The organism is Paractinoplanes polyasparticus (genome assembly GCF_019710575.1).
GTDB lineage: Bacteria > Actinomycetota > Actinomycetes > Mycobacteriales > Micromonosporaceae > Actinoplanes > Actinoplanes polyasparticus.
In genome coordinates, this window is record NZ_JAHWFK010000011.1 from 110,170 (window position 1) to 167,748 (window position 57,579).

A 57,579-nucleotide genomic window follows, 5' to 3' on the forward strand; every position below is an offset into this window, starting at 1 on the left:
GCGGGCCAGAACGGTGCCCAGCAGCGCGGCGACGACACCGATGACCAGGGTCAGCCAGATCGGGATGTTCTGCTTGCCCGGTACGACCAGGCGGCCCAGGGCGCCGATGATGAGACCGACGATGAGCGCGGTGATGATGCCGGTGACAGTCATTGGGGGTTCCTCTCGGGGGTGAAGCTTTGTTGCGTCCGTCGAGCCCCAGAGTTCCCGAGTAGCCGAAAACCCAAACCGATTTATTTCTTGTTTGCTCCCTTGGTGTCCGGACCATCGGAGGTCGACAGGGCGGCGATGAACGCCTCCTGCGGCACCTCGACGCGGCCGACCATCTTCATCCGCTTCTTGCCTTCCTTCTGCTTCTCGAGCAGCTTGCGCTTGCGGCTGATGTCACCGCCGTAGCACTTGGCGAGCACGTCCTTGCGGATCGCGCGGATGGTCTCGCGGGCGATGATGCGGCTGCCGATGGCGGCCTGGATCGGCACCTCGAACTGCTGCCGGGGGATGAGCTTCTGCAGCTTGGCGGCGATGCCCACGCCGTACGCGTAAGCCTTGTCCTTGTGCACGATGGCGCTGAACGCGTCGACCGGCTCGCCGTGCAGCAGGATGTCGACCTTCACGAGGTCGGCCACCTGCTCGCCGGACGGCTCGTAGTCGAGGGACGCGTACCCCTTGGTCTTGCTCTTCAGCTGGTCGAAGAAGTCGAAGATGATCTCGGCCAGGGGCAGGGTATAGCGAAGCTCGACCCGCTCGGCGGACAGGTATTCCATGCCGAGCAGGCTGCCGCGACGGCTCTGGCAGAGCTCCATGACGGCGCCCACGTACTCGTTCGGAACCAGCACGGTCGCCCGGACCACCGGCTCGTGGATCTCGGCGATCTTGCCGTCCGGGAACTCGCTCGGGTTGGTGACGACCCGCTCGACCGCGTCCTCGGTGTACACCCGGTAGACCACGTTGGGCGCGGTGGAGATCAGGTCCAGGTTGAACTCGCGCTCCAGCCGCTCGCCGATGATCTCGAGGTGGAGCAGGCCGAGGTAGCCGACACGGAAGCCGAAACCGAGGGCCGCCGACGTCTCGGGCTCGTAGACCAGCGCGGCGTCGTTGAGCTTGAGCTTGTCGAGCGCGTCGCGCAGTGCCGGGTAGTCCGAGCCGTCGATCGGATAGAGACCGGAGTAGACCATCGGCTTGGGGTCCTTGTAGCCGCCCAGCGCCTCCTTGGCGGGCCGGACGTTGCCGGTGACGGTGTCACCCACCCGGGACTGGCGCACGTCCTTCACGCCGGTGATCAGGTAGCCGACCTCGCCCACGCCGAGCGCGCCGGCCTTCTCCATCTCGGGCGAGACGACGCCGATCTCGAGCAGCTCATGGACGGCGCCGGTCGACATCATCTTGATGCGGTCACGCGCCTCGATGCGCCCGTCGATGACCCGGACGTAGGTGACCACGCCCCGGTAGACGTCGTAGACCGAGTCGAAGATCATTGCGCGGGCGGGCGCGTCGGCCGCACCGACCGGCGGCTGGAACTGGCGGACGATCTCGTCGAGCAGGTGGCCGACGCCGACGCCGGTCTTGCCGGAGACGCGGAGCACGTCGTCGGGCTCGCAGCCGATCAGCTTCGCGAGTTCCTCGGCGTACTTCTCGGGCTGCGCGGCCGGCAGGTCGATCTTGTTGAGCACCGGGATGATGTGCAGGTCGTTCTCCATCGCCAGGTACAGGTTGGCGAGGGTCTGCGCCTCGATGCCCTGCGCGGCGTCGACCAGCAGCACGGCGCCCTCGCAGGCGGCGAGGGAACGAGAGACCTCGTACGTGAAGTCGACGTGGCCGGGGGTGTCGATCATATTGAGAACCGCGGTCTCGCCCTGCCGGCCACCCTCGCGGACGGTCCAGGGCATGCGGACGGCCTGCGACTTGATGGTGATGCCGCGTTCGCGCTCGATGTCCATGCGGTCGAGATATTGCGCGCGCATCTGCCGCGGGTCGACCACCCCGGTGATCTGCAACATGCGGTCGGCCAGCGTCGACTTGCCGTGGTCGATGTGAGCGATGATGCAGAAGTTGCGGATGCGAGCGGGATCGGTCGCACCGATCACGTTCACGCCGGGGTCGAGCGGTCCAGGCACGATCTTCCGTTCTTATCGTCCGAGTGGTGGTCCGGCGCGGCGCCGGCGTGCTCTATCGTCCCACGTCCGCGCGGAAGGCCCACTCACACCCGCTCACACCGGCTCGAGGCGGGCGTGCGGGGAAGGCGGTAACTCGGCCGTGATGGCGTCGCCGGGCCGGACGACGCCGCCGCGGAGCACCACCGCCATGATCCCGCCCTTGCGCACGAGGCCGCCGTGCTCGTCGGGGGCGATCACCTCTTTCAGCAGGCCCGGCCGGAAGTTGTTGATCTGCTGGCAGGGATTGCGGAGACCCGCGACGACCAGGGCCGGACGGGAGTCGGGGCCGCGTTCCTGCTCGGCCGCCTCCTCGCGCGCGAGCGCGGCCCGCAACGCCTCGGCGGCGCGGGCGGTCGGCTCGTTCAGCGTCGCCGCGGCCGCCGCTCCCAGCACACCGGCCAGCACGTTCCCGGCGCGGTCGGCGCTTTCGGCGCGGTCGGCGCTTTCCGGGCGGTCGGCGCGGTTGGCGCTTTCCGGGCGGTCGGCGCGGTCGGCGCTTTCGGCGCGGTCGGCGCTTCCGGGCGGTGGGCCGAAGCGCAGGATCGTGCCCACCGGCAGGTCGAGCAGGGCCAGGCCGCGGGTCGTCACGTTCTCGCCCAGGTTGCCCGGCTGGACGTCGTAGCCCTTCCGCGCGACGTCGGCGAACAGCTCCTCGTGGATCAGGTGGACCTGCCGCAGGTTGGGCTGCGCCGCGTCGGCCTTGACGCGGCTCCGGTGCCGCACGTGGACACCCGCGTGCGTGTCGCCTTCGACGCCCAGGCCCGCCACCAACACGATCGCGTCTCGCGCGGGCTTGGTGAACGAGTAGACGCCGTTCTGGTTGACCGAGGCCACTTCCCCGTGCGCAGTCTCCATGGGCCGAAGTCTGACCGAACCGCGCCGACCGGCTCGACCCATTTCTCAGCTCACTCGGGCGGGGCCAGGAAGAGTTCGGAGAGTTTCGGCAGGCGGCGCTGCATTTCCTCCTCGTTGTCGAAATCCCACAGATCGGCGGCCTCGGGCCGGGTCACCGGGCGGTCGGACGCGGGGAACTCGTTGCCGGTCGCCTGGGCGTAGGCCTCGGCCGCGATGGACAGCACCTCTTCGGCCTCGAAGACCGCGCCCGAGTCGGCCGCGGCCCGCACCACCGCCACGTCGGCCAGCGAGTCGGGAGACTTCACCGACCGGGCCACCGCGTCGCGCCCGTGGGCGATCAGCCAGCCGCGGAAGCTGTCGAAGCCCTCTTCGGAACAGCCACCGTTGATCAGATAGGCCGCCGCCCAAAGATCCTGCGTGCCGGAGGCCACCATGACCTTGTCGAGATGACGACCCCAGGCCACGATCTCGTCGGGATCGCGGGTGGCCAGGTCGGCCACGGCGCGCTGCGCCACATCGGCGGGCGAGGCGGGCCGGTCGGCGGTCGCCCGGCTGATGACTGCCCAGAAGTCGTCGGTTCTCATGCCGCAGATCCTGCCAGTGGGGTACGACAGAACGCGGCCGGGCAGGATGGGGTCGTGCGAACGATTTCGGTGCCTGACGTGCCCTACGGATCCACCGCGGTCCGCCCGGGCTGGTCCGACCTACCCGAAAGCCTCCGCGCAGCCGTCGCGGCCCGCCTCGGCGGGCCGGTCGTCACCGTGAGACCCGCGGGCGGCGGCTTCACCCGGGCGTTCGCGGCGCTCGTGACGACGGCGGACGGGGTGACCAGCTTCGTCAAGGCCGCGCCCCGGCCCGACCCCACCTCCGACTGGTACGCCCGTGAGGCCTTCATCACGTCACGCCTGCCCGCGGCCGTGGCCGCTCCCCGGCCGCTCTGGACGATGGTCGAGTCCGACCATTTCGTGCTGTGCCTCGAACCGGTCGACGGCCACGTGCCGGCGCTGCCGTGGTCGCCGCCGGAACTCCGCGCGGCCCTCTCCGCCTGGTCCGCCGCCGCCGAGGCGCTCGCCGTTCCGAGCCGCGATCTGCTCGAGGCCGGCGTGCCGGCGCTGGCCGACATCGTGCGCGGCGAGATGTCCTGGTGGACCGAGATCGCCGCCGGCCGGGAGCCGATGCCCCGCACGGCCCACGGCACCGTCGCGCCGACCCGGCTCGCCCACTTGGCCCGGCTCGAGCAGGAGCTGCCGGACCGGGTCGCCGGCGACGCCCTCATGCACGGCGACCTGCGGGTCGACAACGTCCTCATCGACCGGGCCGGCCACGCTCTGCTCTGCGACTGGACCTGGCCGTGTCTGGGCGCGCCCTGGTTCGACACCGTGACCCTGCTGGTCACCGCTTTCGCGAGCGGGCTGGACGCGGACGGGTACCTGGCGGCCTGGAACGCGCCGGCCGAGGGCGTCGACGGGGCGCTGGCCGCGCTGGCCGGCTACTGGCTGGTGCGCGCCGACGGCGGGCCGAGCAGCGCGTCCCCGCACAGCCGCCAGCATCAACGCTTCAGCGGCGAGCAGGCGCTGGCCTGGCTGGCCGACCGCCGGAGCTGGTGAGGGCGTTTTGGCGGCGCGCCGGGCGGCTGGTAGTGTGGATTCTCGCGTGTGGTGAAGCGCCATTGTCCGCTGATTCCGGTCGGCGGCGGCGACCACCCTGCTGAGACCGTTTTCCGAACACCTAGTCAGGACAAGGCTGTCGCGTGGCGAACATCAAGTCCCAGATCAAGCGCAACCGGCAGAACGAGAAGGCCCGGCTGCGTAACAAGTCGGTCAAGTCGTCGCTGAAGACCGTGATCCGCAAGCTGAATGAGGCGAGCGAGGCCGGCGACACGCAGACCGCGACGACGCTGCTGCGTGACGCCTCTCGTCAGCTCGACAAGGCCGTGAGCAAGGGCGTCATCCACAAGAACCAGGCGGCGAACCGCAAGTCGGCCATCGCCAAGCGCATCACCGCGCTGTCCGCCTGATCCTTCGCGGGTAGCACCTGTAAAGGCTGCACTCCGGGCGCCGCCGGACTTCAAGTCCATGGCGGCGCCCGGTGTCTTTTTGTCTCGGGTGTTACCTTGGTACCGTGGTAAACATCGAGAGAACCCAGACGGGCGTGCGTCTCGAACGCAACACGCTCAAGGTTCTGAAGGGCCTGGCCGAATACCTCGACATGTCCCTCGGCGAGCTGCTCGAGGGCATCACCCTGCACGCGTTCGAGGGCAAGGCGCCGTTCACACCGCAGACTCTGGCCAAAATCGATCAACTGCGTTCCGTGTACGGGCTGAGCCTCACCGCCGCCGACGCGCACCGCCTCGAGGAGCGGCAATGACCGCCACCAGCGCGCATCGCGTTGAGGAGCAGCAATGACCTCCGCAACCGGCAGTTTTGCCCTACCGATGCCCCCGCGACAGGCGTTCCACCTGTTCACACCGCGCGGCGAGCAGGTGTGGGCGGAAGGGTGGCAGCCGCACTTCCCGGCGTCCCCCATCGACGACACCGAGCCCGGCACGGTCTTCATCACCACCACCCGCGATCAGGTCACGACGTGGGTCGTCGTCGACCGCGTGGCGGGCCAGTCGATCCGCTACGCCAGGGTCGTCCCCGGCGTCACGGCCGGCACGGTCCTCGTCAACCTGCGCCCGACCGGCGGTGGCACCGAGGTCACCGTGAGCTACGACCTCACGGCGCTGGCCGCCGAGGCCGAGCCCGACCTGCGGGACTTCTTCGCCGGGTTCGGGCGTTACCTCGAATCGTGGCGCGAGGCCATCGGCGCTATTCGTAGCGACGAGTGGCGGACTGGCGGATCCACTGCTGCTGAGCCTCAGCCCGCTCCGCCCACGGGCGCTTGATCGGGGCGCCGCGGCCATGGTCGATCACGCCGGGCAGGCGGGTGGTCGCATCCTCGCCCACGCGGGCCTCGTAGGACGCGAACGCGCTGCTGGTGACCTCGTGAGGCACGCCGGCGGGCCGTAGGAACACCGCCTGCGCATGCTCCGCGCCGGCCGCGCGGGCCACGGCGCCGAGGCCGGACCCAAGGTTTGCGCCCACGGGCGCCGACGGCGGCGCCAGCGAGCCGGCGATCACGTCGTTGAGCTTGACCATGATGGCGACGGTGGCCGGCAGCACCAGCACACCCCACCAGCTCACCAGCTCGGCCAGGGCGAGCAGGATGCCCAGCGCGACCGCGCCCTCGAGGAACACGAAGCAGAGGAACCCGCTGGGCGTCAGGAACCGGAGCCGAAGCATGCGGGCATAGAGCGGCCGGTGCCCGACCGGCTCGGGGCTGTGCGGCCGGCTCATCGCGCACCGCCCGCGCGGGCCGCGGCCACCGCGAAGACGGCCTGTTCCAAGGCATAGCCACGGTCTTCGGCGCCGCCCTTGACCGCGGCGTTGCAGTCGGCGGCCGCGCGCATGGCGTCGACCAAGCCCTCCGGCGTCCAGCCGCGGCTGCGTTCCTGCGCGCGCTGGATCTTCCACGCGGGCATGCCGAGCGAGCTGGCCATCTGGTACGGATTTCCGCGCCCGGCCGAGGCCACCTTGGCCACCGTGCGCACACCGTCGGCGATCGCGTCGGCGATCGGCACCGGGTCGACGCCGACGTGCAGCGCCCACCGCAGCGCCTCGAGCGCCCCCGGCACGTCACCGATCATCGCCGCGTCGGCCACCGTGAACCCGCTGACCTCGGCCCGCCCCCTGTAGTAACGGGCGACGACGGCCTCGGTGATCTTGCCGTCGGTGTCGGCCAGCAGCTGCGAGCAGGCCGCCGCGATCTCACGCAGGTCGTTGCCGACGGACGCGAGCAGCGCCGACGCGGCCGCCTCGTCACACCGGCCGCCGTTGCGCCGGAACTCGTCGCGGACGAAGGCGATGCGCTCGCGGTCGCCTTTGAGCTTCGCGGCCGGCACGACGGTGGCGCCGGCCGAACGCAGTCCGTCGGCCAGCGCCTTGCCCTTGGCCCCGCCCAGGTGGGTGACGATCAGCGAGACGTCGGGGTCGGGGTTCTTCGCGTACGCCAGCAGGGCCGCGATCAGATCCTTCCGCGCGTCCTGCCCGCTGCGGATCACGAGGACGCGCCGCCCGCCGAACAGCGACGGGCTCAGCATCTCGGCCACCTCACCGGCGGCCAGGGCACCGGCCTCGTATTCCCGGACGTCGGCGCCCGGCTCGGCCGCCCGGGCCGCATCGACGGCGGCGGTGACCGCGCGAGCGGAGAGCAGCTCCTCGTCGCCTTGGACGAGCAGCAACGGGGCGGGAGGCGCGGTGTTCACGCCCAACATCGTTGCACGAAGGGCTGACGTTTCCGCGAGCCTCACTCCTTAGCGCAGACTCGTGGATCAGGGAATGCGAAAGCAGACATATCGGCGCCGAGCCATGCCGGCGCCCGTCTGCCCGGCGCTCGATCAGGCTGAATGTCTCCGCGGCCCACTCACACGTATCCGATCGCCCATCAATCCCCATCATTAGCTACAACTCCCACCTGAAAGGACTAACCCGGGCGTGTCGGCGCGCCATGCCACCAGCCAGTCCCCGCCGCAGGGGAGTCGGCGCGCCCCATCGCCAGCCAGTAGCCACCGCAGCCGTGCCGACGCGCCCCCTCGCTAGCCATTCCCACCGCAGGCGTGAGTGCCGCGCGAAGCGCTGCAGGCGCGCCCCGTCGCTAGCCAGTCCCGCGGCAGCCGTGTCGGCGCGCCCCACCGCGAGTCAGTCCTGCGGCAACTCGGACGGGAGCATCGAGCCGACCCAGGCGTCCACCCGGGCGCCCCGGTGCACGAGCCGCTGCCGCAGAACGGCCTCGACGGTGAACCCGGCCTTCTCAGCCACCCGCCGCGACGCCACGTTGCCGACCTCGGCCCGCCACTCGACAAGGCCCAGCCCGAGCGTTCCAAACGCCCACCCGCACAACGCCCGCGCCGCCGCCGTCGCCACCCCACTACCCCGGGCCGCCGGGTCCATCCAGTAACCGATCTGCCCCGCACCCGCTCCGTCCAGCCCGAGCCCCATCCGCCCGAGACGCCGTCCCGCCCCGTCGCCGGCCGACTCGACCACGAACTCGGCCCGGCGGCCGGAGTCCCACCCCTCCATGCACATCTCGCGGACGAAGTACTCGGCGTCGCTCCTGCGGTACGGAACCGGAACCTGGACGTACTTCTGGACGAGCGGATCCCGCGAAACCGCGTCCACCCAGGCAATGTCCGACTCCTCGAACGGGCGCAACCGAATGCCGCCGGCGCTGATCGTCTCTCGCTCCATCCCGGCATTGTCCGGCGACCAGCCAGGTCAGACCCTGAGCGGGTCCCCGCGTGCAGCGACCAGCCGAAGCCGGCCCTCACCGCGCCGCCGACCAGGCCGTCGCCGGCGCTCACCGCGACGCACGGCCTCAGCGGGTCGCTGCACGCGACGACCGTTACCCACCGCGGCGCACGGGCGCGGCAGGGTGGCGGTGAGCCGCACGGCTGCTGGCCGACCGCTGCATCGCCGGCCTCGAACCGACCGTCGAGGTCGCCCTGGCGTACGCGGAAGGCTGGCCCCGGCAGGTCCCCACGCGCCAGGACCGCAGCCGTCAGCCACTGCACTCACTGCCCCGGCGGGTCCCCCGGCGCGACGACGGCCATTGGGCACCGCAACCCACGGCCTCGGCGGATCCCCGCACACGACTACCGCCAACCGCAGCCGTCAGCCACTGCGGCTCACGGCCTCGGCGGGTCGCCACGCGCCACGACGGCCAGGCCACGGCCGGTGGCCACCGCAGCGAGGTCACCCGACTGATCCGTACGCAGGACGCGCGCACCGCCCCGGGACAGCCGCGCCATCAGCGGGACGTTCGGATGGCCGTAGTCGTTGCCCAGCCCGACCGACACCAGCGCCACCGACGGCCGGATCTCGTCGATGAACCGCGGCGACTGATAGCTCGAGCCGTGGTGGGAAACCTTCAGCACGTCGGCCCGCATGGCACCGGGGCCGAGGCGATCGAGCATGTCCTCCTGTTCCTCCGTCTCGGCGTCGCCGGGCAGCAGGATCGTCCGGCCGTCCACTTCGGCGCGCAGCACGAGTGAGTTGTTGTTCGGGTCCGAGTTGGTGCCCCGCAGCGGCTCGACCGGCCCGAGCACCGTCAACCGCAGACCACCGACCGCGTACGTCCATCCGGCGCGCACCGCGTGCACAGGCACCCGCCCGGCCGCCTCGGCGACCGCGGCCCGGCCGGCGGGCGGTTCCGGCCAGTCCGGTCCGACCACTCCGCGCAGGTCCCGGCCCCGGATGACCCCGGCGACGCCGCCGATGTGGTCGGCATGGAAGTGGCTGACCACGAACAGCGCGACCTGCCGCACCCCGAGACGCCGCAGGCAGTGGTCGACAGCGTTCGGCTCCGGGCCGGCGTCGACGACGACCGCGCGCCCCGCTCCCGCCGGCAGCACGATCGCGTCGCCCTGTCCCACCGCGCACGCGACCACGACCCAGTCGGGTGGCGGCCAGCCCGAAGCGAGCAACCGGACGGGCAGGGCGCCCAGCACGCCCCCGAGTGCCACCACCGTGACCAGCTTCCGGATCAACGGCCGGCGCGTGGCGATCAGCAGTCCGACGGTGATCACCGCGAGCAGCAGCGCGCCGGTGAGCCCGCCCGGCCACGGCAACGCACCGGCAGGCACCCGCGCGCCGTAGGTCGCGAGCAGCACCAGCCACTGCGCCGGCCAGTGCCCCAGCCAGGCGGCGAACTCGGCCCCGGCCGGCCAGACCGGCGAGATGACAGCCGCGGTGACCCCGAACAGCGTCGCCGGCGCGATGGCCGGGACGGCCAGAAGGTTGGCGGGAACGGCGACGATGCTGATCGTGCCGGACAGCCCCGCCACCACCGGCCCGCACGCCACCTGCGCCGCCGCGGGAACGGCGAGCGCCTCGGCCAGGCCCGCCGGGCATCCCCGGCGGCGTAGCCCGTCCCGCCAGACCGGAGCCAACAGCAGCAATCCCGAGGTGGCCAGCACCGACAGCGCGAAGCCCGCGTCCGACGCCAGCTCCGGGTCGGCCACGACCAGCACCGCCACGCCGGCCGCCAGCGCAGGCAGTGCCGCCCGCCGCCGTCCCGAAGCCAGCCCGATCAGCCCGATGGCGCCCATCGCCGCCGCCCGCACCACGCTGGGCGACGGCCGCGCGAGGATCACGAACCCGACGAGCGCCATCGCACAGATCACCGCAGTGACGACCGGCCCGGCCCGCGTCCGCCGCACGGCGAAGAGCACCACCCCCAGCAAAATAGCGACATTAGCCCCCGAAACAGCATTCAAGTGGGTCATTCCGGTCGTACGAAAGTCCTCCTCCAGCCCCGGGTCGAGCCGACTGGTGTCGCCCACGACCAGACCCGGTAGCAGCCCGCCGGGCAGGTCGGGAAGCGGCTCGCAGGCCCGCTGAAGCCCCGCTCGCAGCACGCCCGCGGCCCGTTGCGCCCACGACGGCCGCCCGACCAGGGCCGGCGCCTCCCGCACCGAGGCCACCACGGCCCGCAGATCCCCACCGCGCGGCGGCAGCAACTTGCCCTTGGCCGTCACCCGCTGCCCCGGCAGCAGCCCCCGCCACCCCGGATCGCTGCCCAGCACCAGAGCCCGCGCCGAGAGCCGCAGCCCGCCAGTCCCTTCCGCCCGAACCGCTTCGAGATCGACCGCCACGATGTACGTCGGCGGCCGCCCCACCGACCCTCGAGCGGCCCGCGGATCGTCGCGCACGACCATCCGCATCCACACCGGATCCCCCGCCTCGACCAGCGCGACCAGCCCCCGCGCCTCCCGAACACTCACCCGGGCCGCCGTAGCCACGGCCCCACAACCCACCCCCAGCAGAACCGCAACCCCCACCCACCGCCCAGCCCCGACCCAACCCGCGCCGCTCGCGGCACCCCGCCCCCCACCCGCTCGCACACGCATGAAATCGGACCGCCCTCGCGCACTACCGCCCACAACCGCCGAACCGGACCGCACCCGCGAACGGTCGGTTTCCCCCGGCGAAGCGAAATCCGACCGCCGGCCAAGCGCAGCGTCTACCTGCCGACCCGCGTCGTCCGACCTCTCCGGCCCCTCCCGTGCTCTGGACTCGGAGTGGGTCGCCCGCCGCGTGGCCAGGACCAACGCAGCCGCGAGGGCCAGCGCACCCGCTCCGATCAGCAAGCCCGTGCGAGCCGACAGGTAGAGGGCTGCCAGCGCCGACATCCACACCGCCACGGCAAAGCCCGCCAGCCGCAAATCCACGACGTCCCGCCCGCCGAAGCGGCCCTTCGCCTCGGAAGGCCTCCGGTCCCGGCCCGAGTCGCCACGATCCCCGCTCATGAACCAGCCCTCGCGCCCGGCTGAGGTGGCGCAGCACAGCCCGTTAGAAGGCACACGGAGGCCGAGCAAGAGCCAGCCCTTGCGCCGAGCTGAGGTGGCACGGCACAGCCCGATAAAAGGCACACGACGGCCGAGGCCCACCCAGCCCGCTGGGCTGCGGCTCGTAGGCGGATGAGTCGCTCATGTGGACGACGTCGGCCGGCGAGGCACGCGGCAAGCCGAACACCGGTCAGGTTGCGAGCGCCGAGGCCGGCGGTCATACCGTTACCAGGTCTTTGAGCTGGTCGTAGCGGGCGTCGCCGATGCCGTCGACCTTGCGGAGATCGCCGACCGCGCGGAAGCCGCCCTGGGCGTCGCGGGCATCGAGGATGCGCTGGGCCAGCACCGGGCCCACGCCCGGCAGCTGGTCAAGGTCGGCGAGGGTGGCTGTGTTCAGGTTGAGCGGGGTGCCCGCGCCGGGGCCGGAAGCGGCCGGGCCGGAGGGCTGGACGACACCCGGAGGCGGAGTCACGCCGACCATGATGAGTTCGCCGTCGATCACCTTGCGGGCAAGGTTCAACACGGCCACGTCGACGCCCGGATCCGCACCGCCCGCGGCGGTCAGGGCGTCGGCGACCCGGGCTCCGGGCGCCAGGCGAACCAGGCCGGGCCGGCGGACCTTGCCACCCACCGCGACGACCACCTCGCTGGCGGCAGAGGACGGCCCACGGACCGCAGCGGACGGTTCGTCGCCGCTTTCCGACTGGACAGCGCCGAGCGGAGGCGGCGCGACGGGATCGATCTGGGGCCGCGAGCGCCACGCCAGCACGGCTGCAATCAGAATCACCACGGCGGCGACGGCAGCCAGGGCACGAACGCCGCGACGTCCCGGATCGAAGGCGCTCAGCCCGAACCGGCGACCGCCGTCCTCCGTGCCACCAAAGGCGCCCGCGCCGGTCAGCCCCTCCGGTTCGGACGCATTCGAGTCATTCGAGCCGCTGAACTCGAACCGCTCCGCGGCCGGGTCGAACGTGTAGCTCTCGGACGGCGGATAGCCCGCATCCGCCTGTTCGGCGATTCCGTCGCCGGCCGCGCGATAGAGCGGGTGGCCGGGCGCGTAGTAGGTCCCATTCTCCGAGGCCGTCCAGTCGGCCGGAGGCAGCCGACGCTCCGGAGGCGCGGGCACAGGCGCAGGCATTGGCACCGTTACAGGCACGGCCGTCCGGATACCGGCCCAGCCCGGCAACGGCTCGGATTCAGGCATGAGATCTCCCAGGTGTGAAGTCAAAGGATCGGCACTTCCCACCACGGGGTACGCCCTCGTGCCCGCCCGCACCGCCACAATGACCGGCGGCGGTGAAACAGCGACCGGCCCCGCCGCAGCAGAACCGGCCGAACCGACAGAGCCGCCGAGGCCGGCAGGGTCAGCCAACGCGGTACGACCGGGTGGACCATGAGACCCAAGTGCCGCAGCGCCGCCGGAGCGCACAGAGCCAGCCAACGCTGCCGCACCAGACGGCACAGCTGGGTCAGACGAGGCAGGACCACGTGAGGCACCAGGGAAAGACGACGCAGCCGGGCCAGACGACCCGTTAAGTGCCGCTGGGCGAGTGAGATCCGGCGACGCCACGACGGCCGGCGTCGAGGCGATGGCGTGGTTCGACGCGAGATCGCTCACTGACGGTCCGGCGTCCTCGGCCGCGGGATGGTGCGAAGCCGGCGGCGTGGCCCACGGCGTCCCCGGCCGATAGCCGTCCGCCGAGGCGAGAGGAGCCGGCCCACCCGGCTCAGCAGGGCCAGGAGGCGCGACCGACCGGCCCGGGTGAAATACGGCGCTGGGCGCCGCCTCCAGGTTTACGTCGTCGGGCCAGGCCGGGATGATGTCGGACCACTGCAACGGCTCCCGCAGCTCGGCCAAATCGGCCAGCCCATCGCCAGGAGCCGCGGACGCAACGCCAATAGGCGCGGACGCAACGCCAGGAGCCGCAGACCCAACGCCAGGAGGCGCGGACGCAACGCCAAAAGCCGCAGACCCAACGCCAGAAGAGGGAGGGACAGACGCATCAAAGCCGGGCGGAGCGTCACCGAACGACGGCGGCTGGGACGGCAGAGGCCTGCCCCCGAAGGCGGACCCCCGCCCCGCACCGCCGGAAACAGGGCTGGCAGCCGTCGGCAAGGATGGACCCGGGCGACCGAGGACCGACCGGAGCCTCTGGGCTACGGCGTCGTCGGGTGGCTTCCGCTCTCGCACGCCACGCACGCTAGGGAGTTTCCGGCCCCCGCGACCCCGCCCCTGTGGACAGAGGTGCATTGTGGATAACTCGGCGATCCGGCCGGGCTGTGATATGGGATGAGCGTGACGACGAGCGAGAACGCGCTGGCCACGGCCATCGTCCGGCTGCGGGCGGCGGGTTGCGTCTTCGCCGAGGAGGAAGTGGCCGTCCTGCGTGACGCCGCCTCGGACGACGCGACCCTCGGCGTCCTCGTCGACCGCCGGGCTCGCGGCGAGCCCCTGGAGCAGGTGGTCGGTCACGCCGATTTCGCCGGCATCCGCGTACGCCTGCGGCCCGGCGTTTTTGTCCCCCGCGTCCGCAGCCGGCTGCTGGTCGAGCTGGCCGCCGCCCATCACCCCGGCGTGCTGCTCGATCTCTGCTGCGGCTCCGGCGCTCTCGGCCTGGCCGTCCGTCACCGTCGCCCCCATGTCGAACTGCACGCCGCCGACCTCGACCCCACCGCCACCGCCTGCGCCCGCGACAACGGCGTTCCCCGCGTCTACCAGGGGGACCTTTTCGCCCCGCTCCCCCCGGCCCTGCATCACCGCGTTGATGTCCTGCTGGCCAACGTCCCGTACGTGGCCACCGCCCACCTCCCGTTCCTGCCGTCCGAGGCCCGAGATCATGAGCCGCGCACGGCCCTCGACGGCGGCCGGGATGGTCTTGATATCTTTCGCCGCGTCGCCGGGAGCGCTCCCATCTGGCTCGCCGACGGCGGCGTCCTGCTTTCCGAGGTCACCGAAGCCCAGGAACGGCCGGCGATCGAGGCCCTGCGGAAATCGGGTCTGGACGGCGAGGTGATCTGGGACGAAGATCTCGATGCCCGAGTGATCAGGGCCCGGAAGGTCTAGTGACGATGCGAAGGTTGGCGCGGGTCAGGTTGGCCACCCAGGTGGTGCGGCAGCTGCGCAAGGCCGGCTTCAAGGCCGTACGCTACGACGCCCGAGCCTTCGAGGTCCGTTTCGCCCCTAATATCCAGCAAGAGCCGTCCATCGTCGATCTGGCTCCGCTGCTCGCCAAGAGCCGCAAACAGGTCAAGAGCTACCTGTCCGGGCTGACCGCCAACCCCGTTCCCCCGACCTGGCAGCTGGCTCGGCCCCTGCTCCGGCCCGTCCTCCGCGGCTGCACCCCGGGCACGCCGCTGAGCCGCCCAGCCCTGCCCTACCTCTTCGAGTACGTCGTCATCGATCACCCCGAGGCGATGACCTACGTCACCGCGGAACAGATCGACACCTGGGCCGTACGCCCGGACGAGGTCTTCGCGGCGGCCCGGTCCAACCTGGTGGGCGCCACCCTCAAGAGCGCCCCCACCGAGGTCGTCCGCTTCGTCGACGACGGCGACGCGTACTGGAGCTCGCATCTGTTGCTGCAGCACTGGCTGGAACGCCTCGCACCCCAGGTCGACGGGCCGCCGCTGGCGTTCGTCCCCGAGCGCGGCACCCTCCTGATCACCTCGGCGACCAGCCCTCACCTGCGGGCCCTCTTCGCCCAGGCCGAGGAGCTCTACGCCCGGTCGGCCCGCCCCATCACCCCGATGGCGTACGTCAGTGATGCCAACGGCTGCACGGTGCCCTACACCGCCGACCCGGGCCATCCCCTGCACCACGTGGTCCAGCGTGCTCAGGCCATCCTCGCCGTTCAGGAGTACGCCCGCCAGGCCACCCACCTCACCGAGCCCGCGGCCGACCTGGAGGTGGTGGGTGACGACGGCGCCGGCTGGCGCACCCGGGCCGCCTGGGACGAGAAGTCCCTGCTCCCCACGGCCGACGAGGTGATCATCGGCGACCGCACGATCCCCTGGTCCGAGCTGGCTCCCCGCCTGGAACCGGTCACCGGCCTCAACCCGATCCGGTGGCAGCGCGGCTAGCCGCGGCGGTGCACCACGACGCCGGCCAGGCCCGGCCCCACGTGCGCGGCCACCACGGCGCCGACCTCGGTCAGGTAGCAGTCGCGAAGCCTGTCCCCCAGCCGCATCGCAATCGCGTCGGCCAGCGCTGCCGCCCGGTCCGGCTGCTCGAGGTGGTGCACGGCGATGTCGACCTCCCCCTCCCCGGAGGCCTCCACGGCCAGGTCGACGAGCTTCGCCAGCGCCCGCCCGGCCGTCCGCACGCGGTCCGTGACCACGATCGCGCCGTCCGCTATGTGCAGGATCGGCTTGACCGACAGGGCCGTGCCGAGCAGCGCCGACGCCGCCCCGATGCGTCCGCCGCGGCGCAGGAACTCGAGCGTGTCGACGTAGAAGAGCGTGCTCACCCGCGAAACGTGGTCGACCGCCACCCGCCGTACGGAATCAAGGTCTTGACCTTCGCGGGCCGCAGCCGCCGCCGCGAGGGCCGCGAATCCCAGCCCCATGCCGGCCGTGCCGCTGTCGACCACCTCGACGCGCGGCCCCAGCTCGAGCGCGGCCAGAGAGGCCGCCTCGAAGGTGCCGGAGAGCTTGGCCGACAGGTGGATCGAGACGATGCCGTCGGCGCCGGCGTCGAGCAACCGCTGGTACGCCGCCGAGAACTGGGACGGCGCGGGCCGTGACGTGCTGACCGCGGCGCGGCGCTCACCCAGCGCCCGGGCCACCTCGGCCGGCTGGATCTCGAGCCCTTCGAGCCCGTCCTCGCCGTTGATGACCACCGTGAGGGGCACGACGGTCAGCTCATACGAGCCGCTGAGTTCGGCGGGCAGGTACGCGGTGGAGTCGGTGACGACCGCGACGGGCATGCGGGCACGGTAGCCGATCGGCTCCGTCCCTGGTGAATCAGCCCTTCTCGACCGACACGACGATGAACGGCACGCCCTGCTGGCAGGTGGACATCATGTTGGGCTGGGCCTGGCCGACGATCTTGACCTTGCTGCCCACGGCAGCGTCGGCGCGCATTGCCGGGTCGTCGAAGATCAGCAGGTGGGAGCCCGCTTTGTCGGTGAGGAGCAGGCAGTTGGGCTCGACGCCGGCGGTCACCGTGCCGGTGATGGTCTGGCCGCCGGCCGCCGGGCGCCCGGACGACGGCTCGCCCGCCGGGCCGCTGGTCTTGGCCGAGGGCAGGGGCAGGTCGATCACGTCCGAGGCGGACGGGGAGGGGGCGGCGGCCGGTGCTGCGGCGCCGCTGTCGGTCGCGTTGTTGGCGCAGCCGGCGGCGAGAACCAGAAGCAGCAGGGCGGGAACGGTCCGTTTCACCATGATGCTTGGACGCTACCGGATCACCGGCGGTTCCCCGTGATCAGACCGGCGGTGGCACCGGGCGCTCGCTGAACGGGCCGACGTTGTAGGCCGCGACCTGCCAGCCGCGCTTGTCGTCGAGGGTCAGCTCGATCCAGTGGCAGTTCTGGAGGGCCCGCAGCGTGCGCAGCTGCTCGATCGGCCAGCCCAGCAGGTGACCGACACCCTGGCGGGCGGCGGCGCCGTGCGTGGCGACCACGACCGTGCCGCCGGGCGGAGCGAGAGCAGCCGCGTCGAGCACCGCGTCGGACACGCGCCGGCCCAGCTCGTCGAGGGATTCGACGTCGCCGCCGACCTCTTGCCCGGCCTGCCAGCGGGCGTGCTGGTCGGGAAAGAGCCGAGCCACCTCGGTCATGGTGTGGCCCTGCCAGGCGCCGAAGTACCGCTCGCGCAGCCGCTTGTCGTAGCTGATCGACAGCCCGGTGAGCGCGGCCAGCGCCGCTGCGGTGTCGGCCGAGCGGCGCAGGTCGCTGCTGACGATCGCGCTGGGTTTCAGCTTGACCAGGAGCTCGGCGGCGTCGACGGCCTGCTGGCGGCCGAGGTCGTTGAGCGACACGTCGGTCTGCCCCTGGACGCGGTTGCCCGCGTTCCAGTCCGTGTTGCCGTGACGCCAGACGATGAGCCTCGTCACGACGCTTCGGCGTCGGCCAGGTCGCGGTCGACGAACGGGATCATCGGGCAGTCCTTCCACAGCTTGTCGAGGGCGTAGAACTCGCGTTCCTCGGCGTGCTGGATGTGGATGACGATGTCGACGTAGTCGAGCAGCACCCACCGGCCCTGGCGCTCGCCCTCGCGACGGACGGGCTTTGCCTTCTCGGGGAGGTTGAGCAGTGCTTCCTCGACCGCGTCGACGATCGCGACGACCTGACGGTCGTTGGACGCGGAGGCGATCACGAAAGCGTCGGTGATGTAGAGCTGGTCGCCGACATCGATCACGACGATGTCTTGCGCCTTCTTGTCGGCGGCGGCCTGGGCGGCCGTCATCGCCAGTTCAAGAGCGCGTTCGCTGACGGGCAAGAGAGTCCTCTCGGTCTGAGAATCTGGTCAGTCAAGCGTCTCACACCGGTGTGACATTTCCCGACCCCCGATAGAGGCCCCGCTTGTTGATGTATTGCACGACACCGTCGGGCACCAGGTACCAGACCGGCTCACCGGCGGCCACGCGGTCGCGGCACGCGGTCGAGGAGATCGCCATGGCCGGCACCTCGACCAGCGTGACGCTGTCGTCCGGCAGGTGGTCGTCGGTGAGCTCGAAGCCGGGCCGGGTGACGCCCACGAAATGGGCCAGGGCCAGCATCTCGAGGGCGTCCTTCCAGCTCAGGATCCGGTTCAGCGCGTCCGCGCCGGTGATGAAGTAGAGCGCGGCGTCGGCGCCGAACACGGCTCGCATGTCACGCAGGGTGTCGATCGTGTAGGTGGGGCCGTCCCGGTCGATGTCGGCCCGGCTGACGTGGAAGCCCGGGTTGGACGCGGTGGCGATGACCGTCATCAGGTAACGGTCCTCGGCCGGCGAGACCCGGCCCTTCTCGTACGGCTGACCGGTGGGCACGAAGACGACCTCGTCCAGGTCGAATCGTGCCTGCACCTCGCTCGCCGCGACCAGGTGGCCGTGATGGATGGGGTCGAACGTCCCGCCCATGATGCCTATCCGCCGCCGTGAAGACATTCGTGAAGGATAGGTCTTTTTCCGATCAAGGACGGCGGGCGGGGTGGACAACGGAGATCAACGGGCGTCCAGAGCCCGGCGGACATCGTCGTCCGCGTCCAGCACCACGCGGCGCAGGATCGGGTCGAGACGAGCGTCGGCGAGAAGGTCGGCCGCCAGGTCGCGGGTGCGCTGCTCGACCACCAGGCCCGGATAGGCCGCAGCGGCCGTACGCTCGGCGCTCATGCCGCTGCGCAGCCGCATCATGGCGGGCATCTCGGCGAAGTAGCGCGGCACGTAGTCGCGCAGCAGGTCGAGCTGCTCGGCCTGCCAGAAGCCGGAAGCGGTCATCTCGACCAGGCGGTTCGAGAGCGCGGCGTCCCCGATGATCGCGGCCCAGGCCAGCGCCTTGGCGTCGGGGTCGGGGCGGGCGGCCCGGCAGCGGGCGGCCCACTGCTCGCCGGTGGCACTGCGGTCACGCTCGAACTCGGCGTCGATCACCTCGGTGCCGGCCGCACCGAGCACGGCCAGGCGGTAGACGATCAGCCAGCGCAGGTCGGCGTCGACCGCGAGGCCGTCGGGCACGGCGCCGCCGTCGAGCCAGTCGCGCAGGCGGGCGATGTCGACGGTGGCGCCGATCAGTCCGCGGGCCGCGGCCAGCTGGCGTGAGCCGCCCGGCTCCGAGACCGCGAGCAGCCGGTCGGCGGCCTGCGCGACCAGCTCGAGGGCGGCCGGGCGGGTCTCGGGGGTGGAGTAGCGGTCGACCAGGCTGCGGGTGGCCCGCAGCACGTCCTCGACGATCACCACCTCGGACTCGACCGGCAACGCGGCCAGCGCCAGCGTGACCAGCTCGGCCACCGGACGCTCGCCGTCGACGACCGCGTCGAGCGTGGCCGCCCAGAGCACGGCGCGGGCCAGCGAGTCGCCGATCAGGGGCAGCAGGGCCGGCACGGCGGCGGTCGACTGCTCGTCGAGCCGGATCTTCGCGTACGTGAGGTCACCGTCGTTGAGCAGCAGCAGGTCGGCCACCGGCTCGCCGGCGAGCTCGGGCAGCTCGGTGCGGCCGGTCGCGCCGACCTCGACCTCGATCAGCTTGCGCCGGACGAGGGCGCCGTCGGCCCGGTCCCACAGGCCGATCCCGAGCCGGTGCGGGCGCAGCGTCGGATAGGCGCCGGGCGCGGTCTGCTCGATGACCACCGACGAGTACGAGGAACCGTCGACCTCGAAGGACGAGCGCAGCGTGTTGACCTGGGCCCGGCGCAGCCAGACGTCGGCCCAGGCGGTCAGGTCGCGCCCGCTGGCCGCGGACAGCGCGCCGAGCAGGTCGGCCAGCGTCGCGTTGCCGTAGGCGTGGGCCGCGAAGTGCGCGTTGACGCCGGTCCGGAACGCCTCGTCGCCCACGAAGGCGACCAGTTGCTTGAGAACGGCCGCACCCTTGGCGTACGAGATGCCGTCGAAGTTCAGCAGCGCCTGGTCGGTGTCGGAGACCTCGGCCGGCGCCACCGGATGGGTCGACGGGTGCTGGTCGGCGCGCAGACCCCAGGCCTTGCGCTGCATGGCGAAGGTGGTCCAGGTGCCCGGGAACCGTGTCGCCTCGGCCGCGATGCGGGTACCCATGTACTCGGCGAACGACTCGTTCAGCCACAGGTCGTCCCACCAGGCCATGGTCACCAGGTCGCCGAACCACATGTGTGCCATCTCGTGGGCGATCACGTTGGCCCGGTGCTCGCGCTCGCTGTCGGTCACCGCGGAGCGGTAGATGAACTCGTCGCGGAAGACCACCAGGCCCGGGTACTCCATCGCGCCGAAGTTGAACTCGGGGGCGAACGCCTGCTGGTAGTGGCCGAACGGGTACCGGATGTCGAAGATCTCGTGGTAACGGTCGAAGCACTGCTTGGTGACCTCGAAGATCTCGGCGGCCTCGGCCTCCAGCGCCCCGGCCAGCGCGGCTCGTGCGTAGAGGGCCAGCGGGATGCCGTCGTGCGAGTCGGTGACCTCGTGGTACGGCCCGGCGATGAGGGAGCACAGGTAGGTCGAGATCGGCTTGGTGGCCGCGAACTCCCACCGCCCGTTGGTCCCCGAGAGCAGCGGCCCGTTGGCGGCGACCCGCCAGCTCGAGGGCGCCGTCACGGTGATCCGGAACGACGCCTTGAGGTCGGGCTGGTCGAACGCGGGCAGGATCCGGCCCGCGTTGTTGATGAACATGTGCTGGTAGATGTAGACCGAGCCGTCCGCCGGGTCGACGTATTTGTGCAGGCCCTCACCGGTGTTCGAGTAGCGCATGACGGCCTCGACGGCCAGCTCGTTGACGTCGGCCAGGCCGGTGAGCAGCAGCCGGCCGTCGACGAGCGCCGAGTCGGGCAGCGGCGACCCGTTCAGCGTCATCTTGCCGGCGCGCACCGGCTCGAACTCGAGGAACGTCGATGCGCCCTCGTGAGCGTCGAAACGCACCACCGTGCGGGAACCGAAGGTGTCGCCCTCGGTGGTGAGGTCGAGGTCGACCTCGTATTCGCGGACATCGACGGTGGCGGCCCGGGCGGTAGCCTCGGCGCGGGTCAGGCTCGGCATTCGACCATCATCCGGTACGAGCCGGACCGCTGCTATCGTGGCCCCATGCGCTTCGCGAACCTCGGCTGGTGGCTGCCCTGACGGGCGGCTTCCCCACACGCGCACTCATCTTCGCGGCCGCCCCTTCCCGGGCGGCCGTTGTCATGTCCGGGAAAAGGCGGTCCTGACCCGGAAGGACACCACCATGACCCGCCGCCTCACCGGCTTCCAGCCGACCGGCCACCTGCACCTGGGCAACCTGATCGGCGCGATGCGCCCGTTGGTGGCCGCCCAGGCCACGCCGTCCATCGCCATGATCGCCGATCTCCACGCGCTCACCATGGAACACGATCCCCGGCAGCTGCGCGCGAACACGCTGCAGGTCGCGACAGTGCTGCTCGCCGCCGGCGTCGACCCGCGGCGCACCGCGATCATCGCCAACTCCCAGGTGCCCGAGCACAGCGAACTGCACTACCTGCTCGAATGCGCGATCGGCTACGGCGAGGCCGCGCGCATGATCCAGTTCAAGGAGAAGTCGGCGTCCAGCAAGGCTGTGCGGCTCAGCCTGCTCACCTATCCGGTGCTCATGGCGGCCGACATCCTCGTCCACGACTGCGACCAGGTGCCGGTCGGCGACGACCAGAGCCAGCACCTGGAACTCACCCGCACCATCGCGACCAGGTTCAACGCCCGCTACGGCCAGACCTTCACGGTGCCCGAGGGCATCCGGCCGGAGAACGCCGCGCGGATCATGGACCTGGCCGACCCGGGCCGCAAGATGAGCAAGAGCACGCCGTCGGCGGCCGGCCGGATCGGGCTGCTCGACCCGCCCGACGTGATCCGCCGGACCATCGCGCGGGCGGTGACCGACACGGTGGGCGTCGTGCGTGACGACCCGGAGCGGCAGCCCGGCGTCACCAACCTGCTGGCGATCCTGCGCGCCTGCGCGGACCGGGAGCCGGGTCCGTTCCCGTCCTACGGCGCGCTGAAACGCGAGGTCACGGACGCGGTCGAGTCGGTGCTGGGGCCGATCCGGGCGCGTTACGCCGAGTTGTCGGAGGACCCGGGTCACGTACGCAAGATCCTGGCCGAGGGCAAGGCCTGGGTGCAGCCACGCGCTGCCGAGACCGTGCGGCGTACCCGCGCCGCCCTCGGCCTACTGGACTGAGGCGGTCAGCCGCTTCTCGAAGCAGAACGCGGCCGGCTCGCAGATCGGGACGCGCTCGTAGCCCGAGGACCGGTAGAGGGCGATCGCCGCGGGCGAGGTGACCCCGGCGGTCAGTCGGATCACCGGGCGGCCCGCGACGAGCGCCTCCTCCTCGAGCGTGACGATCATCTGACGGGCGATGCCGCGCCCCCGGAAGGCGGGTCGCACGTACATCCGCTTGATCTCGGCCACGCCGACCTCGGGCAGCGGCTGCCAGGCGCCGCAGGCCACGGCCCGGCCGTCGACGACCGCCACGAAGTACGCGGCACGGTCGTCCGGCGCGAAACTCTGGCCGCCCTCGTGCAGCTGGGCCACCACGAGGGCGGCCAGCTCGGGGTCCAGGGCGGGCCTGGCTTCGATCAACACGTTGTGACCCTAGGCGGCCACCCTTGCCGCAGGGTTGCGCCGAGCTGGACTACGCCCTATTCGTCGGTGTCCTCGTCATCTGTCACGAGGACCGGCCGATGGGCGTTGGCCACGCTCGTGACCGTGCCGTCGGCCGACATGTGCAACAGCTCGTCGTCCGAGCGCACGCGGCGGGCCTTGCGGGCCGCCAGGCGCTCGGCGGCGCTGGCGCGGGCATCGTCGTCCTCGAGGCGGGCGTCGGTGCCGCGGGGGCCCGACACGAACTCGCCGGCGTTGGGCTGCCAGTCGAACTCGCGATCGCCGATGCGCACCGGATCGCCCGCCTTGGCGCCCTTCTTGCCCAGCATGTCCTCGACGCCGAGCCGGTCGAGCCGGTCGGCCAGATAACCCACGGCCTCGTCGTTGTCGAAGTTCGTCTGGCGGACCCAGCGCTCGACCTTGGGCCCGCTCACCACGAAGACACCCTCACTGTCCCGCTCGACGGTGAAGCCGGACTCGTCGACCGCGCGCGGACGCACGATGGCCCGGCTGGGCTCGGGCGCCGGCTTGTCCAGGCGGTGCTGGGCGACCGTCTCGGCGAGGGCGAAGATCAGTTCCTTGAGGCCCTCGCGGGTGACCGCGCTGACCTCGAAGACGCGGTAGCCGCGGGCCTCGATGTCGGGCCGCACCATCTCGGCCAGGTCACGCCCGTCCGGGATATCGATCTTGTTGAGCACGACCAGCCGCGGCCTGTCCTCCAGGCCGCCGTACGCCGACAGCTCGGCCTCGATCGCGTCGAGGTCGGCCAGCGGGTCTCGCTCGATCTCGAGCGCCGCCGAGTCGAGCACGTGCACCAGCACCGAGGTGCGCTCGATGTGCCGCAGGAACTGCATGCCCAGGCCCTTGCCGGTGGCCGCGCCCGGGATCAGGCCGGGCACGTCGGCCACGGTGAAGGTCTGGTCGCCCGCCTGCACCACGCCGAGGTTGGGCACCAGCGTGGTGAACGGGTAGTCGGCGATCTTGGGCTTGGCCGCGGAGATGACCGAGATGAGCGACGACTTGCCGGCCGAGGGGAAACCGACCAGACCCACGTCGGCGACGCTCTTGAGCTCGAGCACCGCGTCGAGGCTGTCACCGGGCTCGCCCAGTTCGGCGAAGCCGGGCACCTTGCGGCGAGTGTTGGCCAGCGAGGCGTTGCCCCGGCCGCCGCGTCCGCCCCGCGCCACCTCGAAGGTGGTTCCCTCGCCGATCAGGTCGGCCAGCACCTCGCCGTCGGCGTTCAGCACGACCGTGCCGTCGGGCACCTTGAGCACGAGGTCCTTGCCGTTGGCGCCGTCGCGGTTGGCGCCCGCGCCGCCGCCGCCGTTGGACGCCTTGACGTGCCCGTGGAAGTGGAAGTCGAGCAGCGTATGGATCTGCGGGTCGACCACCAGAGTGATCCCGCCGCCGTGCCCACCGTTGCCACCGTCGGGCCCGCCCAGCGGCTTGAACTTCTCGCGGCGCACCGAGACGCAGCCGTGCCCGCCGTCACCCGCTTGCAGGTGCAGCACGACGCGGTCGACGAACGTGGTCACTGCTCAACTCCTTGCCAAAGATGTCCCGAGGTGTCAACGCCGGCCTCAGGCGGGCTTGTTCCTCGACAGAACCGCCGGCCGCGCGGACGCGGAGGCGGAAAACACAAAGCGGGCCACGGACCCCGAAAGGTCCGCGGCCCGCTTCGAAGAAACTTTACTCCGCCGCCGGAACGATGCTGACGGTCTTGCGACCGCGCTTCGTGCCGAACAGCACATTGCCGGTCGCCAGAGCGAACAGCGTGTCGTCGCCGCCGCGGCCGACCAGGTCGCCCGGGTGGAACTTCGTGCCGCGCTGGCGGATCAGGATCTCGCCGGCGCTGACCAGCTGGCCGCCGAACCGCTTGACACCGAGCCGCTGAGCGGCGGAGTCACGGCCGTTGCGCGAGCTGGATGCACCCTTTTTGTGAGCCATGAGTGATCCGCCCCTTACTTCCCGCTCTTGATGCCGGTGACCTTGATCTTGGTCAGCGGCTGACGGTGCCCCTGACGCTTGTGGTAACCGGTCTTGTTCTTGAACTTGTGGATCCGGATCTTCGGACCCTTGGTGTGCTCGGCGATCTCGCCGGACACCGTCACCTTGGCAAGCTTGGCCGCGTCGGTCACCAGGTTGTCACCGTCGACGAGGAGGACTGCGGCGAGCGTCAGCGAGTCGCCGGGCACACCCGCGAGCTTCTCGACCTCGATCACGTCGCCCTCGGCAACCTTGTACTGCTTGCCGCCGGTCTTGACGATCGCGTACATCGGACGCGGACTCCCTGAGACTTACGCAGCGTTGACCGCTGCTTGGCGGATGAAGCTGAGATTCCGGCTCTCGGCCCCTCGAAAAAGGGGGCGGGCACGGAAGCACGGCGCCTGGAAAAGCGCCAGCAGAAAGAGTACTTCATCAGGCGCTCCGATCCCAAACCGGGGCCTGATCAGCCCCGGCCGCACGCCTTGTCGAGCCGGGCCGTGAGGGCCGACATCTTTTCAGCGTTGATCTTGGTGACGTCCCCTTTCAGGGCTTTGACCTGCGCACTCATCTCGGTCAAAGCCTTCTTCAGGGTGGGATCGGTGGTCAGCCCGGCCATGTCGGCCAGCGCGAACGAGTAGTTCCGGACGTCGCGCGAGACCTTCTCGGCGGCCTGCCGCTTGGCCTGCTCGCCCTTGCTCGCGGCGTCGATCTGCAGCTTGAGGTCGGCGATGAAGATCTCACCGAAGCTGGTGCTCGCGCGCTCGGCCTGGGCGCAGATCTCTTTGGTGTTGCCGGAGAGCTCGGCGTCGGCCTTGGCCGCCACGGACGGGTCGACCGGAGCGGGGGGCACAGCGACCGGCGGCGGGGCAGTCACGGCCGAGCCGGAGGACGCGGCGCCGGACGAATCGCCGGAGGACGAGGAACAGGCGGCCGTCGCGGTGAGAGAACCCAGCGCCACGCACACGGCGAGGCCCCGGATCAGGGGGATTCGGAACATCGGGGCTCGGTCTCCTCGGGGGAAAGGCTGATCGATCCCGCGAGGGTAACCGACGGAGACGGAAAGGAGCGGCTTGGCAGTTAACTTTCTTTACCAAACCGCTCCTGTCGATCCTTTGTTGATCCGGAAGGGCAGGATCAGGGTCGCGTACGCCTCCGCGTGCCGCCCCGCCGCGAGCGGCGTCGTCCGGCGCCCGCCCCCACCGGCTCGTCCTCGTCCTCGTCCTCATCCTCGGCCGCGTCCGGGTCGTCGGACCCGGTGAGCTGGAGCGGCTCCACCTCGGCGGCCGGCGCCGGCGCCTCGTACCGCGACAGGTCGTAGCCGCTGATGTCGTAGTCGTCCTCGGGGTCCGCGTTGGTGACAGGCGCCCGGCCGGTCACGATGCCCGAGCCGGCCACCGGGGGCAGGCCAGCGGTCTCGGCCGCCGGGTCGTCGCCCTCGTGCCGCACCGCGTCGGTCACGATCTCGATCGGCTCGTCGGGCTCGACCTCGATGTCCGGCAGCTCGTCCCGGATCGGGTCCGGCACCACCGGCTCCGAGACGGGCTCGGCGACCACGGTGTCGCCGCCGCCGCCACGACGACGCCGCGACTTGCCGCTCGGCTGCTGCTGCTGGGCCGGGGCGGTCTCGGTCCGGGCCGCCGCGGCGACCGCCTTGACCTGGTTCCCGGCGCCACTGCCGTTGGAGCGCTTCTCGGGCACCGGCTCGGTGTGGATCAGCACCCCGCGGCCCTTGCAGTGCTCACAGGTCTCGCTGAACGCCTCGAGCAGGCCCGAGCCGATCCGCTTGCGGGTCATCTGCACCAGGCCGAGCGAGGTGATCTCGGTGACCTGGTGCTTGGTGCGGTCGCGGCCCAGGCACTCGGTGAGCCGCCGCAGCACCAGCTCGCGGTTGCTCTCGAGCACCATGTCGATGAAGTCGATGACCACGATGCCGCCGAGGTCGCGCAGCCGCAGCTGCCGGACGATCTCCTCGGCCGCCTCGAGGTTGTTACGGGTGACCGTCTCCTCGAGGTTGCCGCCCGCGCCGGTGTACTTGCCCGTGTTGACGTCGACCACCGTCATGGCCTCGGTGCGGTCGAAGACCAGGTGGCCGCCCGAGGGCAGGAACACCTTGCGGTCCAGACCCTTGAGGATCTGCTCGTCGATGCGCTTGTCGGCGAAGACGTCCCCGGTGCCGGTGTAACGGTGCATGCGCTCGAGCAGGTCGGGCGAGACCGAGTTGAGGTAGTTCTCGAGCTCGCCGTACGCCGAGTCGCCCTGCACGATCAGCTCGCGGAAGTCCTCGTTGAAGAGGTCCCGGACGACCCGGATGACCAGGTCGGGCTCCTCGGAGAGGGCGACCGGCGCGTGGCCCTCGGCCGACTTGCGCTGGATCTCCTCCCACTGCGCCTGGAGACGCTTGACGTCACGGGCGAGGTCGTCCTCGCTGGCGCCCTCGGCCGCCGTGCGCACGATGACGCCGGCGCCGTCGGGCACCAGCTTCTTCAGCACGTCCCGGAGGCGCTTGCGCTCGTTGTCGGGCAGCTTGCGGCTGATCCCGGAGGCGTTGCCGTTGGGCACGTAGACCAGGTGCCGGCCGGAGAGCGCGATGTGGCTGCTCAGCCGGGCGCCCTTGTGCCCGATCGGGTCCTTGGTCACCTGCACCAGCACCGAGTCGCCGGAGCGCAGCGCCTGCTCGATCGAGCGGGCCCGGCCCTCGAGCCCGGTGGCGTCCCAGTTGACCTCGCCGGCGTAGAGCACCGCGTTGCGGCCGCGGCCGATGTCGACGAACGCCGCCTCCATGCTGGGCAGCACGTTCTGCACCTTGCCGAGGTACACGTTGCCGACCATGGTGCCGGAGGTGCTGCGCGAGACGTAGTGCTCGACCAGGATGCCGTCTTCCATCACGGCGATCTGGGTGCGGTCGGGCTTCTGGCGCACGACCATCACCCGGTCGACCGCCTCGCGGCGGGCCAGGAACTCCGACTCGCTCAGGATCGGCGGACGGGTCCGGCGCTGCTCACGGCCGTCGCGGCGGCGCTGACGCTTGGCCTCGAGCCGGGTCGAGCCCGAGACGCCCTGCACCTCGTCGGAGGTGCGGCGGGGCTCGCGCACCCGCACGACGGTGTGCACGCCGTCCTCGATGCCGCCGGTCTCGGCGTCACCGCTCGAGCCCTTGCGGCGCCGGCGGCGGCGACGACGGGTCACGCCGTCGCCCTCGTCGCCCTCTTCCTCGTCCTCGGACTCCTCCTCGGCCGACGCCTCGGCGCCTTCCTCGGCCTCGTCCTGCTCGCCGTCCTCGGCAGGGCCCTTGCCGCGGCCACGGCCACGGCGGCCCCGGCGACGGCGGCGGCGGCCGGCCGCGGTGTCGTCGTCATCGTCGGCCTCGTCGTCGCCGTCCTCGACGTCGTCGGCGCTCTCGTCGGTCTCGTCGACCGCCTCGTCGGCGGGCGGGGCCGTGACCTCGGCCGCGGGGGCCTCGGCGGGCTCGTCGGCGGCGCCGCGACGGCGGCGCCGGCTGCGACGGGCGCCCTCGGCCGGCTCCTCGGTCACGACGGCCGGGACCTCGGCCACCGCGGTCTCAGCCTCGGCGACCGGCGGGGTCTCGAGCGTCTCGGCGACCACGGGCGGCACGGCGGCGCCCCGGCGCGACCGGCGGGCCGGCGCCGGAGTGGTCTCAGTGGCCTCGGGCGGCATGAACAGCACAGCCGGGGGCAGGGCCGCGGCGCGGCGGCCACGGCGCGGAGCGGGCGCCTCGGTCTCGACGAAGTCGGCGTCGAGCGGGATCACTCCGATGATCGGGGTGCCCTCGGCCGCCTCAGCGACCTCGACGGCCTCGTCCTCGACGACCGGCTGCCGGCCCTCGATCAAGGGCTCGATCGCAACCGGCGCGGCGACGACCGGCTCCTCCACCGGGGCGGGCGGGGCAGCCTTCTTGCGGGCCCGGGTGCGGGTGGCCTTGACGGGCGGCGCGACCTCTTCGGCGGCGGACTCCGCCTCGGCCGGAGCGACCGCCGGCGCGGCGGCCTTCTTACGGGCCCGCGTCGCCTTCTTGACGGGCGGCGCGGGCTCCTCGAAGGCAGCCGGTGACTCGTGGACGGCGGCGACGGGGTCGGACGGACCCGCAGCCGGTGCTGCCTCGGACTCGGCGGCTGGCGCCGCTGCCTTGCGGCGGGGGGCACGCTTGCGCGCGGGGGTAGCAGTTGCGGCGGTCTCGGGCGGAGCGGCTGCTCCGGCCCCTTCACCGCCCTGTTCTCCCAAGTTGTCTTGGGGCTCGTTATCGAGCATGGGGCGCTCTCCAGTTCTGGCGGCCCCGGGCGCGTTTGAGCGCTGCCACGCAGGGTCGCCGCAAGTATTTCGGTCCCGCCGGGTGAGCGGACGGGCTGCCGAAGTCTGTCAACAGGCGCCGGTTGCAGCCAGCGCCTCCGATGGAGCGATCCTTACCCCGGAAGGGCAGGCTCGCGATCCGCGTCCAACGGATCGACGATATCCCCCTGTGCGGTGAGCGTGCCCTGGGCCAGCCGGGTAACCCGTGGGGGCACCGGCGGCTCCAGACCAGCCGCCACGCGCAGGCCGGAAAGGACGTCATCGGGTCGTACGGCGGGTGTCACCTGTCGTACGACAAGGTCGATTATCGCACACGACGCGCCGTCCGCCTCGGAAGGTACGGCGGACTGGTCCGTCACATCGATCCGGGCCACTGCCTGTCGGGCGTCGAAAGAGCGCCGACCCTGCTTCGTCATGCGCTCTACCAGCACTTCCTCAAGCCCGGTGAACGCCCGGACGGCCGCCTCGGCGTCGGCCGGCTCGACCGTGGGCAGCTCGATCCGCCAGTGCGAGGCGTCGATCCGGTCGGCCAGGCTGCCCGGACCGGCGATCACCGCGTCGAGGATGTCGAGGCCCGGGGAGAGCGCGGCATCGAGGGCGACGCGCAGCTGCCCGGGATCGACCTCGGCCTGCAGACCGATCTCGAGGTATTCGGCCTCGCTGCCCACGCCGGTCGGGGCCGCACTCGCGTACGAGATCTTGGGGTGCGGGGTGAAGCCCTGGGAGAAGGCGATGGGCACGGCGGCCCGCCGCAACGCCCGCTCGAACGCGCGGGCGAAGTCGCGATGGGAGGTGAAGCGCAGCGGGCCGCGCTTGGCGTAGCGCAGACGGATGCGCTGGACGACCGGCGCCTGGCCGCCGACGGGCTGATTCTTGGGGGCCATGTCAGGCGGGCAGCCGCAGGGAGTTGACCGGAGTCAGGGGCAGCAGCTTCTTGCCGGTGGGGCCGATCTGGATCTCGGTGTCCATCGACGGGCAGACGCCGCAGTCGAAGCACGGGGTCCAGCGGCAGTCGTCCTGCTCGAACTCGGACGTCGAGTCCTGCCAGTCCTGCCAGAGCCAGTCCTTGTCGAGGCCGGAATCCAGGTGGTCCCAGGGGAGCACCTCGGAGTGCTGACGCTCGCGGGTGGTGAACCAGTCGAGGTCGACACCGAAGCCGGGCAGCACCTCGGCGCAGGCCTCGACCCACCGGGCGTACGAGAAGTGCTCGCTCCAGCCGTCGAACCGGCCGCCTTTTTCCCACACCCGGCGGATGACCGCGCCGACCCGGCGGTCGCCCCGCGAGAGCAGGCCTTCGATCAGCGAGGGCTCGCCGTCGTGGTAGCGGTAGCCGATCGCGCGGCCCAGCGACCGGTCGCTGTTGATCTCTTGCTTGAGCATCTGGAGGCGGGCGTCGATGACCTCGGGACGCACCATCGGCGCCCACTGGAACGGGGTGTGCGGCTTCGGCACGAAACCGCCGATCGAGACGGTGCAGCGGATGTCCTTGGTGCCGGCGGCGGCGCGGCCGGCCTTGATCACCTCGTGCGCCATGCGGCCGATCTGCAGCACGTCGTCGTCGGTCTCGGTCGGCAGCCCGCACATGAAGTAGAGCTTGACCTGGCGCCAGCCGTTCGAGTACGCCGTGACGACCGTCCGGATCAGGTCTTCCTCGGTCACCATCTTGTTGATGACCTTGCGGATGCGCTCGGATCCACCCTCGGGCGCGAAGGTCAGGCCCGTCCGGCGGCCGTTCTTCGACAGCTCCTGAGCCAGGTCGATGTTGAAGGCGTCGACCCGGGTCGAGGGCAGTGACAGCGACACGTTGGTGCCCTCGTACTGCTCGGCGAGGCCGGAGCACATGTCGCCGATCTCGGAGTGGTCGGCGCTCGACAGCGAGAGCAGGCCGACCTCGCTGAAGCCCGAGTACTCGAGGCCTTCCTTGATCATCTGGCCGACCGTGGTGATCGAGCGCTCGCGCACCGGGCGCGTGATCATGCCGGCCTGGCAGAAGCGGCAGCCACGCGTGCAGCCGCGGAAGATCTCGACCGCGTAGCGCTCGTGGACCGTCTCGGCCAGCGGGACCAGGGGCTTCTTGGGGTAGGGCCAGGCGTCGAGGTCCATCGTCGTGCGCTTGGCCACGCGGAACGGCACGTCGGGGCGGTTGGGCACCACCCGCTGGATGCGGCCGTCGGGCAGGTAGTCGACGTCATAGAAGCGGGGGACGTAGATGCTCTCGGTGCGGGCCAGGCGCAGCAGCAGCTCGTCGCGGCCGCCGGGGCAGCCCTCGGCCTTCCACTCCCGGATGATGCCGGTGATCTCGAGGACGGCCTCTTCACCGTCGCCGAGCACGGCGGCGTCGATGAAGTCGGCGATCGGCTCGGGGTTGAAGCTGGCGTGACCGCCGGCCAGCACGATCGGGTGGCTCTCGTCGCGGTCGGCGCTCATCAGCGGGATGCCGGCCAGGTCGAGCGCGGAGAGCATGTTGGTGTAGCCGAGCTCGGTCGCGAAGGACAGGCCGAGGACGTCGAACGCCTTGACCGGGCGGTGGGCGTCGACCGTGAACTGCGGGACGCCGTTCTCCTTCATCAGCGCCTCGAGGTCGGGCCAGACCGCGTAGGTGCGCTCGGCCAGCACGTCCTCTTGCTCGTTGAGCACCTCGTAGAGGATCTGGACGCCCTGGTTGGGCAGGCCCACCTCGTAGGCGTCGGGATACATCAGCGCCCACCGGACCGTCGTCGCGTCCCAGTCCTTGACGACGGCGCCGAGCTCGCCACCCACGTATTGGATCGGCTTGCTGACCCGGGGCAGCAGCTGCTCGAGCTGCGGGAAGACGGAACGGACACTCATGCCGGCACTCCGCTTCGCTCCGTGCCGACATGAGGCACCAACGCGCTGTGCTGGTTGATTCGCTCGCTCCGCTCGCTCATGGGCCTCTAGGGTACGCGCGTCAGCTGCCTATCTCGGCTGCGGCCCGGTCGAGGTCGGTGGCCAGCACGTCCTCGCGGAACGCGCACAGCTGGAGCGTCATGCGGGCGGCGCCCGTCTCCCCCACCACCAGCCGGGCCGGCTTGCCGTGGTCGTTGAGATCACCGATCAGCGCGTCGAGCAGGCGTACCCCGGCGCTGTCGAGGAACGAGACGGTGGTCAGGTCGATGAGCACCTTGCCGGCCTTCTCGATCCGCTCGACGATCGCCTTGCCGATCTCGGGCGCGTTGGACAGATCGATCTCGCCGGTCAGCGAGACCAGCTCGGCGTCGCCCAACGTCGAGAAGGTGACCCAGCGATGCAGATCGCCCCTCGGCACGGGGCGGCCACCCCGGGTGAATTCCATCACCTCACCTCCCGCCGCCCACGCCGCATGGTGACGGTGGTGCCGTCACTGCGGTCGAACAGGACCTGGTCCATCGACTCGCGGATCAGCTGGAGACCGCGCCCGCGGGCCACGTCACTGACCGCGCCGCGCCAGGTGCCCCGGTCGGTGACCCGCACCTCGACCGCGTCGGCGGTCACCGTGGCCACGACGTCGATCATGCCGAACGGGTCGTCGCGGTAGCCGTGCTCGATCGCGTTGGCCACCGCCTCGGAGCAGGCCAGCAGCACCGCGTCGCGGCACTCGGGCTCGACCTCGTGGCCCACCAGCCAGGCCCGCAGGTCGGCTCGGAGCAGGGCGATCTGCATGCGGTCGGCGCCGATCGTGCGCTCGATGCGTTCCTCGGCGCCGAGCGTCAGGCAGAGCATGCAGACGTCGTCGCTGTGGTCGCGGCCGACCAGGGTGTCGGCCAGGGTGGCCGCCAGCCCCTGCAGAGGGGCGTCCCGGCGCCGCGCCCACTCGCGGGCGAGCAGCTCGAAGCCCTTGTCGATCGGGCGGGTGCGGCGCTCGATCAGGCCGTCGGTGTAGAGCAGCAGGCGGCTGCCGGCGGGCAACCGGCGGCGGTGCTCGGTGCGGACCTTGTTGCCGGCCTTGGAACCCAGCGGCGCCGAGCGGCCCTGCAGCAGGTATTCCGGCGAGCCGGCCGGCTCCTGCAGCAGCGGCGGCAGGTGGCCGGCGCACGAGTAGGCCACCTCGCCGTTGGCCAGGTCGACCTCGACGTAGGCCACGGTGGCCATGCGGGCCGACTCGACCCGCTCGACGAACCGGTCCAGCCCCTCGATCAGCTGGGCCGGCCCGGTCGCGCTGGAGGCGAGCGCGCGCACCGCGCTGCGGAGCTGGCCCATCGTGGTGGCTGCCTCGATGCCCCGGCCGACCACGTCGCCGACCACGACGGCCAGCTTGTCCGGGGTGATCAGGAAGGCGTCGAACCAGTCGCCGCCGACCTCGAGGTCGAGCGCGGCCGCCTGATAGTGGGTCTCGACCGCGAACCGGCTGTCGCCGCCGGGCAGGTCGCCGGCGAGGAGGCTGCGCTGGAGCGTACGGGCGATCTGCCGTTCCTGCTCGTAGAGGCGGGCGTTCTCCAGCGCGAGCCCGGCCCGGTCGGCCAGTTCGATCAGGAACGCCTGCTCGGCCGCGATGCCGCGCCGGTTGGTGGACATCCGCAGCGCCAGCGTGCCCAGCACCAGCCCCCGGGCCGTCAGCGGCAGCACCGAGCAGTCGAGCTGGTCGCCCTCGGCGGCGAACACCGGCTCGCCGCTCGCGGCCACCTTGCCCAGCCGCTGGGTCAGCAGCTCTTCGTCGGGGCGGGGACCGCCGCCGTGCTCGACAAGCGCGGGCGTGCCCACCTGCAGGCGCACCTCGGCCCAGTCGGCGATCTCGGGCACGACCCGGTCGATCAGCCGGCGGGTGCGCGGCAGCAGCCGGTGCAGCTCGTCGAGCGACCGCGTGGTGCCGGCCAGGAACTTGGAGCGGTCCTCGCGGCGGCGGACCTCGTCGTAGAGCCGGGCCCGGTCGAGCGCCTGGCCGGACTGCTGACCGAGCAGGCGGACGACCCGCAGCTCACCGTCGGTGAGCTTGCGCTCGCCCTTGAAGCTGAACGCCAGCACGCCGAGCGTCTCGACGGTGGAGCGCTCGTCGGCCGGGCCGGTCGTCAGCGGCAGCAGCACGACGGTGTTGCGGCCCGAGCGGCGCATGCTCTCGACCAGGTCGGGGAAGTGCGTGCGGGCCTCGGCGACCGAGGGCACCACGTGCAGGTCGCCGCGCTCGGCCACCCGGGCCACGGCCCGCTCGGACGTGCGCGGCATGTCGTCCCAGTTGCCGGTGGTCGGGTCGGTCGACGCCACGGCGTAGATGACGTCACGCTCGTCGTCGACCAGGTAGATGCTGCTGCTGGCCGCGCCGAAGGCGGCCTCGGGTGCGCGGACCACCGCCTCGGCCACCTCGGCCTCGGTCGGCGCGGCGGCCAGGTCGGCCACGATCTGCTGCAGCACCCGGACCCGCCGCTCGGAGGACTCGGCGATCTGCCGCGCGAGCAGCAGTTCCGTCTCGTACTGGCGGCGCTCGGTGGCGTTGAACAGGGTCGTGCGGATCGCCCGGGGCTGCCCCGTCCCGCTGCGGGCCAGCACCGAGTTGACCAGCGTGGGCAGCTGCCGTCCGTCCGAGCAGACCACATCGAACGCGAGCTCGTGCACCTCGTCCTGCATGCGCAGCAGCGGGGCGTAGTGGGTCTCGTGATAGATCTGCCCGCCGGAGGTGAGCAGGTCACGGAACCGGCGGTGCCCGACCAACTCGCCGCGCGTGTATCCGGTCCAGCTCAGGAACGTCTGGTTGACCCGGACGATCGTGCCGTCGGGGAGCGTGGTCAGGTACCCGCACGGCGCGTGCTCGTACAGGTCGTCGGGGTCTTCGTCCCAGGGCGGCCGCAGGTCCTGCGTCACGTCCGGCCCACCAGAGTCACTCACGGTCCGCCGCTTCTAAAGCCAGGCCTTCATGGCGTCGATGGTTTCCTCCGGGGCGCTCAGGTTGGGGCAGTGGCCCGTGGCGTTGAGGTGCACCAGTGTGCTCCCGGTGATGTGCTTGTGAACGTAGTCGCCGACGGCGGCCGGCGCGATCACATCATCGGAACACTGGAGGATGAGCGCGGGTGTGCGCAACTCGAGAAGGTCGTCGCGGTTGTCGGACAGGAACGTGACCCGCGCGAACTTCTTGGCGATCTCGGGATCGGTGCGGCAGAAGCTGTTGGTCAACTCGGCACCGAGCTCGGGCCGCTCGGAGTTGCCCATGATCACTGGCGCCATGGTGCTCGACCAGCCGAGATAGTTGCTGTCGAGCGAGACGAGCAGCGACTCGATGTCGTCCTTGTTGAAGCCGCCCACGTAGCCCTCGACGGGCTCGTTGATGTAGCGCGGGGACGGGCCGATGAGCACCAGGCGGGCGAAGCGCTCGGGCTCCTTGATCGCCGCGAGCACGCCGATCATGGCGCTCACCGAGTGGCCGACGAAGACGACGTCCCACAGGTCGTGCTCGTGCAGGATGTCGAGGATGTCGTCGGCGTAGCCGCCGAGCGTGGAATGGCGGTCGTCGTCGTAGGCCGACAGGTCGGACCGGCCGTTGCCGACGTGATCGAAAAGTATGAGCCGATGAGAGTCCGCGAAGGCCGGAGCGACAAGACGCCACATGTTCTGGTCGCAGCCGTAACCGTGGGCGAACACCATCGGCTGACCGGTGGGATTCCCGGTCAGAGTGACGGCGTTCCGCTGTGTCGTTCTCATGTCCCGGTAACTCTACGGCTCCAGAGCGTCTCGCACATCGCCCTGGTTGTCCGGCATTTGTACGCGGGAACCGGTCTCAGGACAGAGGCCGCGGGTGGCGCACCGCCTCTAACCTGGGAGTTGACCGCCTCGCCGGGAATCCTGCCGGCAGTGAAGGAGATCAACCGATGGCCCACGAGCAGCCGGAGGAAACTCAGCCGGCGGCCGGAGTGCCCGACCCGACCCGGCTCGACACCGGCTCCGAACCCTCTACCGTGGACGCGCCGGCGCGTTGGAGCGCCTCCGCGGCCGTGCCCGAGCCGTCGCCGAAGAAGCCTTGGTGGCGTCGCGACGGCGAACCTCAGCCGGTCGAGGAGGAGCATTGGGCGACCACCCCGGCGGTCGACCCGTGGGCCGACCAGGACACGCCGTGGGACGCTTTCCCCTTTCCCGAGGTCACCGAGGTGCCGGCGACCGCGCAGCCGGCGGCCCCGCCGCCCCCGACCCGCGTCGAGCCGCCGGCACCGACAAAGGTCGAGCAGCCGCCCACCGCCGCGCCCACCGCCCCGCCGCCGGCCGGCGCCGAGCCGCCGCCGCCGAAGCTCTCCAAGAAGGAACGCAAGCGCCTGGAGAAGGCAGCCACGGCCAACCGCCTGCCCGTCCAGACCCGTCCCCCGGCCCCGCCCTCGCCGCCGCCCGGCCCGATCGTCCAGGGCCGCCGGCTGCCGGCTCCGCCGCCGTGGGCCCCGCGCCAGCCGAGCCGGCCCCTGCCTCCGCCCCGCCGCAAGCGCCGCTGGGGCCGCCGGCTCGCGTTGCTGAGCCTGCTCGGCGTGGTCTGCTGCTGCGGTCTCCCCTTCGCCTGGTTCCAGTGGCCGAGCGCCCGGCAGTACCCGGTCAGCGCCGCCCTGCCGAAGTCCTTCGCCGACCTGCAGTTGCGCGACACCGAGGAGACCGGCCCCAACGGCTTCGCCGGCGTCTACCGGGACGGCCGCGGCAAGCGGGTCTCCGTCTACGGCGAGACCGGTTTCCGGCTCACCCCCGGCTCCGACGTCCGCGGCCGCCTCGACCAGGTCGCCTCCGCCTACAACCTGAAGGACGTGCAGTCCTTCGACCTCGGCGAGTCCGGCGCCCACCAGAGCTGCGGCGTCGGCCGCGACGACGGCGTCTCGGTGGTCGTCTGCGCCTGGGCCGACCACGGCAGCCTGGCCACCGTGCTGCTGACCCGCCGCTCGATCACCGACAGCGCCGACCTGGTCGCCCGCCTGCGGGAAGAAGTGCTGTCTCCCGGTTGACCGGGCCGGGGCCGGGCACGATGACCACATGACCCGACGCTGGCTCTTCGCCGATCAGCTCGGCCCGCACTTCCTCGACGCCCCGGGCCAGGAGGTGCTGCTCGTGGAGTCGAAGGCGGTGTTCCGGCGCCGCGCCTTCCACCGCCAGAAGGCGCACCTGATCCTCTCCGCCCTGCGGCACCGGGCCCGGGACAACGGGGTACGGCTCGTCGCAGCCGACACGTACGCCGAGGCTCTGACCGAGCCGGTGACCGTCTGCCATCCCACCTCACGGGCGGCCCGCGACCTGGTCCACCGCCTGGAGCAGGTGCAGGAGGTGCTGCCGCCGCGCGGCTTCGTGACCGCGCCGGCCGACTTCACGACCTGGGCGCACGGCCGCGGCCACCTGCGGATGGAGGACTTCTACCGCGACGCCCGGCAGCGGCACGGCATCCTCATGGACGGCGCCGAGCCGGCCGGCGGCAAGTGGAACCTGGACGCCGACAACCGCGAGCCACCGCCGCGCGGCGTCCAGCGGCTCGACGTGCCCGCTCCTCCGGCGATCGTCGAGGACGAGATCGACGAGCAGGTGCGGGCCGACCTCGACCGCTGGCAGAGCGAGGACGGCATCGAGTTCGTGGGCAACGACGGCCCGCGGATGTTCCCGGCGACCCGGACCGAGGCGCTGGCCCGATTGCGGCACTTCGTGACCCACCGGCTGCCCACGTTCGGCCCGTACGAGGACGCGATGCTCGCCGGCGACCCGCTGATGAGCCACAGCCTGCTGAGCGCCGCCATGAACCTGGGCCTGCTCGATCCGCTCGAGGTCGTGGAGCGCGCCGAGCAGGCGTACCGCGCAGGCGAAGCCCCGCTGGCGAGCGTGGAGGGCTTCGTCCGGCAGATCATCGGCTGGCGCGACTTCATCTGGCACCTGTACTGGTATTTCGAGCCGGACTACCGGGCCTCCAACGAGCTGGGGGCGCGCCGGGAGCTGCCGCGCTGGTTCGCCGACCTGGACGCCGGCGCGGTCGAGGCGCGTTGCCTGTCGGACGTGCTGGCCGGGGTGCGCGACCGCGGCTGGGTGCATCACATCCCGCGCCTGATGGTGCTCGGCAACTACGCCATGCAGCGCGGGTGGCGGCCCGGCGCGATGGCCGACTGGTTCCACCGCTCGTTCGTCGACGGCTACGAGTGGGTGATGACGGCCAACGTGATCGGCATGAGCCAGTACGCCGACTCCGGGCGGATGAGCACCAAGCCGTACGCCTCGGGTGGCGCCTACATCAACCGGATGAGCGACTACTGCGGCGGCTGCCGCTACGACCCCAAGGTGCGGGTGGGCGACGACGCGTGCCCGTACACGGCCGGTTACTGGGCGTTCCTGGCCCACAACGAGGGCGCGTTCGCCGGCAACCACCGCATGCGCCAGCCGCTCAACGGCCTGCACCGGCTGAGCGACGTCGAGGCGCTGATCGAACAGGAGGAGGCGCGCGGCTCGCGGGCCCCCTGACCCCTACTCCTTGGGCGGCTTGGCCGGGGCATACCGCGGCACGTACTCCTGACCGGTGAGCTTCTGGATCTCGGTCATCACCTCGTCGGTGAGCTCGCGCAACGCCGTGCGGTCGTCGGACCGGCCGACGGTCGAGATCGGCTCGCCGAACCGGACGGTGACGACACCGCGCGCCGGCCTGGGCAGCAGCTGACCGATGGGCTGGACCTTGTCGGTGCCGAGCATGCCGACCGGGACGATCGGCACCCCGGCCGCCACCGAGAGCCGGGCCACGCCGGTGCGGCCGCGGTAGAGCCTCCCGTCGGGCGAGCGGGTGCCCTCGGGGTAGAGCGCGACCGCGTCACCGGACTTGAGGACGGGAATGGCGCCGTCGAACGCCGTGAGCGCGGCCCGTCCGCCGCCGCGGGCCACCCGGATGGCGCCGAGCCCGTGCATCAGGCTGCGGTTGAACCAGCCCTTGACGCCCGTGCCGTCGAAGTACTCCTCCTTCGCCCAGAAGGCGAGGTGACGGGGCACCACCGAGCCGAGGAAGAGCTCGTCGGCGACCGAGAGGTGGTTGCCGGCGAACACCACGCCACCGGTCCGGGGGATGTGCTCGAGGCCCTCGACGTGGGGACGCCAGCCGAGCATCATCGCGTTGCCGACCGTGAACTTGCCGATCGTGTAGAGCAGCGGCAACTGGGGTTCCTCCGGGGACAGGCGTGCGCACGAAAATGTGGGGGGCGCGGTCAGGTTATCGGACGGAAACGCGGAAGTCCTCGTCGAGCCGACCGACCGGCCCGAACATTCGTCACAGTTGTGCGGAATATCCGGACCGGCCGCCGATTTCAGACCGCCTTCGAGACCTGAACTGTTACCTGATCTCCGTCGCCGACCTCGCCGGCGAAGCCCTCGGCGCCCGCGTCGGCGAGCGTCACCGACGTCGCCAGCGTCTCGCCGCCGACGAAGTCACGGTGCGCCTCGACCGCTGCCCGCACCGGCCCGGCCGCCGAGACGACCAGCGCGATCCGGTCCGAGACGTCGAAGCCGGCGTCGCGGCGGGCCTGCTGCACGACCCGGATGACGTCGCGGGCCAGGCCCTCAGCCGCCAGTTCCGGGGTCACCGCCGTGTCGAGCACGACGACGCCGGCGCCGCCCGGCAGCGGCGCCGAGTTCTCAACGTCGGCCGCCACCAGCTTCAGCTCGTACTCACCCTCGCGCAGCGTGACGCCCGCGGCCACCGGCGCGCCGTCGACCAGCTGCCAGTCGCCGGCCTTGACCGCCTTGATGACCTGCTGCACCTGCTTGCCGACCCGGGGGCCGAGCGCCCGCGGCACGACGGTCAGGACCTGCTCGGAGGAGGCGGCCACGTCGTCGGTGAGGACGACCTCCTTGACGTTGACCTCGTCGGCCACCAGGTCGGCCAGGCCGGCCAGAGCCGCGGCGTCGGCGGTGGCCACCGTGAGCTTGGCCAGCGGCAGCCGCACGCGCAGGCCCCGCGCCTTGCGCAGCGAGAGCGCGGCCGAGGCCACGTCGCGGATCGCGTCCATCGACGCCACCAGCTCGTGGTCGGACGGGAAGGCCGACGCGTCGGGCCAGTCGGTCAGGTGCACCGAGCGTTCGCCGGTCAGACCGCGCCAGATCTCCTCGGTGGTCAGCGGCGCGAGCGGCGCCACCACCCGGCACAGGGTCTCGAGCACGGTGGCCAGGGTGTCGAACGCGTCGGCGTCGCCCTGCCAGAAACGGTCGCGCGACCGGCGTACGTACCAGTTGGTCAGCGCGTCGAGGTAGGACCGGACCGAGGCGGCGGCGCCCGAGATGTCGTACTCGTCCATCTGGTTCTGGACGTCGGTGACCAGCTCGCCCGTCTTGGCCAGGATGTAGCGGTCGAGCAGGTGCTGCGAGTCGGTGCGCAACTTCGCTTCGTGGGCGGAGGCGTTCGCGTACAGGCTGAAGAAGTACCAGACGTTCCACAGCGGCAGCAGGACCTGGCGCACCGAGTCGCGGATGGCCACCTCGGTGACCGGCATGTCCCCGCCCCGCAGCACCGGCGACGACATCAGCATCCAGCGCATCGCGTCCGAGCCGTGGGTGTCGAAGACCTGGTAGACGTCGGGGTAGTTGCGCAGCGACTTGGACATCTTGCGGCCGTCCTCGCCGAGCAGGATGCCGTGGCTGAGGCAGTTGCGGAACGCCGGCCGGTCGAACAGCGCGGTGGCCAGCACGTGCATGGTGTAGAACCAGCCCCGGGTCTGGCCGATGTACTCGACGATGAAGTCGCCCGGGTAGTGGTGCTCGAACCAGTCCTTGTTCTCGAACGGGTAGTGCACCTGGGCGAACGGCATCGACCCCGACTCGAACCAGCAGTCGAGCACCTCGGGCACCCGGCGCATGGTCGACTGCCCGGTCGGGTCGTCCGGGTTGGGGCGGGTCAGCTCGTCCACGTACGGGCGGTGAAGGTCCTCGATCTTGACGCCGAAGTCGCGCTCGAGCTCTTCGAAGGAGCCGTAGATGTCGACCCGCGGGTAGGTGGGGTCGTCCGACTTCCAGACCGGGATCGGCGAGCCCCAGAACCGGTTGCGCGAGATCGACCAGTCGCGGGCGTTGGCCAGCCACTTGCCGAACGAGCCGTCCTTGATGTGGGCCGGCGTCCAGGTGATCTCCTGGTTGAGCTCGACCATGCGGTCGCGGAACTTCGTCACGGCCACGAACCACGACGACACCGCCTTGTAGACCAGCGGCGTGTCGCAGCGCCAGCAGTGCGGGTACGAGTGCGTGTACCCCTCGTGGCGCAGGACTTTGTTCTCTTCCTTGAGACGGGCGATGATCGGCTTGTTGGCGTCGAACACCTGCGTGCCCTGCCAGTCCGGCACGAGCGCGGTGAAGCGCGTGTGCTCGTCGACGGTCACCACGGTCGGGATGCCGGCCGCGTTGCAGACGTTCTGGTCGTCCTCGCCGAAGGCCGGCGCCTGGTGGACGACGCCGGTGCCGTCCTCGTCGCTCACGTAGTCGGCCGCGAGCACCTGGAACGCGTTCGGTCCGCCCTTCTCGACCAGGAAGTCGAACATCGGGGTGTACCGGCGGCCGGCCAGCTCGCTGCCGAGGATCGTGCCGACCGGTGTCCAGCCCTCGAGCTCCTTCGCGTACGAGGGTGTCCTCGACGCTCCCATGATGAGCCGCTTCCCGTCCTTCTCCAGGATCGCGTACTCCAGGGACGGGCCGACTGCGAGCGCGAGGTTGGACGGCAGCGTCCACGGCGTCGTGGTCCACACCGCGATGTCCTCGCCCGTCTCCAGGCGGAAGGTGACCGTCAGCGCTGGGTCGGTGCGGTCCCGGTAGACGTCATCCATCCGGGTCTCGGTGTTCGACAGCGGGGTCTCGCACCGGAAACAGTAGGCCAGGACGCGGAAGCCCTCGTAGACCAGACCCTTGTCGTGCAGGGTCTTGAACGCCCACATGACCGACTCCATGTAACTGGGGTCGAGGGTCTTGTAGTCGTCGGCGAAGTCGACCCAGCGGGCCTGCCGGGTGACGTAGCGCTCCCAGTCCTTGGTGTAGGCGAGCACCGACGTACGGCAGGCCTCGTTGAACTTGTCGATGCCGAGCTCGACGATCTGGGCCTTGGTGCTGATGCCCAGCTGCTTCTCGGCCTCGACCTCGGCCGGCAGCCCGTGCGTGTCCCAGCCGAAGCGGCGCTCCACGCGCTTGCCGCGCATGCTCTGGTAGCGCGGGACGAGGTCTTTCACGTAGCCGGTGAACAGGTGCCCGTAGTGCGGCAGACCGTTGGCGAACGGCGGGCCGTCGTAGAAGACGTACTCGTTGGCGCCGTCCCGCCCGGCCGGGCGCTGCTCGACGGATGCCTCGAAGGTCTTGTCGGCCGCCCAGTGATCGAGGACCGCGCGCTCGACGGCGGGCAGGTCGGGGCTGGCCGGCACGCCCGTGGCGTCGGTGTGCTTCGGATAGGCCATGGTCGGCGGTTCCCCTCATAGCAGTCGTCATCAGACTGCGAGGACGAGCGTTCAGCCCGCGGTACCACCTCGCTTGACGGATCTCTCCGCCCGCTCAATTCCTTTGGCCGCCGCCAGCCGGTTCTACTGAGACCGCCAGGTCTGTTCTTCCGGAAGCTCCCCGGTGATGGCCGGATCGTCGCCTGCGCACAGACAACGATACCGGCCCTCCCGAATTTTCAGCGCCGCGGGGCGGCCAGGGTGGTGCTCCAGAGCGACGCGCCCTCACGGTCGCGCAGGTGCACGGTGAACGCCCTGGTCCCGGCGTCGATCTCGACCTCGCCGAAGTGCTGGAAGCCGTCGGCCGGGGACGTGTTGGCGACCGGCGGGGCGTTCACGAAGGCGGTTCGGGGGCCGAACGTGCCGTCCAGGGCGTTGGGACCGAACGCGCCCGCATGCGCAGGGCCGGAGACGAACTCCCAGAACGGCGTGAAGTCCTGGATCGCCGCCCGGACCGGGTCGTAGTGGTTGGCCTGCGTGTAGTGCACGTCGGCGGTCAGGAAGACGATGCCGGTCACGCCGTGCCGGTGCGCCGACTGCAGCACCTGGGCGAACTCGAGCTCACGGCCCTTCGGCGCGCCCGGGTCGCCCTGGGCCACCCCTTCCTGGGCGGCCGCGCCGTCCGGCACGACCAGGCCGATCGGCAGGTCGTTGGCGATCACCTTCCAGGTCGCCTTCGACTCCCGCAGGCCGCGGATCAGCCACTGCCGCTGCTCGCGGCCGAGCAGGCCGCGCGCCGGGTCCGCGTACGTGTTGCCGTCGTTGGCGTCCTTGAACGTGCGCATGTCGAGCACGAAGATGTCCAGGAGCGGCCCGTACGAGATCTTGCGGTGCACCGGCCCTTCGCGGAAGGGCGTCGGCACCCACTCGTGGTACGCCTGCCGCGCCCGCTCGGCCAGCACATCCACCCGCTTCTCGGTGTAGCGGGCGTCGTCCAGGATCTCGCCGGGGTACCAGTTGTTGGTGACCTCGTGGTCGTCCCACTGGTTGATCTGCGGCACCTCGGCGGCGAACGCCCGGTAGGCCGGGTCGAGCAGGTTGTAGGCGTACTGCCCGCGGTACTCCGTCAGCGTCTCGGCCACCTTGAGCTTCTCCTCGGTGACCACGTTGCGCCAGATCCGCCCGTCGGGCAGCGTCACGGTCTCGCTCAGCGGCCCGTCGGCGTACACGGTGTCTCCGCTGTGCAGCAGGAAGTCCGGCTGGCGGCGGCGCATCGACTCGAAGAGCTTCAAGCCGCCGTACGCGGGATCGATGCCCCAGCCTTGGCCGACCACATCGCCGGTCCAGACGAACCGGACGCCCTTGCGGCCCGCCGTACGCAATGACCCGCTCACCGGAGCGCCGAACAACCCCGGGCGGTCCAGGCTCTCGGCCCGCACCCGGTAGTGGATGCGCTCACCCGCGGGCAGCCCGCGCAGCGTCAGCTTGCCGGTGAAGTCGGAGCCGGGGGTGACGATCGGGCCGCGCAGCACCCGCGAGCCCCGGAAGTCGGGCCGCTTGCTGACCTGCACCCAGAGCCGCCCGGGCCGGTCGGCGCGACTCCACACCACGGCCGAGTTGCCGACGGGGTCGCCGCTCTGGACGCCGTGGGTGAGGACGGGCCGGGAGCCGGCCCAGGAGAACGCGGGCGCGCCGCCGGCCAGGCTGACGACGCCGCCGGCGACTCCGGCCCGGAGCAGATTCCGTCGTGAGATCGAGGTCATGACTCTGATACCTATCGATCCCGAATGGCCTCCCGGTGGCCGTGCCCTGAACTTCAGGGTGGCAACGTCACCGACCACAGATTCACGCCGTCGCGGTCGCGCAGGCTGACCTTGAACTCGCGCGTCTCGGCGTCGATCTCGACCTCGCCGAAGTGCTGGAAGCCCACGGCCGGCGAGGTGAAGGGCGCGGGCGGAGCGTGCTGGAAGACGGCCCGTGGGCCGAACGTGCGGTCCAGGGGGAACGGGCCGAACGCGCCCGCGTGCGCCGGGCCGGAGACGAACTCCCAGAACGGCGTGAAGTCCTGGACCGCCGCGCGGGCCGGACGTAGTGGTGCGCGGCGGTGTAATGCACGTCGGCGGTCAGGAACACGATGCCGGTCACGCCGTGCCGGTGGGCCGACCGAAGCACCTGAGCGAACTCGAGCTCGCGGCCCTTGGGCGCCCGGGTCACGCTGGGCCACACCCTCCTGGGCGGCCGGTCTGTCCGGCACGACCAGCCCGAGCGGCGTGTCGTTGGCGATCACCTTCCACGTCGCGCGGGACTCGCGGAGGCCGTTGATCAGCCAGGCCCGCTGGGCGGCGCCGAGCAGGCCGCGCGCCGGATCGGCGTGGGCCCGCGCAGCCAGCACATCCACCCGCTTCTCGGTGTAGCGCGGGTCGTCCAGAATCTCCCCCGGGTACCAGTTGTCGGCGACCTCGTGGTCGTCCCACTGGTTGATCTGGGGCACCTCGGCCACGAATCGGCGGTACGCGTCGTCGAGCAGGTTGTAGGCGTACTGCCCCCGGTGCTCGCGCAGCGTCTCGGCCACCTTGGACTTCTCCTCGGTGACCAGATTCCGCCGGACCCGGCCGTCGGGCAGCGTCACCGTCCCGGTCAACGGCTCGTCGGCATAGACCGCGTCTCCGCTGTGCAGCAGGAAGTCGGGCCGCCGCCGGCGCATCGATTCAAAGATCGATCGAGGCTGCGCGAGAGCGCGGGCGCGCTGCCGGCCAGGCCGGCCACACCACCCACGACGCCGAGGCCGAGCAGGCCGCGCCGGGTCATCGGGGTCATGGCCATATGCGGCTGCATCCTAGACTGCACCCCGTGATCCGCATCGAGATCGATGAGCCCACGCTGTCGCGCACGAGGATCGCGATCAACCCGTTGGCCGAGGTCGCCTGCAGCCTCTTTCTGCTGGAACGCAACCCGGGCGGGGTGCCGTGGCCCTACGACGGGTGGGCCCGCCGCACCCGCGAGATCCTGCGTCGTGACCCGGCCACCGGCCCGGTCTCGCTCTATCTGAACCTTCCGTCGGTCTCGCCCGATTTCCTCTGCCCGCCGCCGGACAGCCCGATGCCCACCATCGGCGAGCAGCTCGACCAGCTCCGGGCGACCCCGCCCGAGGTGATCACAAGCGAGTTCGCCAAGCACTACCCGGACGGCTCGCTGCCGGAGTTGATGCGGCCGTTCCGCGACGATCAGCGGGCGGCTCTCGGCCGGCTCGCGGACGGCGTTCAGGCATATTGGGACGCGGCGATCGCGCCCTACTGGCCGGCCATGCGGTCCGCCCTCGACGAAGAGGTGCTGCTGCGCGCCCGGGCGCTGGCCGCCGACGGCCCCGACGCGCTGCTCTCCCGGCTGCACGACCGGATCCGCTGGGAACGGCCGGTACTCACCCTGGTCAAGTCGCTCGACCAGTCGTTCGAGGCAGTCAACCAGCGGCTTCTGCTCGTCCCGCTGATCTTCTCGCGGGGCGCGCTGCTGTGCTCGGGCGACCAGCCCGACCTCATCATGGTCACCTACCAGTCGCGGGGCTCGGCGGTGCTGACCGAGACGCCCGCGTCCCCTCTGGCGGACGACCGCCTGGCCATCCTGGTCGGTCGCGGCCGGGCCGGAGTGCTCCGCGCGTTGACCGTGCCGGCCACCACGACCGGGCTCTCCACTGCCCTGGGCCTGGCCCCCAGCACGGTGTCCGAACATCTCGCCGGCCTGCTCGCCGCCGGGGTCGTCCACCGCCGGCGGGTGGGGCGCCGGGTTCTCTACGGTCTGGAACCCGCGGGAACGGCTCTGGTGACCCTGCTGGGCGAGGATTCGGCCCGCACCGAATTCGTTTCGTAGGCGGCCGCCGCTCCCCTACGGTTCGGGCCATGGGGAGCACCTACGCCATCGAGGCGGACGATCTGCGTCGGACCTACCGGGCGCGCACGGGCTGGCTGAAACCGAAGCGCACCGAGGTCGAGGCCGTCCGCGGGGTGACCTTCACGGTCGGCCGCGGCGAGCTGTTCGGGCTGCTCGGGCCCAACGGCGCCGGCAAGACCACCACCATCAAACTGCTGAACACCCTGCTGATCCCCACCTCCGGCTCGGCCCGGGTGTGCGGCCACGACGTGGAGCGGGAGACCCGGGAGGTACGGCGGCGGATCGGCTACGTCTTCGGCGGCGACCGCGGGCTCTACGACCGGCTGTCCGCCCTGGACAACCTGCGCTACTTCGCCGAGCTGTACGGGGTGGCGCCGCGCGACCAGAAGCGGCGCATCGCCGAACTGCTCGACCTGGTGGGGCTGGCCGGGCGGGAACGGGAACGGGTCGAGGGCTACTCGCGCGGCATGCGGCAGCGGCTGCACATCGCACGCGGGCTGCTGCACTCGCCCGACGTGCTCTTCCTCGACGAGCCGTCGATCGGGGTCGACCCGGTGGCCGCCCGCGAGCTGCGCCGCACGGTCGCCGACCTGGCCTCGACCGGCACGACGGTGCTGCTCACCACCCACTACATGGCCGAGGCGGACGAGCTCTGCGACCGGATCGCGGTGATCGCCGACGGGAGCATCCAGGCGCTGGGCACACCGGCCGAGCTGCGGCGGCGGGCCGAAGGCCGGCGGGTGGTCGAGGTCGAGGCGTACGGGGTGCCAGAGAGCGCGGTAGACGCGTTGCGCGACCTGCCCGGCGTACGGGAAACGGCAGTCGAGGCCCGAGGCGCGCTGCAGTTGCTGACCGTCCACTCCGACGCGCACGTGGACGTGCAGAGTGACGTGCTGCGGGAGCTGGCCGGGATCCGCCTCGGCCGGGTGGACAGCCGGGAGCCGACCCTCGAGGACGCGTACGTCGCGATCGTGAGTGCCGCGGCATGAACACCCTGCGCATGCTGGCCATCGGCACGCTGCTGCACGCCAAGCAGATCAGCCGGTCCCCGTTCGAGATCGCGATCGCCCTCGTCGTCCCGGTGGTGCAGGCCACCCTGGCCGTCTACCTGTTCCGTTCCAGCGGCGAGCAGCACCGGTTGCTCGAAGCCGCGGTCGGCGCCGGCGTGATGGGCGTCTGGTCGTCGGTCCTCTTCGGCTCGGGTGGCGCGATCCAGAGCCAGCGCTGGCAGGGCACCCTCGAAATGATCATGCTGGCCCCGCGGCGCCCGGTGCTCGTGATCCTGCCCATCACGATCGCCACCGGCCTCACCGGCACCTACGCGTTGCTGGCGACCCTGGCCTGGGGGCGGCTTCTGTACGGGATCAGGCTCGACTTCGCGCACCCGGTCGCCTTCGTCGTGGCCGCGGTCGTCTGCGTGGTCGCGCTCGGCCTGTTCGGCCTGCTGCTGGCGGCGACGTTCGTGCTGATGCGCAACGCCAACGCCCTGGCCAACACGCTCGAATACCCGGTGTGGCTGGTCTCCGGCATGCTCGTGCCGATCACCGTGCTGCCGTCGTGGACCGCGCCGATCGCGGCCGTGCTGCCCACCACCTGGGGCGCCCGGGCTCTGCGCGAAGCCACCAGCGGCGGCCCGGTCTGGCCGTCGGTCGGCATCTGCCTCGGCATCAGCCTGCTCTGCCTCGCCCTGGGCGCCCTGTCCCTGACCCACGTCGAGCGCCGGGCCCGGGCCGCTGCCACCCTGGCCCTGGCATGACCGGCCCCCACCGGAACCGCCCTCGCTTCCACCCTCTGAGCCCCTTCCACACGCTCCGTTCCCTCTCCCCCTCTTCTCAGCTCTCCACCTGTTCGCTGACCGCTTCTCCAGCCCTGCGCGACCGCGGGACGAAAGGGCCACACCCCATGAAGACGCTTCGCCTCATGACGGTCGGTGGCGTGATCGCCTACCGGGCCCTGTTCAACTGGACGACGCCGGGCATGTTCATCGGGACGCTGCTGATCGGGCCGCTCTTCCAGCTGCTCTTCTTCGCCTATCTCGGGCGCCAGCTGCAGGTGGCCGACGACCGGTTCTACATCGTCGGCAACGCCGTGCTCACGGCCTCGTTGGCCTGCGTCTTCGGCGGGACGATGGCGGTCGCCAACGAGCGCCGGTACGGGACGCTCGGGCACGTGCTGCTGTCGCCCCGCAGCCGCACGGCCGTGTTCTGGGGGCGGGTGATCCCGTACGCGGGAAACGGTCTTCTGATCGCGGTCGTGACCCTGAGCGCCGGGGCGCTGCTGCTCGGCCTGCGGATTCCGGTCGGCGCCGTGCCGGGCCTGCTGCTGGCGATGGCGACCGGATCGCTGGCCTGCGGGTTCTTCGGGCTGACGCTGGGCGCGCTGGGCCTGCGTTTCCGCGACGTCTGGGTGATCTCGAACGTCTCCGTCGCGCTGTTGCTGCTGCTCACGGGGGTCAACGTGCCGCCGTCCGGCCTGCCCGGCTGGATGACGGCCGTCGGCGAGTGGCTGCCGATCACGCACGCGGCCGAAGCGGCCCGGCGTTTCGCGGCCGGAGACGGACTGGCCGCGGCCGCGGCCCCACTCGGCCAGGAACTGCTGGTCGGAGCGGGGTACGCGGTCGCGGCGGCCGCACTGCTGAAGATCTTCGAATTCGAGTCGCGCCGGACGGCGTCGCTCGACGTGCTCTAGATCGCCAAGTTCGGAAACCACAGGTTGAGCTCGCGCTTCGCGCTCTCGGGGGAGTCGGAGGCGTGCACCAGATTTTCCCGGTTGGAGAGCGAGAAGTCGCCGCGGATCGTGCCGGCGGCCGCCTTGCGGCCGTCGGTCGAGCCGATCATCGCGCGGACGACCTCGATCACCTCGTCGCCGGTGAGCACCAGCGCAGCCAGCGGGCCCGAGGTCATGAACTCTTTGAGCGGCGGGTAGAACGCCTTCTCGACGTGGTCGGCGTAGTGCTGGTCGGCCAGCGCCGCGTCCATCGTGCGCAGCTCGATCGCCTCGATCACCAGGCCCTTGCGCTCGAAGCGGGCGAGGATCTCGCCGAGAAGTCCGCGACGGACCGCATCGGGCTTGATGAGCACGAGCGAGCGCTCGGTGGGGCTGGACACGACTTTCCTCCAGGACAGGGATGCGGGGGCTGAGTTTCAGCCTATCGGTACCGGGATTGCGGCGAGCGCCAACGCCGGACCTACCGCACTTTCGCTCACACTGAGCCGGGCAATAACCTGACGGGTACGAGCGGGAGGTCCACATTGGCAAACCAGACCGGACGTCCGATCGCGCCGGCACGGAAGCTGGTCGCGGCGGTCGCGGGCACGATCGCGGTCTTCGTGGTCGCGCTGGGCTTCGGCATGTCCAGCCTGGGGGTGGTCATCTTCGGGGTCGCCCTGCTCGGTCTGGCCGTGGCCTTGGGCGTCGTCAACGTGGTGCGCCGCGGCGCCCGGGCCTGGGTGGCCGGCACGGCCGAGGTCTCGGCGATCACGCCCCGGCCGATGACCACGGCGGTCTACGCCCGGGCCCGCATCCAGGCGGTGATCGTGGCGCCCGGCCTGCCGACGCGCGAGATCGAGATCAACGAGTCCCGCATCCCCGTGGTCAAGTGGCCCGAGCCCGGCGACACCCTGCCGATCACGGTCGACGTCGACGACCTGCGCCGCGTCAAAATCAACTGGGACGAGGCCGCCCCGCGCGACCGAGGCTCGGACCTGCCGCCCCCGCCGGTCACCGACTTCGACGACGAACCCGACGCCGACCTCGACGCCGACCTGCTGGGCGACGTCGAGCCACCCCCGTGGGCCGGCCGCGACCGCACCTGGGGCCGAGGCCCCGACGAGCCGCCGCCCCCACCGCCGCCGGGCAGTTCCCCGCCGCCGCCGGCCCCGCCGCCCAGCCCGTCAGCTGGTGGAGCGCCCGGCCCGGCCAACCTCGACTCCGAGGAATACAGCGAGAGCCCGGTGGTCGTCCGCGACACCCCGGCCGGCAAGGTGGTCGAGGGCGAGTTCGTCGACCACGACGAGAGCCCGTCCCCGCTGCCCCGCCGGGCCGCGAGTTCCCCGTACGCGGCCGACACGTCGCGTGCCGGGGACCAGCCTTACGCTGCTGACACGTCGCGTGCCGGGGATTCGGCCCACGCTGCTGACTCGCCTTACGCCGACTCCTCTTACGCCGCCGACTCGGCGCGTGCCGGGGATCCGGCGGGTGCCGCCGACACGGCTTACGCCGCCGGTTCGACGCGCGCTGCTGAAGGCGGCGGGGCCGGATCGGTCACGGCGGCCACTGTCGGCGCGGCTGCCGGGGCTGCCGGCGGCCGGCGTCCCAGCCCGCGCCCGCGGCGGGGCACGGCGACCGCCACGGCCGAGCCGACCGCACCGTCGCAGCGTGAACCGCACCCCGACGACACCCTCGAGACCGACCTTCCGCTCGACGATCCCGCCACCGGGGCCCCGTCGCCGTACCGGCGGCCCGAGCCCACAGCGACGTCGACCCCGGCCACGCCATCGCCGGTCGGCTCGTTCCCCACCGCTCCGCCGCCGTCGACCCCGCCGCCCACGGCTCCTCAGCCCGCCTCGCCGCCGCCCTCGGCCGCCCGCTCCGAGGGGCGACCCGGCCCCCGACCCGTTCCGGACGACGAGATCGACCTTCTCCTCGACGGCGACCCCGATCCGGCCCCGGAAGACGCGCCCGCCGCAGCCGAGGCCCGGCGCGAAGACCTGATCGCCCCACCTCCGGCCGAAGAGACGCCGCTCCGGCCCTCGACACGCTTCATGTCGAACGCGGCCCACGACGCCACCGCCGAGTCGGCGGCGCCGGCAGCACCCCCTCCGGCCGCCGCAGCACCCGCACCGCCCACCGCGGCCGCCGCGCCTCCTCAGCGCACCGCAGCCACCGAACCGCCTGCAGCCACCGAACCGCCTGCATCAACCGCGCCTGACAAGGCCGGCGGCGGCGGGCTGCTGGCCGGCGCGATCGGCGTCGTCGCAGCGGCCGCGGCAGCCGTGAAGAAGGTCGGCCGAAGCGACGCCCCGTCCCAGAAGCAGGCGCCCATCGACGAAGAAACCTCCACTCGGGCACCCGTCAGCGCTCCGAGCCACCCGGCACCACCGCCCGACGCACCCACCAGCGCCTCAAGCCACCCAGCGCCGCCGCCCGGCGCGCCGAGCAGCGCCTCAAGCCACCCAGCGCCGCCCTCCGAAGCACCTGTCAGCGACTCGAACCGGTCCGCACCGCCGCCGCCAGCGCCTGCCGGCGCCCCAAACCAACCCGCGCCGCCGCCGGCAGCAGCACCCGCCAGCGCCTCCGGTCAGCCGACACCGCCACTCGCGGCGCCTGTCACTGATTCGAGTGAGCCGGCCTCGCCGTCCGCCGGGAGGCCGAGTCATCCCAAGCCGTCGCCGGCCGCGGCGGCGCTTGCGGCAGCGGCGGCTGCCGCAGCGGCGGGAGACCGCGGCCCGTGGGGAGATCTCGCCGGCAAGCCGGAACCGGACGAGGGCGCCGCCGACGTGATCACCGCGTACCCCAGTGCCCGCCCCGGCCCGGCCGGGGCGATCCACGGCGTCGGCATCACGGTGCTCGTCACCGACCTCGCCCGGTCGGTCGGGTTCTACCGCGACATGCTGGGCTTCTTCGAGATCGACAGCGGCGAGGGCAGCGCCGTGCTGGCCTCCGGCGACACCCGCCTGGTGCTGCGGACGGTCAACGACCTCTCCAGCGAGGCAGGCCGGCTGATCTACCTCAACCTCGAGGTGGGCGACGTCGAAGCCGTCTACCAGGAGCTTCAGGCCAAGGGAGTGGAGTTCGTCCACCCCCCGCGCCCGGTCAACCGCGGTGACCGTCTCGAACTCTGGTCGGCCACGTTCCGCGACCCCGACGACCACAACATCGCCATCACCCAGTGGCGGGCCATCCGCTGATCGGCGACTAGCCGAGGATGGTGCGCCGCACGTAGAGGGCGTAGACCCAGGCCCCACCGAAGATCAGGCCGAGCGCGGCCAGCGACCAGTGGAACAGGCCGCTGGCCAGCAGCAGGACCTGAAGACCGGTGCCGGCAGTCCAGGCCCACGAGCGGCGCATCATGCCGGCCAGCAGGACGGCCACGACCGCCAGCGCGATCACCGACCCGACGCCCCACCCACTGAGCTCGCCACCCATGATCCGGATCGGCTGGATGGCGAGAAGCAGCACGATGGCCTCCAGCACGAGCGTGCCCGCGCCCAGCCCGCGTACCGCCGCCTCCGGGTTGCGAAGCCCAGATTGCGGAGCCGGCTCCCCCGACCCGGACGGCGAAGCCGATCCGGACGGCGGAGCCGACCCGGAATCCGGAGCCGGCTCGGCCGGCCTTGAATCGGGAGCCGGTTCGCCGCGCGGCTCGGGCGACGTCATCGCTTGAGGAGCTTCCGCGCGTCGGCCACCGTGACCACCGACCCCGTGATGATCACGCCGACGCCGCTGAGCTCGCCGGACGCGTCCTCCTCGGCGATGACCACGGCCTCCTCGATCGCGTCCGGCATGTTGTGCGTGACCGTCACCCTGTCCTCGCCGAAGATGTCCGTCGCCAACTGCGCCAGCTCTTCCACCGGCATCGACCGCGGCGAGCTGTTCTGGGTGACCACAATGCGCGCCGCCACCGGCTCGAGCAGGTCGAGCAGGCCGGAGACGTCCTTGTCGCCCAGGACGGCCACGACCGCGACCAGGTGCCGGAAGGCGAACTCTTCCTCGAGCGCGGCCACCGTCGCCGCCATGCCGTGCGGGTTGTGCGCGCCGTCGAGCAGGATGGCCGGGGCGCTGCGCACCCTTTCCAGCCGGCCCGGCGAGTCGACGTCCGCGAAGCCTTCGCGTACGAGCTCGATGTCAAGCTGCCTGTTGGTGCCGGCGCCGAGGAAAGCCTCCACTGCGGCCAGCGCAAGCGCGGCGTTCTGGGCCTGGTGCGCTCCGAAGAGCGGCAGGAACACCTCGTCGTACACCCCGCCGAGACCCTGCAGCCGCAGCACCTGGCCGCCGACCGCCTGGGTGCGCTCGACCACTCCGAACTCGCTGCCCTCGCGGGCCAGGGTCGCACCCATCTCGGCACAACGCTCGAGGATCGGCCGCATGGCCTCCTCGGTCTGCAACGCCGAGATCACCGTGGCGCCCTTGTGGATGATGCCGGCCTTGGCCCAGGCGATGTCCTCGATCGTGTCGCCCAGCCACTCGGTGTGATCGAGGCCGATCGGGGTCATCACGGCGACGCCCGCCTCGATGACGTTCGTCGCGTCCTCCTCGCCGCCCAGGCCGACCTCGACGACGGCGATGTCGACCGGGGCGTCGGCGAAGGCCGCGTACGCCATGGCGGTCGTCATGTCGAAGTAGGTGAGCGGCTCGGCATTGCGGGCGTCGATCAGCTCGGCCAGGGGCGCGACCTCGTCGTACGTGGTCGCCAGCCCTTCCTCGGAGATCGGCTGCCCGTCGAGGCTGATCCGCTCGCGCACCGTCTCGAGGTGCGGGCTGGTGTAGCGGCCGGTGTGCAGGCCGTGCGCCCGCAGCAGCGCGTCGATCATCCGCGCCGTGCTGGTCTTGCCGTTGGTGCCGGTCAGATGGATGGCCGGGTAGGCGCGCTGCGGGCTGCCGAGCACGTCCATGAGGTCCCGGATCTTCTGCATGTCGAACGCCATGCGGGTGAAACCGCGCCCGTCGAGCGCGGCGACAACCTCTTCGTAAGTGCTCATGCTGAGGGCAACGCCTCCAGAGCCGCGGCAATTCTCGTGAGATCCGCCTCGGCGGTCGTGAGCCTGTCTTTGATCTTGGAGACGACCTGTTCGGGCGCCTTGCCGATGAACGACTCGTTGCCGAGCTTGGCCCGGCACTGCGCCGCCTCCTTCTCGGCGGCCGCGCGGTCCTTCTCGAGGCGGGCCCGCTCGGCGGCGACGTCGATCGTGCCGCGGGTGTCGAGGTCGACCGTGATCGCCCCGGACACCGCCAGCGTCGCCGTGGCCGTGAAGTCGGCGCCGGGCGTGTCGAGGCGGGCCAGCGACCGGATCAGCGGCTCGTGCGTGTCGATGCCGACGTTGCCCAGGCCGGTGAGCGCCGCGGACACCCGCTGGCTCGGCTTGAGACCCTGGTCGGACCGGAACCGCCGGACCTCGGTGACGACCTTCTGCAAGGCGGCCAGCTCTTCCTCGGCAGCGTCGTCGATCAGCCCCTTGTCGGCCGCCGGCCAGGACGCCCGCACGAGCGTCTCGCCGCTGGTGAGCGCGATCCACAGCTCCTCGGTGACGAACGGGATGACCGGGTGCAGCAGACGCAACAGCTGGTCGAGCACGTGACCGAGAACGCGGCGGGTGTTCTGGTTCTGCTCGGACGCGAGCACCGGCTTGCTCAGCTCGAGGTACCAGTCGCAGACGTCGTCCCAGGCGAAGTGGTAGAGCGTGTCGCAGACCTTGGCGTACTCGTAGGCCTTGAACTGCTCGTCGACCTCGCCGATCACGTGCTGCAGGCGGGACAGGATCCACTTGTCGATCGCCGACAGCTCCTCCACCGGGGGCAGATCGCCCTCGACGGTCGCGCCGTTCATCAGCGCGAAGCGGGTGGCGTTCCAGAGCTTGTTGCAGAAATTGCGGGAGCCCTGGCACCACTCCTCGCTGATCGGCACGTCCGAGCCCGGGTTGGCTCCGCGGGCCAGGGTGAAGCGGGTGGCGTCGGCGCCGTAGCGGTCGATCCAGTCGAGCGGATCGACGACGTTGCCGAACGACTTCGACATCTTCTTGCCGAGCCCGTCGCGGACCATGCCGTGCAGGTTGACCACGTTGAACGGCTGCACGTCGTCCATCGCGTACAGACCGAACATCATCATCCGGGCGACCCAGAAGAAGAGGATGTCGTAGCCGGTGACGAGCACGCTGGTCGGATAGAACTTGGCCAGTTCGGCCGTCTGCTCGGGCCAGCCCATCGTCGAGAACGGCCACAGCGCCGACGAGAACCAGGTGTCGAGAACGTCCTCGTCCTGCGTCCAGCCGTCGCCGGTCGGCGGCTGCTCGTCGGGGCCGACGCAGACGACCTCGCCCGCCGGCCCGTACCAGACCGGGATGCGGTGACCCCACCACAGCTGGCGCGAGATGCACCAGTCATGCATGTTGTCGACCCAGGCGAAGTAGCGCTTGGACAATTCGGCCGGCTCGATGGTCACCCGGCCGTCGCGCACGGCGTCGCCGGCCGCCTTGGCCAGCGGGCCGGTGTTGACGAACCACTGGAGCGACAGCCGCGGCTCGACGGTGGTCTTGCAGCGCGAGCAGTGGCCGACCGAGTGCAGGTAGGGGCGCTTCTCGGCGACGATCCGCCCCTGCTCGCGCAGCGCGGCGACGATGGCCGGCCGGGCCTCGTAGCGGTCGAGCCCCTCGAACGGGCCGTGCACGGTGACAACCGCGCGCTCGTTCATCATGCTGATGCTGGGCAGGTTGTGCCGCTGGCCGATCTCGAAGTCGTTGGGGTCGTGGGCCGGGGTCACCTTGACCGCGCCGGTGCCGAACGACGGGTCGACGTGCTCGTCGCCGACGATCGGGATGCGCCGGCCGGTGAGCGGCAGCTCGACCTCGGTGCCGATCATGTGTTTGTAGCGCTCGTCGTCGGGGTGGACGGCCACCGCGGTGTCGCCCAGCATCGTCTCGGCCCGCGTCGTCGCGACGACGATCGCGCTGTCGCCCTCGCCGTAACGGATCGAGACGAGCTCACCCTCGTCGTCGGTGTGCTCGACCTCGATGTCGCTGAGCGCGGTCAGACAGCGCGGGCACCAGTTGATGATCCGGTTGGCCCGGTAGATCAGCTCGTCCTCGTACAGCCGCTTGAAGATCGTCTGAACGGCGCGGGACAGGCCCTCGTCCATCGTGAACCGCTCACGCGACCAGTCCACGGAGTCGCCCAGGCGGCGCATCTGCCCGAGGATGGCCCCACCGGACTGCGCCTTCCATTCCCACACCTTCTCGACGAACTTCTCACGGCCGAGGTCGTGGCGCGACAGTTGCTCGGCGGCGAGCTGGCGCTCGACCACGTTCTGGGTGGCGATGCCGGCGTGGTCCATGCCGGGCAGCCACAGCACCTCGAAGCCCTGCATCCGCTTGAGGCGGGAGAGCGCGTCCTGAATGGTGTGGTCGAGCGCGTGGCCGACGTGCAGCGAGCCGGTCACGTTGGGCGGCGGGATCACGATCGAGAACGGCGGCTTGTCGCCGGCCGGGTCGGCCGTGAAGTAGCCCTGCGATACCCAATTCTCGTACCGCCGCTGCTCTACCTCGCCCGGCTGGTACTGGGCGGAGAGGCCACCGGTGGGCCGGCTGTCGGGGGTGCGCTGCTGGGTCGTCTCGGTCACCCGACAAGTCTACGGATGCCGCGGCGGAACCCCGAATTCGCATCGCCCGCCGTTGCTACGCTCCTGCAATGCCCGAACACGGCCCCAACCCGATCGACATCGGGGAACCGATCGACATCGGCACGCCCCCGCCCGCCTCCTCCGACGAGGACGCCGATCTTCTCCACCCCGACGACCCCGAGGCAGAGGCCAAGGCCAAACCTCGAGGGCGCGTACGACGCGTGCTGATTTCAATTCTTCTGGCGCTCGCGGTGGTGGCGGTGTCGATGCTCGGGTTCACCAGCTGGCGGATCATCGCTCAGCGGCACGCCGAACTCGAGATCCAACCGAGCGTGGGCACGCTCAGCCTCGACTATTCGCAGGAGGGCGCCTCCACGGCCGACTACCTGCGCACAGCCCTGGCCGCCGAGGTCGACCTCGACCACACCTATGGCGCGGTCTACAAAGAGGCCCCCGACAAGAACGTCCTGTTCCTGGCCGGCACCGGCCTGCTCTGGACCCCCGGCCAAGACCTCGACGCCGCCATGAACCTGATCTCCGACGAGGAGGGCGCGGTGACCGACCTGAAAGACGTCGACGCCGGCCCCTTGGACGGCACCATGAAGTGCGGCGTGACCAAGTCCGCCGACGGCGACCTGACAGTGTGCGGCTGGGCCGACCACGGCAGCCTGGCCTTGGCGATGTTCAACAACCGCACCCCCGAGGAAGCGGCCCCACTGATGCTCGCCCTCAGAAACGCAACAGAGACCCGCTGACACTCCCCGACCCGGCCAACAGAACCGCAACACCACAAACGCGGCCTCGCCCGAGACGAACCGTCTTGTCCCAGCCTCTGACGAGACAAACCGTCTCGTCTCGCTGTGGGAGGGCGGGGGGGTCGTCACGTCTCGGTGCGGCGGGCGCGAGACGGACCGTCTCGTCTCGGCACAACTGGCTAGACGAGACGGCTCGTCTCGCTGCGGCTGGCGAGACGATCCGCGGTCGCGGCCCAAGCTGTGCGGCCGGGTAGCCGGCGTTTCGTCGGCCGGCGTAAGGAATGGTCCGTAAATGGCAGTAGGCCCACCCCGGTAAGGGGTGGGCCTACTGTTCACGTTGAGTCCGGCGGCGTCCTACTCTCCCACACCCTCCCGAGTGCAGTACCATCGGCGCTGGAGGGCTTAGCTTC

49 protein-coding genes and 1 pseudogene (1 of these 50 only partly in view) are annotated in these 57,579 nt (G+C 71.3%); 15 read left to right on the top strand and 35 right to left on the bottom strand.

The features are described 5' to 3' along the window. From KXC43_RS14410 to KXC43_RS14425, 4 genes are all read right to left on the bottom strand, one after another. Positions 1-153: the 5' portion of a GlsB/YeaQ/YmgE family stress response membrane protein gene (locus KXC43_RS14410; RefSeq protein WP_221376552.1), read on the bottom strand. It extends 123 nt beyond the left edge of the window; the window shows 153 of its 276 coding nt (coding positions 1-153); it begins with the start codon at positions 151-153; its stop codon lies beyond the left edge, outside the window. 80 nt (positions 154-233) lie between these two features. After that, complete coding sequence (lepA, locus tag KXC43_RS14415; RefSeq protein WP_221376553.1) at positions 234-2,114, bottom strand: translation elongation factor 4; 1,881 nt, start codon at positions 2,112-2,114, stop codon at positions 234-236. Positions 2,115-2,207: 93 nt separating this feature from the next. Beyond that, the gene (locus KXC43_RS14420; RefSeq protein WP_221376554.1) at positions 2,208-3,008 is read right to left on the bottom strand and encodes an MOSC domain-containing protein; all 801 of its coding nucleotides are present in this window, start codon (positions 3,006-3,008) and stop codon (positions 2,208-2,210) included. 50 nt (positions 3,009-3,058) lie between these two features. Further along, a complete protein-coding gene (locus tag KXC43_RS14425) occupies positions 3,059-3,592 on the bottom strand; it encodes a DUF4240 domain-containing protein (RefSeq protein WP_221376555.1) in 534 nt (177 codons plus the stop codon). Between the two features lie 54 nt (positions 3,593-3,646). On the opposite strand from KXC43_RS14425, the gene KXC43_RS14430 reads away from it, so the two are divergent. The 4 genes from KXC43_RS14430 (at position 3,647) to KXC43_RS14445 (ending at position 5,895) form a co-directional block, all read left to right on the top strand. Continuing rightward, positions 3,647-4,615, top strand: a complete 969-nt coding sequence (locus KXC43_RS14430) for a phosphotransferase family protein (RefSeq protein WP_221376556.1) — start codon at positions 3,647-3,649, stop codon at positions 4,613-4,615. Between the two features lie 143 nt (positions 4,616-4,758). Further along, the gene (gene rpsT, locus KXC43_RS14435) at positions 4,759-5,025 is read left to right on the top strand and encodes a 30S ribosomal protein S20 (RefSeq protein WP_221376557.1); all 267 of its coding nucleotides are present in this window, start codon (positions 4,759-4,761) and stop codon (positions 5,023-5,025) included. Between the two features lie 104 nt (positions 5,026-5,129). Next, positions 5,130-5,375: a hypothetical protein gene (locus KXC43_RS14440; RefSeq protein ID WP_221376558.1), complete on the top strand. Its 246-nt coding sequence runs from the start codon at positions 5,130-5,132 to the stop codon at positions 5,373-5,375. Between the two features lie 34 nt (positions 5,376-5,409). Further along, positions 5,410-5,895, top strand: coding sequence for an SRPBCC family protein (locus tag KXC43_RS14445; RefSeq protein WP_221376559.1), 486 nt, complete (start codon positions 5,410-5,412; stop codon positions 5,893-5,895). Here the strand turns inward: KXC43_RS14445 and KXC43_RS50790 are convergent. From KXC43_RS50790 to KXC43_RS14470, 5 genes are all read right to left on the bottom strand, one after another. Beyond that, positions 5,819-6,346 carry a hypothetical protein gene (locus tag KXC43_RS50790; RefSeq protein ID WP_255644068.1) on the bottom strand — a complete coding sequence of 176 codons (528 nt, stop codon included), beginning with the start codon at positions 6,344-6,346 and terminating at the stop codon, positions 5,819-5,821. The two genes, KXC43_RS14445 and KXC43_RS50790, sit on opposite strands and share 77 nt — an antisense overlap. Beyond that, positions 6,343-7,323, bottom strand: a complete 981-nt coding sequence (holA, locus tag KXC43_RS14455; protein WP_221376560.1) for a DNA polymerase III subunit delta — start codon at positions 7,321-7,323, stop codon at positions 6,343-6,345. The genes KXC43_RS50790 and holA overlap by 4 nt, the downstream gene beginning before the upstream one ends. A gap of 424 nt (positions 7,324-7,747) precedes the next feature. Further along, positions 7,748-8,296 carry a GNAT family N-acetyltransferase gene (locus tag KXC43_RS14460; protein WP_221376561.1) on the bottom strand — a complete coding sequence of 183 codons (549 nt, stop codon included), beginning with the start codon at positions 8,294-8,296 and terminating at the stop codon, positions 7,748-7,750. 437 nt (positions 8,297-8,733) lie between these two features. Next, on the bottom strand, positions 8,734-11,355 hold the full coding sequence (locus KXC43_RS14465; RefSeq protein ID WP_438870889.1) for a ComEC/Rec2 family competence protein: 2,622 nt from the start codon (positions 11,353-11,355) through the stop codon (positions 8,734-8,736). A 256-nt stretch (positions 11,356-11,611) separates the two neighbouring features. Further along, the gene (locus KXC43_RS14470) at positions 11,612-12,532 is read right to left on the bottom strand and encodes a ComEA family DNA-binding protein (RefSeq protein WP_221376562.1); all 921 of its coding nucleotides are present in this window, start codon (positions 12,530-12,532) and stop codon (positions 11,612-11,614) included. A 1,152-nt stretch (positions 12,533-13,684) separates the two neighbouring features. On the opposite strand from KXC43_RS14470, the gene KXC43_RS14475 reads away from it, so the two are divergent. Then, positions 13,685-14,458: a putative protein N(5)-glutamine methyltransferase gene (locus tag KXC43_RS14475; protein WP_221376563.1), complete on the top strand. Its 774-nt coding sequence runs from the start codon at positions 13,685-13,687 to the stop codon at positions 14,456-14,458. Positions 14,459-14,463: 5 nt separating this feature from the next. Beyond that, positions 14,464-15,474 (top strand): hypothetical protein, encoded by a 1,011-nt coding sequence (locus tag KXC43_RS14480; RefSeq protein WP_221376564.1) that lies wholly within the window; start codon positions 14,464-14,466, stop codon positions 15,472-15,474. Here KXC43_RS14480 and KXC43_RS14485 read toward each other — a convergent pair. The 6 genes from KXC43_RS14485 to pepN are packed head-to-tail and all read right to left on the bottom strand — an operon-like array spanning position 15,471 to position 21,028. Then, positions 15,471-16,319, bottom strand: coding sequence for a DegV family protein (locus KXC43_RS14485; protein WP_221376565.1), 849 nt, complete (start codon positions 16,317-16,319; stop codon positions 15,471-15,473). The genes KXC43_RS14480 and KXC43_RS14485 overlap by 4 nt on opposite strands. Before the next feature lie 37 nt (positions 16,320-16,356). Next, positions 16,357-16,776, bottom strand: a complete 420-nt coding sequence (locus KXC43_RS14490) for a hypothetical protein (RefSeq protein ID WP_255644070.1) — start codon at positions 16,774-16,776, stop codon at positions 16,357-16,359. Positions 16,777-16,816: 40 nt separating this feature from the next. Next, complete coding sequence (locus tag KXC43_RS14495) at positions 16,817-17,446, bottom strand: histidine phosphatase family protein (protein ID WP_221376566.1); 630 nt, start codon at positions 17,444-17,446, stop codon at positions 16,817-16,819. Then, positions 17,443-17,832, bottom strand: a complete 390-nt coding sequence (gene rsfS / locus KXC43_RS14500) for a ribosome silencing factor (RefSeq protein WP_221376567.1) — start codon at positions 17,830-17,832, stop codon at positions 17,443-17,445. Before rsfS ends, KXC43_RS14495 begins: the two co-directional genes overlap by 4 nt. A gap of 40 nt (positions 17,833-17,872) precedes the next feature. Beyond that, positions 17,873-18,481 carry a nicotinate-nucleotide adenylyltransferase gene (gene nadD / locus KXC43_RS14505; protein ID WP_221376568.1) on the bottom strand — a complete coding sequence of 203 codons (609 nt, stop codon included), beginning with the start codon at positions 18,479-18,481 and terminating at the stop codon, positions 17,873-17,875. 57 nt (positions 18,482-18,538) lie between these two features. After that, positions 18,539-21,028 (bottom strand): aminopeptidase N, encoded by a 2,490-nt coding sequence (gene pepN, locus KXC43_RS14510; protein ID WP_221376569.1) that lies wholly within the window; start codon positions 21,026-21,028, stop codon positions 18,539-18,541. 184 nt (positions 21,029-21,212) lie between these two features. Between pepN and trpS the strand changes: the two genes are divergently transcribed. Further along, on the top strand, positions 21,213-22,175 hold the full coding sequence (trpS, locus tag KXC43_RS14515; RefSeq protein WP_221376570.1) for a tryptophan--tRNA ligase: 963 nt from the start codon (positions 21,213-21,215) through the stop codon (positions 22,173-22,175). Here the strand turns inward: trpS and KXC43_RS14520 are convergent. The 11 genes from KXC43_RS14520 to KXC43_RS14570 all read right to left on the bottom strand — a co-directional run bounded on the left by KXC43_RS14520 (position 22,164) and on the right by KXC43_RS14570 (position 35,513). Further along, entirely contained in the window at positions 22,164-22,580 is a 417-nt protein-coding gene (locus tag KXC43_RS14520) for a GNAT family N-acetyltransferase (protein ID WP_221376571.1), read from the bottom strand. The two genes, trpS and KXC43_RS14520, sit on opposite strands and share 12 nt — an antisense overlap. 56 nt (positions 22,581-22,636) lie before the next feature. After that, positions 22,637-24,133: a GTPase ObgE gene (gene obgE / locus KXC43_RS14525; protein WP_221376572.1), complete on the bottom strand. Its 1,497-nt coding sequence runs from the start codon at positions 24,131-24,133 to the stop codon at positions 22,637-22,639. 154 nt (positions 24,134-24,287) lie between these two features. Next, the gene (gene rpmA / locus KXC43_RS14530) at positions 24,288-24,545 is read right to left on the bottom strand and encodes a 50S ribosomal protein L27 (RefSeq protein WP_184953201.1); all 258 of its coding nucleotides are present in this window, start codon (positions 24,543-24,545) and stop codon (positions 24,288-24,290) included. 14 nt (positions 24,546-24,559) lie between these two features. Then, complete coding sequence (rplU, locus tag KXC43_RS14535; protein WP_184953202.1) at positions 24,560-24,874, bottom strand: 50S ribosomal protein L21; 315 nt, start codon at positions 24,872-24,874, stop codon at positions 24,560-24,562. Positions 24,875-25,047: 173 nt separating this feature from the next. After that, positions 25,048-25,581: a hypothetical protein gene (locus KXC43_RS14540; RefSeq protein WP_221376573.1), complete on the bottom strand. Its 534-nt coding sequence runs from the start codon at positions 25,579-25,581 to the stop codon at positions 25,048-25,050. A gap of 137 nt (positions 25,582-25,718) precedes the next feature. Further along, positions 25,719-28,850: an Rne/Rng family ribonuclease gene (locus KXC43_RS14545; RefSeq protein ID WP_221376574.1), complete on the bottom strand. Its 3,132-nt coding sequence runs from the start codon at positions 28,848-28,850 to the stop codon at positions 25,719-25,721. 152 nt (positions 28,851-29,002) lie between these two features. Beyond that, positions 29,003-29,773, bottom strand: coding sequence for a TIGR03936 family radical SAM-associated protein (locus KXC43_RS14550; RefSeq protein WP_221376575.1), 771 nt, complete (start codon positions 29,771-29,773; stop codon positions 29,003-29,005). Position 29,774: 1 nt separating this feature from the next. Further along, entirely contained in the window at positions 29,775-31,718 is a 1,944-nt protein-coding gene (locus KXC43_RS14555) for a TIGR03960 family B12-binding radical SAM protein (protein ID WP_221376576.1), read from the bottom strand. Positions 31,719-31,818: 100 nt separating this feature from the next. Continuing rightward, positions 31,819-32,202, bottom strand: a complete 384-nt coding sequence (locus KXC43_RS14560; protein WP_221376577.1) for an STAS domain-containing protein — start codon at positions 32,200-32,202, stop codon at positions 31,819-31,821. Continuing rightward, positions 32,202-34,703: a SpoIIE family protein phosphatase gene (locus KXC43_RS14565; RefSeq protein WP_308129082.1), complete on the bottom strand. Its 2,502-nt coding sequence runs from the start codon at positions 34,701-34,703 to the stop codon at positions 32,202-32,204. The genes KXC43_RS14560 and KXC43_RS14565 overlap by 1 nt, the downstream gene beginning before the upstream one ends. A gap of 12 nt (positions 34,704-34,715) precedes the next feature. After that, a complete protein-coding gene (locus KXC43_RS14570; RefSeq protein WP_221376578.1) occupies positions 34,716-35,513 on the bottom strand; it encodes an alpha/beta fold hydrolase in 798 nt (265 codons plus the stop codon). Between the two features lie 167 nt (positions 35,514-35,680). Between KXC43_RS14570 and KXC43_RS52340 the strand changes: the two genes are divergently transcribed. Continuing rightward, complete coding sequence (locus KXC43_RS52340; RefSeq protein WP_221376579.1) at positions 35,681-36,784, top strand: hypothetical protein; 1,104 nt, start codon at positions 35,681-35,683, stop codon at positions 36,782-36,784. 28 nt (positions 36,785-36,812) lie between these two features. Further along, positions 36,813-38,273 carry a cryptochrome/photolyase family protein gene (locus KXC43_RS14580; RefSeq protein ID WP_221376580.1) on the top strand — a complete coding sequence of 487 codons (1,461 nt, stop codon included), beginning with the start codon at positions 36,813-36,815 and terminating at the stop codon, positions 38,271-38,273. 3 nt (positions 38,274-38,276) lie between these two features. On the opposite strand, the gene KXC43_RS14585 is transcribed toward KXC43_RS14580, so the two are convergent. From KXC43_RS14585 to KXC43_RS53555, 5 genes and pseudogenes are all read right to left on the bottom strand, one after another. After that, on the bottom strand, positions 38,277-38,951 hold the full coding sequence (locus tag KXC43_RS14585; protein WP_221376581.1) for a lysophospholipid acyltransferase family protein: 675 nt from the start codon (positions 38,949-38,951) through the stop codon (positions 38,277-38,279). Positions 38,952-39,100: 149 nt separating this feature from the next. Beyond that, on the bottom strand, positions 39,101-42,220 hold the full coding sequence (ileS, locus tag KXC43_RS14590; RefSeq protein ID WP_221376582.1) for an isoleucine--tRNA ligase: 3,120 nt from the start codon (positions 42,218-42,220) through the stop codon (positions 39,101-39,103). A 218-nt stretch (positions 42,221-42,438) separates the two neighbouring features. Further along, complete coding sequence (locus tag KXC43_RS14595; RefSeq protein ID WP_221376583.1) at positions 42,439-43,962, bottom strand: alkaline phosphatase D family protein; 1,524 nt, start codon at positions 43,960-43,962, stop codon at positions 42,439-42,441. A gap of 53 nt (positions 43,963-44,015) precedes the next feature. After that, entirely contained in the window at positions 44,016-44,597 is a 582-nt protein-coding gene (locus KXC43_RS53550; protein WP_438870890.1) for an alkaline phosphatase D family protein, read from the bottom strand. Continuing rightward, a pseudogene (locus tag KXC43_RS53555) lies at positions 44,574-44,918 on the bottom strand (alkaline phosphatase D family protein); the annotation flags it as partial. The pseudogene KXC43_RS53555 and the gene KXC43_RS53550, both read right to left, overlap by 24 nt. A 131-nt stretch (positions 44,919-45,049) precedes the next feature. Between KXC43_RS53555 and KXC43_RS52695 the strand changes: the two are divergent. The 4 genes from KXC43_RS52695 (at position 45,050) to KXC43_RS14620 (ending at position 48,772) form a co-directional block, all read left to right on the top strand. After that, the gene (locus KXC43_RS52695; RefSeq protein WP_221376584.1) at positions 45,050-46,063 is read left to right on the top strand and encodes an ArsR family transcriptional regulator; all 1,014 of its coding nucleotides are present in this window, start codon (positions 45,050-45,052) and stop codon (positions 46,061-46,063) included. Positions 46,064-46,092: 29 nt separating this feature from the next. Then, positions 46,093-47,073, top strand: a complete 981-nt coding sequence (locus tag KXC43_RS14610; RefSeq protein WP_221376585.1) for an ABC transporter ATP-binding protein — start codon at positions 46,093-46,095, stop codon at positions 47,071-47,073. Then, positions 47,070-47,840: an ABC transporter permease gene (locus KXC43_RS14615; RefSeq protein ID WP_255644072.1), complete on the top strand. Its 771-nt coding sequence runs from the start codon at positions 47,070-47,072 to the stop codon at positions 47,838-47,840. Before KXC43_RS14610 ends, KXC43_RS14615 begins: the two co-directional genes overlap by 4 nt. A 146-nt stretch (positions 47,841-47,986) precedes the next feature. Next, positions 47,987-48,772: an ABC transporter permease gene (locus KXC43_RS14620; protein ID WP_221376586.1), complete on the top strand. Its 786-nt coding sequence runs from the start codon at positions 47,987-47,989 to the stop codon at positions 48,770-48,772. Here KXC43_RS14620 and ndk read toward each other — a convergent pair. Beyond that, positions 48,769-49,191: a nucleoside-diphosphate kinase gene (gene ndk, locus KXC43_RS14625; protein ID WP_221376587.1), complete on the bottom strand. Its 423-nt coding sequence runs from the start codon at positions 49,189-49,191 to the stop codon at positions 48,769-48,771. The two genes, KXC43_RS14620 and ndk, sit on opposite strands and share 4 nt — an antisense overlap. A 144-nt stretch (positions 49,192-49,335) precedes the next feature. Here ndk and KXC43_RS50805 point away from each other — a divergent pair, with 144 nt between their 5' ends. Next, positions 49,336-51,993: a VOC family protein gene (locus KXC43_RS50805; protein WP_255644073.1), complete on the top strand. Its 2,658-nt coding sequence runs from the start codon at positions 49,336-49,338 to the stop codon at positions 51,991-51,993. Between the two features lie 7 nt (positions 51,994-52,000). Here the strand turns inward: KXC43_RS50805 and KXC43_RS14635 are convergent, their stop codons facing one another. Genes KXC43_RS14635 through KXC43_RS14645 form a run of 3 tightly spaced genes read right to left on the bottom strand, consistent with a single transcriptional unit; the run spans position 52,001 to position 56,414 of the window. Then, complete coding sequence (locus tag KXC43_RS14635) at positions 52,001-52,462, bottom strand: DUF4233 domain-containing protein (RefSeq protein WP_221376588.1); 462 nt, start codon at positions 52,460-52,462, stop codon at positions 52,001-52,003. Continuing rightward, a complete protein-coding gene (locus KXC43_RS14640; protein ID WP_221376589.1) occupies positions 52,459-53,784 on the bottom strand; it encodes a bifunctional folylpolyglutamate synthase/dihydrofolate synthase in 1,326 nt (441 codons plus the stop codon). Before KXC43_RS14640 ends, KXC43_RS14635 begins: the two co-directional genes overlap by 4 nt. Further along, positions 53,781-56,414: a valine--tRNA ligase gene (locus tag KXC43_RS14645; protein ID WP_221376590.1), complete on the bottom strand. Its 2,634-nt coding sequence runs from the start codon at positions 56,412-56,414 to the stop codon at positions 53,781-53,783. Before KXC43_RS14645 ends, KXC43_RS14640 begins: the two co-directional genes overlap by 4 nt. Positions 56,415-56,482: 68 nt before the next feature. Here KXC43_RS14645 and KXC43_RS14650 point away from each other — a divergent pair, with 68 nt between their 5' ends. After that, on the top strand, positions 56,483-57,169 hold the full coding sequence (locus tag KXC43_RS14650) for a hypothetical protein (RefSeq protein WP_221376591.1): 687 nt from the start codon (positions 56,483-56,485) through the stop codon (positions 57,167-57,169). Positions 57,170-57,579: the final 410 nt, after the last annotated feature.

Coding starts and splice junctions, on each gene's coding strand:
- rplU (WP_184953202.1), bottom strand. CDS start 24,874: ATGTACGCGATCGTCAAGACCGGCGGCAAGCAGTACAAGGTTGCCGAG.
- KXC43_RS14490 (WP_255644070.1), bottom strand. CDS start 16,776: ATGGTGAAACGGACCGTTCCCGCCCTGCTGCTTCTGGTTCTCGCCGCC.
- ileS (WP_221376582.1), bottom strand. CDS start 42,220: ATGGCCTATCCGAAGCACACCGACGCCACGGGCGTGCCGGCCAGCCCC.
- KXC43_RS14620 (WP_221376586.1), top strand. CDS start 47,987: ATGAAGACGCTTCGCCTCATGACGGTCGGTGGCGTGATCGCCTACCGG.
- KXC43_RS14420 (WP_221376554.1), bottom strand. CDS start 3,008: ATGGAGACTGCGCACGGGGAAGTGGCCTCGGTCAACCAGAACGGCGTC.
- KXC43_RS14540 (WP_221376573.1), bottom strand. CDS start 25,581: ATGTTCCGAATCCCCCTGATCCGGGGCCTCGCCGTGTGCGTGGCGCTG.
- KXC43_RS14465 (WP_438870889.1), bottom strand. CDS start 11,355: ATGAGCGGGGATCGTGGCGACTCGGGCCGGGACCGGAGGCCTTCCGAG.
- KXC43_RS14460 (WP_221376561.1), bottom strand. CDS start 8,296: ATGGAGCGAGAGACGATCAGCGCCGGCGGCATTCGGTTGCGCCCGTTC.
- KXC43_RS14570 (WP_221376578.1), bottom strand. CDS start 35,513: ATGAGAACGACACAGCGGAACGCCGTCACTCTGACCGGGAATCCCACC.
- KXC43_RS14580 (WP_221376580.1), top strand. CDS start 36,813: ATGACCCGACGCTGGCTCTTCGCCGATCAGCTCGGCCCGCACTTCCTC.
- KXC43_RS52340 (WP_221376579.1), top strand. CDS start 35,681: ATGGCCCACGAGCAGCCGGAGGAAACTCAGCCGGCGGCCGGAGTGCCC.
- KXC43_RS14545 (WP_221376574.1), bottom strand. CDS start 28,850: ATGCTCGATAACGAGCCCCAAGACAACTTGGGAGAACAGGGCGGTGAA.
- KXC43_RS14480 (WP_221376564.1), top strand. CDS start 14,464: ATGCGAAGGTTGGCGCGGGTCAGGTTGGCCACCCAGGTGGTGCGGCAG.
- KXC43_RS14615 (WP_255644072.1), top strand. CDS start 47,070: ATGAACACCCTGCGCATGCTGGCCATCGGCACGCTGCTGCACGCCAAG.
- KXC43_RS50790 (WP_255644068.1), bottom strand. CDS start 6,346: ATGAGCCGGCCGCACAGCCCCGAGCCGGTCGGGCACCGGCCGCTCTAT.
- rpmA (WP_184953201.1), bottom strand. CDS start 24,545: ATGGCTCACAAAAAGGGTGCATCCAGCTCGCGCAACGGCCGTGACTCC.
- trpS (WP_221376570.1), top strand. CDS start 21,213: ATGACCCGCCGCCTCACCGGCTTCCAGCCGACCGGCCACCTGCACCTG.
- KXC43_RS14550 (WP_221376575.1), bottom strand. CDS start 29,773: ATGGCCCCCAAGAATCAGCCCGTCGGCGGCCAGGCGCCGGTCGTCCAG.
- KXC43_RS14610 (WP_221376585.1), top strand. CDS start 46,093: ATGGGGAGCACCTACGCCATCGAGGCGGACGATCTGCGTCGGACCTAC.
- KXC43_RS14595 (WP_221376583.1), bottom strand. CDS start 43,962: ATGACCTCGATCTCACGACGGAATCTGCTCCGGGCCGGAGTCGCCGGC.
- KXC43_RS14470 (WP_221376562.1), bottom strand. CDS start 12,532: ATGCCTGCGCCTGTGCCCGCGCCTCCGGAGCGTCGGCTGCCTCCGGCC.
- KXC43_RS14560 (WP_221376577.1), bottom strand. CDS start 32,202: ATGGAATTCACCCGGGGTGGCCGCCCCGTGCCGAGGGGCGATCTGCAT.
- KXC43_RS14650 (WP_221376591.1), top strand. CDS start 56,483: ATGCCCGAACACGGCCCCAACCCGATCGACATCGGGGAACCGATCGAC.
- KXC43_RS14555 (WP_221376576.1), bottom strand. CDS start 31,718: ATGAGTGTCCGTTCCGTCTTCCCGCAGCTCGAGCAGCTGCTGCCCCGG.
- holA (WP_221376560.1), bottom strand. CDS start 7,323: ATGTTGGGCGTGAACACCGCGCCTCCCGCCCCGTTGCTGCTCGTCCAA.
- KXC43_RS14635 (WP_221376588.1), bottom strand. CDS start 52,462: ATGACGTCGCCCGAGCCGCGCGGCGAACCGGCTCCCGATTCAAGGCCG.
- KXC43_RS14445 (WP_221376559.1), top strand. CDS start 5,410: ATGACCTCCGCAACCGGCAGTTTTGCCCTACCGATGCCCCCGCGACAG.
- pepN (WP_221376569.1), bottom strand. CDS start 21,028: ATGCCGAGCCTGACCCGCGCCGAGGCTACCGCCCGGGCCGCCACCGTC.
- KXC43_RS14485 (WP_221376565.1), bottom strand. CDS start 16,319: ATGCCCGTCGCGGTCGTCACCGACTCCACCGCGTACCTGCCCGCCGAA.
- KXC43_RS14475 (WP_221376563.1), top strand. CDS start 13,685: ATGAGCGTGACGACGAGCGAGAACGCGCTGGCCACGGCCATCGTCCGG.
- KXC43_RS14425 (WP_221376555.1), bottom strand. CDS start 3,592: ATGAGAACCGACGACTTCTGGGCAGTCATCAGCCGGGCGACCGCCGAC.
- KXC43_RS14640 (WP_221376589.1), bottom strand. CDS start 53,784: ATGAGCACTTACGAAGAGGTTGTCGCCGCGCTCGACGGGCGCGGTTTC.
- nadD (WP_221376568.1), bottom strand. CDS start 18,481: ATGTCTTCACGGCGGCGGATAGGCATCATGGGCGGGACGTTCGACCCC.